This window comes from Micromonospora sp. DH14, assembly GCF_029809455.1.
In the GTDB taxonomy this organism is placed as follows: domain Bacteria; phylum Actinomycetota; class Actinomycetes; order Mycobacteriales; family Micromonosporaceae; genus Micromonospora; species Micromonospora parva.
The window spans coordinates 1-56,692 of the sequence record NZ_JARVKT010000039.1; the positions used below are offsets into that span (position 1 = coordinate 1).

Consider the following 56,692-nt stretch of genomic DNA (forward strand, 5'->3'; position numbering starts at 1 on the left):
ATCATGAAGTTATTGCCACTCGCACCGGCGTGTCATGGCAATAACTTCATGATCAACAACGGGGTGGGGGTTAGGCGCCTTCGGTGCGGGTGGCTGGGTGGCGATCGGGGTCGACGGGACGGCGCGGGGTCGGCTGGGACAGGCCCGTACTGAAACGGGTCGAATCCGCCGCGAGGTCCGGGTGTTCCACGTCCAGTGCGAGCGCGGCAGCCTCGTCCAGCCCCAGTTCGGCACCCTCGCCGTACGCGTCGTCGAAGGCCGCGTCGCCCAGCACCGCGCGCAACTCCCCCTGCTGTTCGGCCCAGTAACCGCCGAAGATCCCCGGGGTGGCCCGCATGCTCGCCCGGGTCGCCTGCGCGGCACCGAACAGCCGGGCGGCGGTCAACCGCTCCCCGCCGATCGCACACCGCACCGCGACCGCGTTCAAGGTGTCACACGCCCGGCCGTGGTAGCCGTGGCCCATCCGCGAACGCAACGCCACCAGCAGGTGCTCGTGGGCGGCGATCACATCGCCACGGGCCAACGCGACCATCCCGAGCAACATGTCCACCGAACGCCGGCCGCGCTCCACCGGCCGGGCCGCCTCCACCGGACGCACCGCGCCCAACAGCTCCGCCGCCTCCTCCAGGGCACCTCGCCGCCAGAGCAGCTCCGCCAGACTGAACACCGCGAACAGCGCCTCGCCGACCACGTCCTGCCCGTGCGCCCAGTCGATGACCTCCCGGCACACCCGCTCGGCCTCGACGAACTGCCCCATGTCCACCAGCGGCGCGGCCCGGCCGGCGAGCACCCGGGCCAGCAGACCGGCGTCACCGGCCTGCCGGGCCGCCGCCTCCGCCCGCTGGGAGTAGCGCAGTTCCTCGGCGAACTCGCCGTCGGCGCTCGCGTGCAACGAGTGCATGTGGTACGCCGCCGCCAGCTCAGCCTCCGGGATCCGCTCCCCCGTCTCCGCGATCCGCCCGTACAGCCGGAACAGCCACAGCCGCCCTTCCCGGGCCAGGCCCCGCTCCAGCCACCACTGGTCCAGCCCGCCCGCCAGACCGAGACCGGCGCGGGCGCTGCCGCCGGTGGCGCACCATCGCAGCGCGGCGCGCAGCTCCCCCGCCAGTGGGTCGAGCGAATACAACGACAGCGTCACCGGCCGGCCGTCCTGACCCAGGTGGGCCCGGTCCAACGCGTGGGCCGACCAGGCCACGTGCCGGTCCCGAGCGGCCTGCTCCTCACCCGCCTCGGCCAGCCGCCGCGCCGCGTACGCCCGGATGGGGTCGAGCATCCGGTAGGTGCTGCCGGCGGCCCGCGGCTCGGCCAACACCATCGACTTGTCCACCAGGACCGAGAGCGGGTCCAGCGGATCGTCACCCAGCAGCCACTCCACCGTCTCCAGATCCACCGGGCCGGCGAAGACCGCCAGCCACCGCAGCAGGTGGGCGGCCCGGGGGCCCAGCGTCCGGTACGACCAGGTGACGGTGGCCTGCATGGTCAGATGCCGTTCGGTGGCCGAGCGCTGCACCGCCCGGCTCGCCGGGGTGGGCGGCGACGCCCCGGCCGCCGCCGCGACCAGGTCGACGGTGTCCTGCTGGTTGCCGGACCAGCCCCGCTCCACCGGCGGCGGATCGGGGTCCTCCCGGCCGGCGTCCAGGGTGCCGAGGACATCGTCCAGCCGTTCGGCGAGCTGGCCGACGGAGAGCACCCGCAGCCGGGCGGCGGCCAACTCGATGGCGAGCGGCAGGCCGTCCAGCCGCTGCACCACCCGACGCAGGTCGGCGGACTCGGCCGGGTCCGGCTGCCGCCCGCCGCGCGCCGCCGCCGTGCGGTCCAGCAGCAGCGCCACCGCGTCGCTCTCCGCACCGTCGGCGCGCGGGTCGACCGAGAGCGGCGGAATCCGCCACACCACCTCGCCGGGCAGGCTGAACGACTCACGACTTGTCGCCAGCACCCGCACGCCGCTCCCGCCGGACAGCAACCGCGCGATCACCTCCGCGCAGGCGGCCGGTTGGGTGTCGCAGGTGTCCAGTACGACAAGCATCCGGCGGTTGGCCGCGTACTCGACAAGCGTGTCCAGCATCGGCCGGCCGGGCTCGGGACGCAGGCCCAGCACGGCGGCGATGGCGAACGCCACCAGCCCCGGGTCGGTCACCGAGGCGATGTCGACGAACCAGACCCCGTCCGGGTACGCCTCGACGACTCCGCTGGCCAACTCCACAGCGAGCCGGGTCTTGCCCGCGCCACCCGCGCCCAGCACGGTGACCAGGCGGTGCTGCCGCACCAGCAGGCCCAGCTCGATGCGTTCGGCCTGCCGACCGACGAACGACGTCACCTGGGTGGGCAGGTTGTGCGCCACCGCGTCGGCGGTGCGGGGTCGGGGGAACTGCCGCTCCAGACCCGGGGCGACCAGTTGGAACAGTCGTTCCCGGTCGTCGAAGCCGCGTAGCCGGTGCAGACCGAGGTCGAGCAGTGTCGCACCCGGCGGCATCGGCTCGGCCCGACGTGCGGTGGACGCCGTGCACAGCACCTGCCCGCCGTGCGCGGCGGCGGCCACCCGGGCGGCCCGGTGCACCTCGGGGCTGGCGTACTCGCCGTCGCGCGGCTCGGCGTAGCCGGTGTGCAGGCCCATCCGCACCCGTGGCGCGGCCTCGGCGGTGGGCCAGTCGTGGCTGGCCAGTGCCCGCTGGGCGGTCAGGCACGCGGTCATCGCCGCGGTGGCGTCCTCGAAGGCCAGGAAGAACGAGTCGCCCTCGGTCAGCAGCTCCGCGCCACCGGTGCTGGCCAGCGTGCGGCGCAGCAACCGTCGATGCTCGGCGAGCACCGGGCGGTAGTCCGGACCCAGCAGCTGGGCCAGCCGGGTCGAGCCCTCGATATCGGTGAACACGAAGGTCACCCAACCGCTCGGGAGCTGGATCCGTGGCGACATGCGAGGAACCTCCGCCCGTGACGTCGGGTTCATGCTGCCTGAATTCGAGCGATCACGCATCGTGAGAACGGCCGGGCAGATGCCGCCTCAACGTGCCACTCGGACCCGCTCCCGGCAAGGCCGGACCATCAGGCGGCGGCGAATCGGCCCGATCAGCAGCCGCAGGCCCCGCCGCAACAGCCACCGGCGGCGGGGGCCGGGGCACCACCGGCGGCACCGCCCCGGCCGGTGACCGCGACCGCGGAAAGAAGCTTGACCGTGTCGGCGTGTCCCTGTGGGCAGTTGGCCGGCTCACCGGCCGCCGCCATCGAACGGTTGACCTCGAAGGTGTCGCCGCAGGCGCGGCAGCGGAACTCGTACCGGGGCATGCCACCCAGGGTACGTGGATCTGACGGTTGGCGGAGCATGGGTGATACTCGACAGGTGGTGGACGGCGAGGACGACACGCGTGTGCAACCGTTACGACCGGCCGCGCCGCTGGAGGGGCCACTCGAAGGTTCGGGGGCCGCGCCCGATCCGGTGCGCGCGGTGCCCCGCCCGCGCCGCCCCTGGCTGAGCGGACGTTCGAAGGGCGCGGCGGCCACGCCACCGGCCACTGTGCCCACCCCGCCGACCACGCCCGGGGCCAAGACCGAGGCCCCCAGGACCGAGGCGGCCAAGGCGGCGACGCCCAACCCCGCTGACGCAAAGATCGAAACGGTCAAGGCCGAGGAAGCAAAGGCCGAGGCTGCGAAGGCCGAGACGCCGAAGGCCGACGACGCGAAGACCGGAGCCACCGCCGGTGCGACGGATCTGGCGAAGACCACTGTGGATGAGCTGCCGGCGGTGCCGGCGTCCGGCCCGGCCCGTCGGCGGCGGCGGGTGCAGTTCGCGCACGCGGTACGTGTGCCACCGCGCCAGGCGGCGGCAGCCGCCGCGCGGGCGACCCGGGCCTGGGCCGGCCGGCCCAGTGGTCGGCTGACCCTGCCCGGCGTCTTCCTGCTGGCGCTGGTGGCGGCGACCGCCGCGGCGGGAGCGCTGCTCGTACCGGCCACGATCCGCGCACCGCGTCCGGTGGCGGTGGACGCCTCGGCCGCGCCGGGCGCCGTCGCACCGACGGCGGCACCGTCCGGCCTGCCCACCGGCCCACTACCCACCGGGCCGTTGCCCACCATCCCACTGCCCAGCGGCGGGTTGCCCGGCACCGGGCTGCCGCCCGGCACGGTGACCGGCGGCCGGCCGTCGGACGCCCTGGCCGGATGGGCGCAGCAGGTCGGCGCCAAGGTCGGCGTCCCCGCGATCGCCATGCAGGCGTACGGCTACGCCGAGCTGGTCCTCGCCCAGACCAACCGCAGTTGTGCGCTGAGCTGGACCACGCTGGCCGCGATCGGTCAGGTCGAATCGGGGCACGGCTCGGCCAACGGCGCGCGGTTGGGGCAGGACGGCAAGGCGCTGCCCCCCATCATCGGGCTGCCGTTGGACGGGAAGGAGGGTCGGATGCGGATCATCGACACCGATGGCGGCGCGCTCGACGGGGACAGGACCCTGGACCGCGCCATCGGACCGATGCAGTTCATCCCGACCACCTGGCAGGAGATCGGCGCGGACGCCGACAACGACGGCCGCAAGGACCCGCACGATCTGGACGACGCCGCCCTGGCAGCGGGAAATTACCTCTGCAAGGGCGGTCGGAACCTCAGCATCCCGGGCGACTGGTGGAACGCGATCCTCTCCTACAACGATGTACGGCGCTACGCCCAGGACGTCTACGACACCGCGAACCGGTACGGACGGGCCAGTCGGTCATGAAGTGATCGTCTCGATACGTTGGAGAACTGGACACTTCCCCCAGGCCTCTGTTAGCGGCAAGCTAGACGGGTGATGGTGCGCGAGTGGGACCCCAGGACCGCGTCGTCCGCCGAGATCGCGTCGCTGTTGGCCACGCTGAACGCGGTCCTGGCGGCTGATCTGCCGCAGGACCCGCCCTGGCGGGAGACTTCGCTGCGGGAATACCTCGCCGAGGTGATGCCCGGCGAGCGGCGGATCTCCTGGATCGCCCAGGCCGAGCCGACCGCTGCGGGCAACACGGGCGAGGTGCTCGGCCAGGTGCACGTCCTCCTTCTGGGTGACATCGGTGTTCTCGAGGTGCTGGTGCACCCGTCCGTGCGGCGCACCGGCCTCGGCCGTGACCTGGTGTTGCGGGCCGCCCGCCGGGTCTACCAGGAGGGCTTCCAGTCGATCGGGGTCGAGGTCGTCGGCGACACGCCCGCCGTCGGGTTCTACGAGTCGCTCGGCTTCAACCGGGAGTACGTGGAGACCCGCAGCGTGCTCGACCTGACCGCGGTGGACTGGGCCGAGCTGGCCGAGATGGCCACCGGCATCAGCGCGGGCTACCAGGTGGAGTTCTTCCCGGGCGGGCCGCCGGACGACCTGCTCGAGGCGTACGCGCGGGCCAAGGCCGAGGTGCGCGACGTCGACGACGGCGAGTTGCGCCCCAGCTCGTACGACCCGGAGCGGCTGCGCGACAGCCTCGACACGCTGCACCGGCGGGGCATGAAGCCGTACATCGTGCTCGCCCGGCACGAGCAGAGCGGCGAGGTGGCCGGCCTGACCGAGGTGGTGGTGCCGGCGCAGCACCCGACCCGCGCCGACCAGTACGACACGATCGTCGCGCAGGATCACCGGGGCTACGGCATCGACCGGGCGATCAAGGCCAGGATGCTGTTGGAGCTGCGTTCCGCCGAGCCGGAGCTGATCGAGGTGCAGACCTGGAACGCCCAGGCCAACGAGGCCATGCTCAAGGTCAACGCGGAGCTGGGCTACCGGCCGGACCGGGACTGGTGCGAATACAGCGTCGACGTCGCTGAGCTGGTGCACCGCCTCGATCCGCCACGGTGAGGAATTCACGAAACTGTCCATTAGGGGATGGACGGTGGACAGTCGCGCACCTTAACGTGCGTTGACCCCGTCCACCCATCGTGGAGGCCCTATGCGCCCGCGCCGCTCAATCGCCGCGCTCGCGACCGCCACCGTCGCCGTGACTGTCACGGCGCTCGGCGTCGCACCCACCGCGGCCAGCGCCGCGCCCACCGACCTGTTCATCTCGGAGTACGTCGAGGGTTCGTCGAACAACAAGGCGATCGAGCTGTTCAACGGCACCGGTTCCGCCATCGACCTGACCGCCGGCGGCTACCAGTTGCAGCTCTACTTCAACGGCTCCACCACGGCGACCACCATCGCCCTGACCGGCAGCGTCGCGGCCGGCGACGCGTTCGTGTTCGCCAGCGCCTCGGCCGGGTCCGCCGTCCTCGCCCAGGCCGATCAGACCACCGGGGCGAGCCTCTTCAACGGCGACGACGCGATCGTGCTGCGCCGGGGCAGCACGGTGCTCGACTCGATCGGGCAGGTGGGCGTCGACCCGGGCACCGAGTGGGGTGCCGGCGTCACCAGCACCGCTGACAACACCCTGCGCCGGATGCCGAACGTGACCGCCGGTGACACCGACCCGTCGGACGCGTTCGACCCCGCCGCCCAGTGGGCCGGTTTCCCCGTCGACACGTTCGACGGGCTGGGCGCGCACACCGTCGACGACGGCGGCCCGGTCGACGTACCGGCCACGCTGACCTGCGGCGGCGCACTTGTCACCGCCGCCGGCACGGCGGCGAGCCGGGAGGTGACCGGCACCGACCCGGACGACACGATCGTCGACCTGGCGGTGACAGCGGTCAGCCCGACGCCGACCACCGGCTCGATCACCCGTACCGCGTTCACCCCGGCCGACGGGGTGGGCGGCACCGCCCGCGCCACTGTCGGGGTGAGCGCCGATCTCGCCGCCGGGGCGTACACCGTCACCCTCACCGCGACCGACGCGGGCGGTGGCACCGCCAGCTGCGCGCTGGCCGTGCAGGTGACCCGGGAGCTGACCGTCGGCGAGGTGCAGGGTCCGACCACCGACACCGAGTCCGGGCCCGCCGACCGGTCACCGCTCGCGCCGGCGAGCGGCAACGGCACGAGCAGCACGATGTACGACGTCCGCGGCGTGATCACCCAGTTGACCCTGGCCCGCACCTCGGCCGGGGCGGATCAGCACGGGTTCTTCCTGCAGAGCCGCGTTGGTGACACCGACGGCGACCCGACCAGTTCCGACGGGATCTTCGTGTTCATGGGCGCGTTCACCTCGCTGATCGGCGGTTACGTGCCGACGGTCGGCGACGAGGTCGTGCTGCGGGCCCGGGTGTCGGAGTACTACAACTTCACCCAGCTCTCCGGTGCGTCGCTGGTCCGCCGGATCGGCGGTGGCCTGGCCGTGGACACGGCTGTCGCGGTGACCGACGCGGTCCCGCCGGCCGTGCTGACCGACGCGCAGCGCTTCTGGGAGCGGCACGAGGGCTCCCGGATGCGGGTCCGCGCGGGCAGCGGCGCGGTGAGCGGCCGGGACGTCTTCTCCTCCACCGCCGACGCGGAGCTGTGGGTGGTCGACCGTGACGACCCGCTGTTGGACCGCGCCGACCCGTACTCCCGGCGGGTCTTCCGCGACTCGCACCCGCTGGACAACGACCCGACCCGCCGCTTCGACGACGGCAACGGCCAGCGGACGCTGCTCGGCAGCATGGGCGTGAAGGCCACCGCCGGGGACAGCGCCGCGCTGCTCCCGCCGGCGCACACCTTCGACACGCTGCGGGCGGACGCGGTGGGCGGGGTCTACTACTCGTTCGAGAAGTACGGCGTCCAGGTCGAGCGGGCGGAGTTCGCCGCCGGGGCCGACCCGTCGAAGAACAACCCGCCCAAGCCGGCCGACCGGTCCCAGGAGGTGGCGGTGGCCACCTACAACGTGGAGAACCTGTACGACTACCGGGACGACCCGTTCGACGGCTGCGACTTCACCGGTAACGCCGGCTGCCCGGGCGTCACCCCGCCGTTCGACTACGTCCCGGGCAGCGAGGCGGAGTACCGCGAGCAGTTGGCCGCGCTCGCCGACCAGATCGTCAAGGATCTACACGCGCCGGACCTGATCCTGGTTCAGGAGGCTGAGGATCAGGACATCTGCACGGTCTCCGGGGCCGCGTTGAGCTGCGGCGACACCAACAACGCCGACGGCGCTCCGGACAGCATCCAGGAGTTGGCGCTCACGGTGGCGGCGGCGGGTGGGCCCGCGTACGCCGCTGCGTATGACCGCACCGGCGCGGACGCCCGCGGTATCACCGCTGCGTTCCTGTACCGCACGGACCGGGTGTCGCTGGCCGCCGCGACGGCGAACGACCCGCTGTTGGGCTCGGCACCGACCGTTCAGTACCGGGCTCCGGGCCTGCCGGCCAACGCCGACGTGCAGAACCCGAAGGCCCTCAACGCGGTGTTGCCGTCGGATGTGGACACCTCGACCGGCCGGGACGGGAACAACGTCTTCACCCGTGCCCCGCAGTTGGGCAAGTTCAGCGTTGCCGCCGCGCCGGGTTCCGCCGAGCGGTTCACCCTGTACGCGCTCAGCAACCACTACTCGTCCGGGCCGGACAGCCGGGTCGGGCAGCGGCGGGAGCAGGCGCGCTACGGTGCGGCGATCGTCACCGCGATCGAGGCGGCCGACGGGTCCGCCCGGGTGGTCTACGGCGGGGACCTGAACGTCTTCCCCCGCCCGGACGATCCGATCGCGACGGGTGACCAGCCCACGCCGTCGGACCAGCTCGCCCCGCTGTACGAGGCGGGTCTGCACAACCTGTGGGACAACCTCGTCGCCGAGGTGCCGTCCTCCGCCTACTCGTACAGTTTCGAGGGGCAGGCGCAGACGCTGGACCACCTGTTCGTCAACGACGCGTTCTACGGCGACCTGGTGCAGGTGCGGGCGGCGCACATCAACGCCGACTGGCCGGCGGAGTTCACCGGCGACGGGTCACGTGGTTCCAGTGACCACGACCCGCAGGTGGCCCGGTTCCGGTCCCGTGCGTCGTTGACAGTGGCCGACGCGACGGTGGTCGAAGGCGACCAGGGCACCCGGCAGCTCACCTTCACCGCCACCGTGTCGCGGCCGTTGTCGCAGCCGGTGCTGCTCTGCGCGGCCACCGTCGGCCTCACCGCGCAGGCCGGCTCGGACTTCGACCCGTACGCCGGCTGCACGGCGCTGGCCGCCGGGCAGACGTCGGTGGCCTTCCCGGTGACGGTGCGCGGTGACCGCAAGCGGGAGGCGGACGAGAGGTTGACGCTGTTGGTGGCAGGCGTGCCCGGCCTGCGGCTGGCCGACCCACTCGCGACTGGAACGATCACCAACGACGACTGATCGTGGAAGGTGGTCGACGACGGCCCGCCGTCCCGAATGGGGTACGGCGGGCCGTCGTCCATCCTGCGTCACGGGTACCGCCATCGCTGTGGCGGCGGCGGGTCACCGCGGTGCCTGGCTACCCGCACCTCCCATTGGCTGCGCCGACGCATCGCGTCCCGGACCTCCCGGTTGCGGTAGAACGTCTCGGGCGGGCGGGCCAGCCCGTAGATGTCCGCCCACCACTCCCCCGGCTCGGGGTCGAGAATGGTGTCCAGGTGCGACGGGTAGCGGCGGCCCGCACCGTCACGTGTGTCTTCCCAGTCCCGCATCGGTCTGAGCACCCGGCCGAACTCGTCGACGACGGCCAGCCGACATCCGACGACCCCGATGATCCGGCGGAGCAGCTCAATGCTCGGAGCCGTCCGACCGGCTTCGATGCGGCCGATGGTCGCGTGGTGCACCCCCGCCCACCGGGCCAGCTCACGTTGGCTCAGGTCGGCGTGACGACGGACCGCCCGGACGATGCCAACGACCGGCCACGGGGTGTCGGAGGGCTCGCTGAGTATGACTTTCCGCTGCACGACGCTGGGGTTCCAACCGTCGGAGATCCAGCTGGCGGCGCTGGTGGCTCCTGCATCCGGGGATGTCGGTGAGTCGTCCATGCCGCCACCGTCCCGGCTCGCTCCGTTCCTCGCAGTCCCGTTTGGCGGGCCTGTGGACAACGGAAGGGCCTGTGGACAACCGGACGCCCGTCGCCGCAGGGTGGTAGGCAGCACGTCCTCATCGCAAGGGAGCAGAGACCAAACCTCTAACCAATCGCCTTTGCTCTGCACCCCGATAAGCACCGGTCACGGTCCGTAGCCGTCGCATCCGCGGGTGCAGAGCAAAGGTAGGCACGGAGGTGTCAAGGCCCGGGATCTACCGGACGAGACCGCGTCGGGATTAGCGATCTGCCAAACGAGAGGGCATCGGGGGACCAGTCGTCAAGGTCACGCCCGGTGCCTGCGTCCCCCCGCGCGCCACGACTGGGGCGCGGTCAGCCCATGGTCGCGAGCGGGGCCGCTCAGTAACGCTGGCGCAGCAGACCGGCGGCCTCGACGGCCCAGTAGGTGAGGATGACCTGCGCGCCGGCCCGCTTGATCGAGGTGAGGGTTTCCAACATCACCCGCTCCCGGTCGATCCAGCCGTTGGCGGCGGCCGCCTCGACCATGGCGTACTCGCCGGAGACCTGGTAGGCGGCGACCGGGACGTCCACAGCGGCCCGCACCGCCGACACCACGTCGAGGTAGGGCAGCGCCGGCTTCACCATCACCAGGTCGGCGCCCTCGGCGACGTCGAGCGCGACCTCGCGCAGCGACTCCCGCAGGTTGGCCGGGTCCTGCTGGTAGGTGCGCCGGTCGCCCTCCAGCGCCGACTCCACCGCCTCACGGAACGGGCCGTAGAACGCGGAGGCGTACTTCACGGCGTACGCCAGCACGGAAACGTCCTGGTACCCGGCGGCGTCGAGGGCCCGGCGTACCACGCCGACCTGGCCGTCCATCATCCCGGACGGCCCGACCATGCCGACCCCCGCGGCGGCCTGGGCCACCGCCATCTCGGCGTACGCGGCCAGGGTGGAGTCGTTGTCGACATCGCCGTCGGGGGTGAGCAGCCCACAGTGCCCGTGCGAGGTGAACTCGTCGAGGCACAGGTCGCTCATCACGACGGTGGCGTCACCCACCTCGGCGACCACGTCCCGGATGGCGACGTTGAGGATGCCGTCCGGGTCGATGCCACCGGAGCCGGTCGGGTCCCGCTGTTCCGGTACGCCGAAGAGCATGATCCCGCCGACACCGGCCTGGACGGCCTCGACCGCCGCCTTGCGCAGCGAGTCCCGGGAGTGCTGGAGCACCCCCGGCAGCGACGAGATGGCCCGGGGCTCGGTGAGCCCTTCCTTGACGAACATCGGCACGACCAGCTCGGCCGGGTCGACCCGGGTCTCGGACACCAGGCGGCGGACCGCCGGGGTGCGGCGCAGCCGGCGGGGCCGGATCTCGGGGTACGACATGGAAGGGCCTCCTCGAACGACTACCGGAAGCGCAGGGCGGTCGGGCCCTGAACCTTCGAGCCACGGCGCTGCTTGGCCGGCATGGCGGCCAGCTTCTCGCGCAGCTCGACGGCGTAGGCGGCGAGCGCCTCCACCAGGTCGGGCACCGAGGCGTGCGGCGGCTGGACGTCGACCCGCAGGCCGAACTCCGTCGCGGTCTCCGCCGTCTTGGGCCCAATGACGGCAACAACGGTCCGGGCGTGCGGCTTCCCGGCGATACCGACCAGGTTGCGCACGGTGGAGGACGAGGTGAAGAGCACCGCGTCGAAGCCACCCGACTTGATCGCGTCGCGGATCTCGGCGGGCGGCGGCGCGGCCCGCACCGTCCGGTACGCGGTCACGTCGTCGACCTCCCAGCCGCGCTCGGTGAGCCCGGCGGCGAGCGTCTCGGTGGCGATGTCGGCGCGCGGCAGCAGCACCCGGCCGACCGGGTCGAGGATCTCGTCGTGCGGCGAGAACTCGGCCAGCAGACCCTCGGAGGACTGCTCGCCGGCGGGGATCAGCTCCGGCTGGATGCCGAACGCGCGGACCGCGTCCGCCGTGGCCTCACCGATGCAGGCGATCTTGACGCCGCCGAAATGCCGGGCGTCGAGGCCGTGCTCGGCGAACTTCTCCCAGACCGCGCGGACCGCGTTCACCGACGTGAAGATCACCCAGGCGTACCGGCCGTCGACCAGGCCCTTGACCGCCCGCTCCATCTGCGCCGGGGTGCGCGGCGGCTCGACCGCGATGGTCGGCACCTCGCACGGGATCGCCCCGTAGGCGCGCAGCCGGGCGCTCATCGCGCCGGCCTGCTCCTTGGTGCGGGGTACGAGCACCTTCCAGCCGTACAGCGGGCGGTTCTCCCACCAGCTCAGCTTGTCGCGCTGCCCCACCCCGACACCGACGGTGAGCACCACCCGGCCGGTGAAGCCGAGCGCGGCGGCCACGAAGCTGTCCACCGTCGACGTGGTCGTGTACTGAGTCTCGCCGGTGCCGTCGCCGGTCACCCCGACACCGGTGGTGCCGTCGACCCCGGCGGCGAGCAGCCCGTCCCGGACGGCGGCGAGGTCACCGGCGTCCACGGCGAGCGCGAGCGAGCCCCGGCCGACCGCCGTGGCCAGCGCCTCGAAGTCCAGCGCGCTGACGTCCTCGACGTCGGCGGCGGTACGCACACCCGGCAGCGGGACCCCGGCGTAGGTGGCCACACCCTCGGCCTGGCCGACGCCCGGCACCACCTCGAAGTGGGCGGCGGTGCGGGCCACCGCCTGCACCTCCTTGACCACCGAGTCGTGCCCGAACGGGTCGCCGGCGACCAGGTGCACCGCGTTCAGCCCGGAGCGGGCCGCGGAGATCAGCACCTTCGCCACGTCCCCCGGCGCGCCCTCGGCCGGGGTGAACTCGGCATCGTCCCTGGCCTCGGCGCGCACGACGGCGAGCAACGACTCGGGGACTCCCCGGTCGTAGATCACCTGGTCGGCGTCGACCAGGGCGTCGTGGGCCCGACGGGTCAGCAGGCCCGGGTCACCGGGGCCAGCCCCGACGAACGCGATACGGCCGACGGGCTTACGGGTGCGGGTCATTCTGTGCTCCCAAATTGCTGGGTCCCCGGGCCGGTGTGTCCTTCGTGGCCGAGGATCGAGTCGGCGCCGAGGTCGAGGAGTTCGGCGGCGAGTGCCTTACCGATCTCCGCCGCGTCGGCGGGCGTTCCGGTGCGGGACAGCCGGAGGTCACGAGTGCCGTCCGGGCTGATCACCGCCCCGCGCAGGTAGATCTCATCGCCGGTCTCGCCTTCGGCGAGTTCGGCATAGGCGGCGACGGGTGCGCTGCACCCGGCCTCCAGGGTTGCCAGAAACGCGCGTTCCGCGGTGACCGCGGCACGCGACGGTGCGTGGTCGAGCAGCGCGAGCAGCCCGACCAGGTCCTGGTCGTCGACCCGGCACTCCACGGCCAGCGCACCCTGGGCGGGGGCGGGCAGCATCAGCATCGGGTCCAACGTCTCGGTGATCGCGTCGGTCCGGCCGATGCGGGCCAGACCGGCCCGGGCCAGGACGATCGCGTCGAGGTCGGCGTCCGGACCGAGCACCCGCCCCAGGCGGGTGTCGATGTTGCCGCGGATCGGGGTGACCTCCAGTTGCAGGCCGAGGGCGTGCAGCTGGGCGATCCGGCGCAGCGCGCCGGTGCCCACCGTGGCGCCGGGCGGCAGCTCGGCGAGGGTGCGGCCGTCGCGGGCCACCAACGCGTCGCGCGGGTCCTGCCGGGCCGGCACCGCCGCGATGTGCAGCCCGCCGGCACCGGCCGTGGGCAGGTCCTTGTACGAGTGCACCGCGAAGTCGATCGTCCCGGCGGTGAGCGCGTCGCGCAGGGCGGAGACGAACACCCCGACGCCCAGCCGGTGCACCGGCGCGGTGGAGCGGTCGCCCGCGGTGACCACCTCGACCAGCTCGACCGGGCGGCCGGTGGCGGCGGTCACCGCCTCGGCGACCTGGCCGGACTGGGCCATCGCCAGGGTGCTGCCCCGGGTGCCGAGGCGCAGGGGGGCGGTCATCGCGCACCTCCGGTTGGTGGGGTCGGTTCGGCGGTGTCGGCAGCGGACACCGGGCCGGTGCCGGGGAGCGCCAGGCCGAGGTCGGGGGTCAGCACGTCGGGGACGGTGTCGACCGGCGAGGTCTGCGGCACCTCCAGGTCGAACAGCTCGCGCAGCAGTGCGGCGTACTGGTCGCCGCCGGGCTCCGCGGCCAGCTGGCGGACCTTGACGGTGGGCTGGTGCAGCAGCCGTTGCACGACCCGGTGCACGGTGCGGGCCACCTCGGCCCGCAGGTCGTCGCCGAGGTCGGGGCGGCGCTGCGCCAGCCGGCGCAGCTCGGCGCTGACCACGTCGTCGGCCCGGCCACGCAGCGCGGCCACGGTGGGCGCCACGTCGGCGCCGCGCAACCAGGTGAGGAAGCCCTCCACCTCGCCGAGCACGATGCGTTCGACGGCTGCGGCGTCGGCGGCCGCCGGACCGTCGGCGAGCAGCCCCGCCATCCGGTCGATGTCGATCACCTCGACGCCGGGCAGCTCGGCGACGCCCTCCTCGACGTCGCGCGGGACGGCCAGGTCGAGCAGGACCAGCGGGCCCCGGGCCGGGTCGCGTTCGGCCAGCGCCGTGGTGACCACCGCCCGGGTGAGGACCGGTTCAGTGGACGCGGTGGCGGCCACTACGATGTCCACTGTGGAGAGGGTGTCGGCCAGCTCGGTCATCGGCGCGGCGCTCGCCCCGTACGACTCGGCGAGGCGGACGGCCCGGTCGGCACCCCGGTTGCTGACGATGAGCGGCCCGGCGCCCAGCCGGGACAGCGTGGCCACCCCGAGCGAACCCATCGCGCCAGCGCCGACCACCAGGGCCGGTCGGCCGACGAGGTCGCCGTCGAAGTGCCCGGCGGCCAGCTCCAGCGCGGCGGTGACGACGCTCTGGCCGGCCCGGTCGATGCCGGTCTCGGCGTGTGCCCGCTTGCCGACCCGCAGCGCCTGCTGCATGAGCTCGTGCAGCAGCCGGCCGGCCGAGTCGGCGCCGGTGGCCCAGTGGTACGCGTCACGCAGCTGGCCGAGGATCTGCGCCTCGCCCACCACCATCGAGTCCAGACCGGTGGCGACCCGGAAGACGTGGTCCACGGCAGCGGTGTCGTAGTGCACGTACAGGTGGCTGGCGAGCGCCGTCGGCGAGCTGCCGGCCTGCTCGGCCAGCACGGCGCAGATGTCGCCGAGCCCACCGTGGAAACCGGACACGGCGGCGTACACCTCCACCCGGTTGCAGGTGGAGACGATCACCGCCTCGGCCACGTACGGCTGGGCGACCAGGCGGTCCAGGGTGCGGGTCAGGTCGGCGGGGGGCACGGCCAGCTGCTCCAGCGTGGCGACCGGGGCGGTCCGGTAGGACGCGCCGACGACAAGCAGTTTCACGTGCCGATCGCCTCCTGGGTGTCGGTGGCCGCGAACCCGCCGGGCAGGGCGGTGAGAGCGGACCCGCCGGTGGCGGGCAGCGCGGTCAGCGACGCCTTGCGGTGCTCGTGGAAGGACAGAATCTGCAGCTCGATGGCGAGGTCGACCTTGCGCACGTCGACCCCCTCCGGCACCGAGAGTACGCACGGCGCGAAGTTGAGGATGCTCGTCACGCCGACGGCGACCAGTTGGTCGGCGACCTGCTGGGCGGCGGCGGCCGGGGTGGCGATCACGCCGATCGCCAGGGATTCCTCGGCGGCGACCGTCGGCAGGTCGTCGACATGCCGGACCACCAGGCCGTTGATCTCCTCACCGACCCGGGAGGGATCGGCGTCGAGCAGTGCGGCGATCCGGAAGCCTCGGCTGGCGAAGCCGTCGTAGCCGGCCAGAGCGTGACCGAGATTACCCACGCCGACCAGGGCGACAGCCCGGCGTTGGGTGAGCCCGAGCACATACTCGATCTGCTCGATCAGCAGCGCGACGTCGTAGCCGACGCCCCGGGTGCCGTATGAGCCGAGGTGCGAGAGGTCCTTGCGGAGCTTGGCGGAGTTGACCCCGGCGGCGGCGGAGAGGCCTTCGCTGGAGACCGTCTCGTGCCCGGTGTCGGCCAGGTTGTGCAGCGCGCGCAGGTACTCCGGGAGCCGAGCGACGGTCGCCTCGGGCAGGTCCGGGAGCGCCGGTACGGCACCGGCGCGGCCGGGCGCGCCTGGGTGACGGTGCTGACTCATGAGACTCCGTGCGGTGCGATCCTCGGCCAACTCCGCTGGTCGGCCGTTTGTGGACTCCCGCTGGCGACCGAGATTGCCGGCTGTGCTAGCAGGGCGCGTCGGAGTCACAGCGTAGGCGCTTGTGAAGACGTGCACAAATCGCGATCTTGCCGCTGCGTGGCGCGACAGCACCAGCACCTCCATCCCACAAGATCGATTGAACGGCCTGGTCCGCTCACCGCCGGGGCGATTATTGCTCAATCCCGACTTCTCTGACCAATCCCGCGCCGGCCCTGTCCCGGGTCGTCCCGGCGGTGGTAGGGGCAGCACTACGGAGGAGAGGCCGGGTTTCGGGATGGGGACACCGGGCCCGGCTGCCTAGCCTTTGGGCATGACCGCCGTTGCCGCCACCAGCGACCGACCGACGCTGGCACCGAGCATCCCCCGCCAACTCTTCGTCGACTCCGGGTACGTGGTGCTCGGCCTGCCCCTGGCGGTGGCCAGCTTCGTCCTCCTCGTCGTCGGCCTCGCGGTCGGCATCGGCCTGGTGGTCACGGTGATCGGCTTACCGATCCTCAGTGGCACCCTGTACGCCGCCCGTGGGATGGCCGACGTCGAGCGGCTGCGGCTGCCCGCGGTGCTCCACCAACCCCGGATCCGGCCGCACTACCGGCTGCCCGAGGCCGGCGCGAACGCCTGGCGGCGGATCTTCGTGCCGATCCGGGACGCCCAGTCCTGGCTCGACCTGGCACACGGCATCCTGCGGCTGATCACGGCGGTGGGCACCTTCGTGGTGACGGTGTCCTGGTGGGCCGCGGCCATCACCGGCTCGCTCTACTGGGCGTACGACTGGGCGCTGCCCCGGGCCGACGGCGAGGGTGACCAGGACCTGGCGCAGCTGCTCGGCCTGGGCGACTCGACCACCGCCCGGATCGGCCTGTACACCGCGCTCGGGGTGTTCTTCCTGATCACCCTGCCGATCGTGGTGCGGGGCTGCGCACTGCTGCAGGCCAGCTTCGCCAAGGCCATGCTGACCGGGGTGGCCGAGATGCGCGACCGGATCACCGTGCTGGAGGAGCAGAAGCGGGCCGCGGTGTCCGCCGAGGCCTCCGCGCTACGCCGGCTGGAACGGGACATCCACGACGGGCCCCAGCAGCGCCTGGTCCGGCTGGCCATGGACCTCAGCCGAGCCCGGATGCAGCTCTCCTCGGACCCGGAGGCGGCCGGGCGCACCATCGACGAGGCGGTCACCCAGACCCGGGACACGCTGGCCGAGCTGCGGGCGCTGTCCCGGGGCATCGCGCCGCCGATCCTGGTCGACCGGGGTCTGCCCAGCGCCTTGGCGGCGCTCGCCGGGCGCGGGCTGATCCCGATCGAGCTCCAGGTGGACCCGCAGCTCGGCACCCCCTCCGGGCGGCTCGACCCGGCGGTGGAGAACACCGCGTACTTCGTGGTGTCCGAGGCGCTCACCAACGTCGCCAAGCACAGCCGGGCCACGGAGGCCACGGTGGCCGTGGTCCGGCAGGGCACCCACCTGCAGGTACGGGTGGGCGACGACGGGCAGGGCGGGGCGCACCTGGCCAAGGGCCACGGGCTGGCCGGCATCGCCGACCGGGTCCGGGCCGCCGGTGGCGAACTCGTGGTGGTCAGCCCGGCCGGCGGCCCCACCGAGATCCGCGCCGAGCTGCCCCTGTGAGCGCGAGGAGTGAGCCGGGTTTGCGAGCCCCGCAGTCGCGAACAAAGGAAATGCTGTGAGCGGTCCCGACGGGCCGGACGTGGTAGACAACACAGCCATGCGCATCGTGATCGCCGACGACGCCGTCCTGCTCCGGGAGGGGCTGGTCCGGCTGCTGACCGAGAGCGGGCACCAGGTGGTGGCCGCCGTCGGGGACGGTGACGCCCTGGTCGAGGCGGTGGTCGAGCACCGGCCCGACGTGTCGATCGTCGACGTCCGGATGCCGCCGTCGCACACCGACGAGGGGCTGCGGGCCGCGGTGGAGGCGCGCCGGCTGGTGCCGCGTACCCCGATCCTGGTGCTGTCCCAGTACGTCGAGGTCTCGTACGCCGATGATCTGCTCGCCACCACCGGCGGCGCCGGCGGCGGGATCGGGTACCTGCTCAAGGACCGGGTGGCGGCGATCGACGAGTTCCTGGACGCGCTGCGCCGGGTGGCGGGCGGCGGCACGGTGCTCGACCCGGAGGTGGTCGGTCAGCTCTTCGCCCGGCGTCGCCGCGACGACCCGCTGCGCGAGTTGACCCCCCGTGAGCGCGAGGTGCTCGCCCTGATGGCCGAGGGGCGCTCGAACACCGCCATCGCGCGCGCCCTCGTGGTCAGCGACGGCGCGGTGGAGAAGCACGTGCGCAACATCTTCACCAAGCTGACCCTGCCGCCGGACACCGAACAGCACCGGCGGGTGCTGGCCGTCCTCACCTACCTGCGGAACTGACCTCCCGGGCGAGGACGACAGCGTCGGTGAGGGTGTCGGCCACCGGGTGGCCGGAGGCGCGCAGCCGGGCCGGGTCGGTGAACCCGCCGGTGTAGAGCACGGCCCGGCCGCCGACCGCCACGGCGGCGTCCGCGTCGTCGATGGAGTCGCCGATCAGCACCACCGAGGCGCCGTCCACGCCCAGCTCGGCCAGGTGCCGCTGGAGCGGTTCGGTCTTGCTGCCGCCGCCGACCGTGGCCCGCAGCCCGTCGACGCGGGTGAAGTGGCCGGTCAACCCGTACGTGTGCACGGTCGGGACCAGCTCCTCGTGGAACCACATGGACAGCAGACTCTGACTGCCCGGCCACGCGGCCATCGCGGCACGCGCGTCGGCGGCCAGCTCACAGGTGGTCAGCCCGGTGCGGTACGCGTCGTGGAAGATCTTGTCGAGGCGGCCGAACTGGTCGTCGTCAACGGCCTGCCCGAGCACCTCGGCGTAGTACTCGGCGATCGGCCTGCGGAACCGCACCCGGTGCTCGTCCGGGGTGACCGTCGGCCCGCCCAGGCTGGTGAACACGACGTTGGTGGCGGACACCACCAGGCTCAGGTCGTTGAGCAGGGTGCCGTTCCAGTCCCAGACGAGGTGCGGGGGCGCAGGGGTCATCAGAGCACCATAGGCACCCCTCAGAGTTGCGGCGTGGTCAGGTCCCGCAGCAGCCGGTCCTCCTCGACGCGCCAGTAGCCGTGCTCCTTGCCGTCGAGCATCACCACCGGCAGCCGGTCCCCGTACTCCCGTTCCAGCCCCTCGTCGCCGGTGACGTCCCACTCGACCCACTTGTCGCCGGTGACCGCCACGACCCGGTCGAGCGCCGCCTTGGCGTCGTCGCACAGGTGGCAGCCGGGTCGGGTGATCAGCGCGAGTCGGGCGTCAGTTGCCATCGGTTACCTCCGTGCGGTCGGTCGGCGGCGCCGACCGGAGCTGGGTCTTGCGTACCTTGCCGATCGCCGAGTGTGGCAGGGCGTCGACGAACTCGACGGCGGTCGGGCACTTGAACCGGGCCAGGTTCCGCGCGCAGTGGGCGAGCAACTCCTCGCTGGTCACCGGTCGTCCCTGCGCCGGCACCACGTACGCCCGCACAGTCTCGCCGGTTCGCGGGTGCGGCACACCCAGTACCGCCGACTCGGCCACCCCGGGATGCCCGGCGAGCACCAGCTCGACCTCGTGCGGATAGACGTTGAACCCGTTGACGAGGATCAGATCGCCGAGTCGGTCGACCAGGAAGAGGTCACCGTCCTCGTCGGCGTACGCGATGTCACCGGTGCCCCACCACCCGTCGGCGGCCGGGCCACCCCGACCATCGGGCCAGTACCCGGTGAAGAGGTTGGGGCCGGACACCACGATCTGCCCCGGGTCGGTGCCCGGCGCGACGTCGGAGATGTCCAGCTCATCCGGGTCGTCGTCGGGGACTGCCAGCCCGTCGCGCCACAACTCCACCCCGTCGGCGTCGACCAGGCGGAGCCGCACACCGGGCAACGGGCGGCCGATCGAACCGGGCTTGGCCACGCCGCCGACCAGGGTGGAGGTGAGCACCGGCGCGGTCTCGGTGAGGCCGTACCCGATGTGCACCTGATGCCCGGTGACAGCGGTGAAGCGCGCCGCGACAGCGGGTTCGAGCGGTGCCGCGCCACAGACCGCCACCCGCACCGACGCGGTCGCCGCCCGGGCCGCGGCCATGCCGGCCCAGGTCAGGAACATCGACGGTACGCCGACCAGCACGCTGACCCGGTGCCGCGCGGTCTCGTCCAGCCCTGCCGTCGGCCCCGGCTCGTCGAGCAGCACACCGGTGGCGCCGTGGTGCACGACAGCACCGAGCCCCGAGTTGAGCCCGTACGCGTGGAACAGCGGCAACGCGAGGAGGACGGTGTCCGTCGGCCCGACCACCGGTGGCTCGATCTGCGCGACCTGTTCGTGGTTGGCGAGCAGCGCCTGGTGCGACAGCATCGCTCCCTTGGGTCGCCCCTCGGTGCCGGAGGTGTAGAGCAGCACCGCCAGGTCCGCGCCGCCTCGTCGGGGTCGGGGTGCCGGCCCGGGTGCGTCGGCGGTCGGTGGCGTGTCGTACACGGAGGTGAGCGCGGGCAGTTCGGCGGCGATGTCGGCGACCAGAGCTCGAACGTGGTCGGTGGCGATGAGCACCGACGCGGCGGAGTCGGCCAGCACGTGTCGGAGTTCCGGGGCGGTGAGGCCGGGGTTGACCGGCACTGTCACCAGCCCGGCCCGCAGGGCGCCGAGCCAGGCGATCACGAAGTCCGGCGTGTTGGGCAGTGCGATGGCGACGCGTGGCGGGGTGGCACCGGGGTCGGTGGGTGGCGCGGCGGCGGACAGGCCGTGGGCTGTGGCGTCCACAGCGGCGTCCAGTTCGGACCAGCTCACTGTGTGTTCGTGCCAGTGCAGCGCGGGCCGGTCGGCCCGGTCTTGGGCCGACCGGCGGACCCGGTCGGCGAGGTTCGGCGCGGGGCTTTCCGAGACGTCCGGCACGGTGGTCGAGTCTGGCACAGCGCACGGCGACGGGCCACGCCCGGCGGCCCGGAGTGGACCCGCGGGGGCGGCGCCGCGACAGTCCCATGTACGGGACTGTCCGGTGTGCCATCGGCGATCCGATCAGGTCCTGTCGATGGGACGTGCGACGCCGATCAGAGGCAGTTCGGTCGCCCCCGCCCGACCGGCCGGCGTGTCGGGCCAACCGAACGGGTGGGACGCCTCCCACCTGGGCATCCACCCTGGAACACCGTGCCGACGGAAAGTCAATCGCACACGACGGACAACCGGTCCGCCATCGGTGCGACGGAGCGGGAAATACTTCCGCCTTGTGTAACGGACTTGCCACGCGCGGGTGACGTTGGCCCTATCATCACTCGGGTCGGGTCACCCCATTTGCCGTGAGTCGACACCCCTCAGCCCGAGGAGGCCCCCGTGCCTGTGAGCGCATTGGACCAGCACCTCCAACGGAACTGCCGCCCGTCGGCAGTTCCCGCGACCGTCCTGCCCGACCGGTCACCCGGTCGGTCCGCCCCGACGAGACCCAGACCGGCCCGGCCGGCAACCGACGGGACGGGGGCAACACGGTGACCACCTTCGGTTACGCGGAACGCCCGGTCGGTCTGACCGGTCAGCCGGCCCGCTCCCACGTCAACGAGCGGCCAGCAGCCCGCGCCCCACTGGACGAGCAGCCCGGCGGCGGCCTGCGGGGTGACGGCACGGCACATCGGATCCGCAGCCGGCCACATCACAACGAGCCACCACCGCGGCCCGCGGTGCCCGGCGGGAACGCGAAGCCGGCCGGTGGCCGGGTGGCCGTACCGCCCCGGCCCACCATGCCCGTGCAGGGTCGTCGGGTAAGCGACACACCGGCGGTCACCACCGACCCGGCGGCGGGTGAGACAGCGGTGATCCCGGCGGTGCCGGCCACCACCGCCACCACCCCGACCGGTTTCCCGAGCCGGCCGGACCCGTCCGACCCGGCAACCGAGGTGTGGACGCTGATCGAGCGGGCCCAGGCCGGCGAGTCCGAGGCGTTCGGTCTGATCTACGACCGGTACGTGGACACCGTCTTCCGGTTCGTCTACTTCCGGGTCGGCAACCGGCAACTCGCCGAGGACCTCACCTCGGACACCTTCCTGCGCGCGCTCAAGCGGATCGGCAGCTTCACCTGGCAGGGCCGCGACCTCGGCGCCTGGCTGGTGACGATCGCCCGCAACCTGGTCGCTGACCACTTCAAGTCGGGCCGGTACCGACTGGAGGTCACCACCGGCGACGTGCTCGACGCCGACCGGGAGGACCGGGGCCCGGAGGGCAGCCCGGAGGCGGCGGTGGTGGAGCACATCACCAACGTCGCGCTGCTCACCGCCGTCAAGCAGCTCAACCCGGAGCAGCAGGAGTGCATAGTGCTCCGCTTCCTCCAGGGCTTCTCGGTCGCCGAGACGGCCCGCGCGATGGGCAAGAACGAGGGAGCCATCAAGGCCCTCCAGTACCGCGCCGTCCGCGCCCTGGCCCGACTGCTGCCCGACGGCTTCCAGCCGTAGGTTGTTACGGCGGGACCGACGGGCGTCGATCAACGTCCGCGCAGCTCAGAGTCGGTCCCGCCGGGTGATGACCATCACTTTCTGTAATTTCGGCTCCGCCAGGCCCGTAACCCGTGCCCGGCCCGCCGCGTTTCTCCGGGTGCGACCGGTGGATGTCCCGGCAGGCCCGGGTCACCGAGGTCCGACCGGCACGCCGGCGGCACCTCACCTCCGTGGTGTCACACTGCCGCCCGGTCGCTGGCAACGACGGCGGCCGACCGGCCGTGACCAGCGAGAGGAGGTGCCTGCGGTGGACAACACCCTCTTCTCCCGCCGGCGCGCGGAGCGCTTCGCGCAGCTTCTCGACGAGGCCAACGGCGCTCGGCGACACCACGTGCGATCCCGGGTGGACGGCCACCTCGCGCCGCTCGTCGCAGTGGGTCAGCGGCTCAGCGTCGACCCCCCGGCTGTCGAGGTGGACCAGGACTTCCGCACCGGCCTGCGGGCGATGCTGCTCGCGACGGCCGAGCGGGAAGGGTTGGGCAGCACACCGGCGACGGCCAGCGAACCGGCCGCCACGACCACCCGGGGGCGGCTCGCCACCACCCGGGGACGGCTGCTGCCGGCGGTCACCGCCCGGCGGGCCCGAGCCCGGGGCGCGATCCTGGTCGGCATCGCCGCCGGGGCGATCGCCGTCTCCGGGATCTCCGCCGCCAGCGAGAACGCGGTGCCCGGCGACGCGCTGTACGGCATGAAGCGCTCCACCGAACGGGCACAGCTCGCCCTGGCCAGCTCGGACATCAGCCGGGGGCAACTCTTCCTGGACTTCGCCCGGACCAGACTCGGCGAAGCCGCCAAGCTGCGCGGCGACCGGATCGGCTACAGCGCGGTCCTCGACGACATGGACGCCGACACCCGGCAGGGGGTTCGCCTGCTGACCTCGGCCGCTGTGCAACGAGCCGAGCCCGGCAGCCTGGACACCCTCAACACCTTCGTGTCGAGCCAGCGCCGGGCGGTGCGCGGCCTGCTCGACGGGAGCACCCGCGTCGACCGGGACCGGACCCACCGGTCACTGCTGCTGCTGGACAGCATCCGGGAACGCTCGGACGACCTGCGCGCGGCAATCGCCTGCGGCCTGCCGGCACCCACCGCCAGCGACGCCCTCGGCCCGGCCCCGAGCGCCTGCCCCGGCGATCGCTGACCCGCGCCCCTATACCGCACGTCCGACCGGCCGCGCCACAGTTCGCTGTGTGCCCGGCCGGTCGACCGTCTGCGGCGGATACCCTCGCCAGGGAGCATCAGTCGCACCGGAAGGAAGGGAATCGCGTGGCGCGCAGCCGTAAGGTGACGGTCAGCACCGACGCCGACGGGCACACCGCCGGCTGGGCGGAGACCGACCTGGCCCCGGTCAGCGCACCAGACCCGACCGGCGCGGCGTTCTTCGACGTGGACAACACGATGATGCAGGGCACCTCGATCTACTGGTTCGCCCGTGGGCTCGCCTCCCGGAACTACGTGACCACCGCCGACCTGGCCCGGTTCGCCTGGCAGCAGCTCCGCTTCCGGCTGCTCGCCCGGGAACACGCCGGTGACATGTCACTGGCCAAGGAGGCGGCACTGGCCTTCGTCGAGGGCTGGCGGGTCAACGAGGTCGAACACCTCGCCGAGGAGATCTTCGACGAGCTGATGGCCCCCCGGATCTGGGCCGGCACCCACCAGCTCGCGCAGCGTCACCTGGACGCCGGTCAGCGGGTCTGGCTGGTCAGCGCCGCCCCCGTCGAGATCGGCCGGGTGATCGCCGCCCGGCTCGGCCTGACCGGCGCCATCGGCACGGTGGCCGAGGTGGTGGACGGGGCGTACACCGGGCGGTTGGTGGGTGACCTGATGCACGGGCCGGCCAAGGCCGAGGCGGTCACCCAGCTCGCCGCTGTGGAAGGGCTCGACCTGACCCGCTGCGCGGCCTACAGCGACTCGGTGAACGACCTGCCGCTGCTCTCCGTGGTGGGGCGGGCGGTCGCCGTCAACCCGGACGGCGTTCTGCTGCGGCAGGCCCGCCAGCACGGCTGGGAGGTACGGGACTTCCGCACCGGCCGTCGAGCGGTCAAGATCGCCGTACCGTCGACTGCCGCGGCCGGGCTGGTCGCCGGCGCGGTCACCGCCGGCCTGGCCCTCCAGCGCCGCCGACGCGCCGGCTGAGGACGGCCGGCTACGGGCCGAACGGGTCGGGCCGCCGCTCCAGCAACGTGTGCAGGGTCTGCTGGATGGTCTCCCGCACCTGGTCGGCGAGGTTGAAGACCACCAGCGGGTCATCCGCCGAGTCGGTCAGGTGGGCGGTGGGGATCGGCGGGCAGAACTCGATCAGCCACTTGCTGGGCAGCGGCACCATGCCCAGCGGGCCGAGCAGCGGGAACGTCGGCGTGACCGGGAAGTACGGCAGCTTGAGCAGCCGCGCCAGCGGCTTGATGTCGGCGAGCATCGGGTAGATCTCCTCGCCGCCGACGATGGCGACGGGCACGATCGGGGTGCCGGTGCGCAGCGCCGCCGAGACGAACCCGCCCCGCCCGAAGCGTTGCAGCTTGTACCGGTCGGCGTAGAGCTTCCCGATGCCCTTGAAACCCTCCGGGAACACCCCGACCAGGTCGCCGCCGCCGAGCAGCCGCTCCGCGTCCGGGTTGCAGGCCACCGTGCCGCCGGTCTTGCGGGCCAACTCGGAGACGACAGGCATCCGGAAGACCAGATCGGCGCCGAGCAAGCGCAGGTAACGGTGGGCGGGATGCTTGTCGTGCAGCGCCGCGGAGAGAATCAGGGCGTCCAGCGCCACCGTCCCGGAATGGTTGCCGACCACCAGGGCCGGCCCGTCCACTGGCACATGCTCCACCCCGCTGACCTCGGTGCGGAACCAGTCCCGGTAGAGCACCCGCAGCAACGGGTGGAAGACCGCGTCGGTCAACTCCGAGTCGAAACCGAACTCGTCGACCTCGTAGTCACCGGCGAGCCGCCGGCGCAGAAACGCCAACCCGTTCGCGACCTTGCGGTCCCAGTGGTCCCCGGGCCGGTCCGCCACCGCCGGCCCGGTGCCAGCGGGCAGCCCGGCGTCGACCCGGTCGGCCGGAGTGGTCGGCGCTGCCGGGGTCGGCGCGGCCTGCGCGGCCGGTCGGTGTCCGTTGCGCCGCGCCGGCTCCGCATCCGGCCCGGGCACCTGCTGGGGTACGTCGAAACGCCCGACCGACTGCGGGTCGCGCCCCTCCTCCGCTGCACTCACAGCGCCACCTCTGTTCGCGACTGCGGGGCTCGCAAACCCGGCTCACTCCTCGCGCTCACGATGACCGCTCCCGCATGGCTGATCGGACCTGCCGGATGCCGTCCAGGACGAGTTTCTCGGCGGCGGCCAGCTGATCCCGGGTGACCACCACCCCGCCGTGATGGGCGCGGATGAAGTCCTCGAACGCGGCAGCTGTCGACCGGGGTGTGAAGCCGTACTCCTGCTCAAGCCGGCTGGTGTCGACCACCCGGCCGTGCACGAAGAGGTCGACCTGGTCCAGGCCGTAGCGGCCGAAGCCCATGGTGCGGGCCAGCGCGGCAGCCCCGGACAGACCCGGCTCCAGCACCGGCACGGCGACCCGGCCGGCCCGCCGGATCGCCTGGGACAGCGACAGCACCCCCGGACCAGCGACGTTGTACGTGCCCGGATGGTCCTCCACGATCGACCGGTGCAGCACCTCCAACGCGTCGTCGAAGTGCAGGAACTGCAGACGGGGGTCGCGGCCGAAGACCGTCGGCACGAACGGCTGCGAGAAGTAACGGGTCAGCGTGGTGTCGGCGGTCGAGCCGATGAACGGGGCGAAGCGCAGCACCGTGGCGGTGACGTCGGGCCGGCGGCGCCGGAACCCACGGACGTACCCCTCCAGGTCGAGGATGTCGCGGCCGAAACCGCCGCGCGGCACCTCGCGGGGCTCGGTCTCCTCGGTGAAGACCGCCGGATCCCGGAACGACACCCCGTACGCGGCGGTCGACGAGCGGACCACGAGCTTGCGCAGCCGGGGTGCCCGCTGGCAGGCGGCGAGCATCTGCATGCTGCCGATGACGTTCTGGTCCTTCATCGCGGACCGGCCGCCGTGCTGCGGGTCCGGTGAGGTGACCAGCGCGAGGTGCACCACCGCGTCGACGTCCAGGTCGGCGAGGAGGCCACCGAGCGCTCCGCTGTCGACGCGGATCCGTTCGACCCGGTCCAGCAGGTCGGGGAACTCGGTGCCGGCGTCCGGTGCGTCCACCCCGATGACCCGTTCGATGCGGGGGTCGGCGGCCAGTCGGGCCGCCACGTGGGCACCCAGGTAACGGCCCACTCCGGTGACGACGACGACCCCCGGAGCACCTGAGGTGCCACCGGGGGTCATCTGACGCACCTACGCCGGCAGGATGGACCGAGCCGGGACGACCACGGCCTGATCACCTGAGCCTCCGGAGGTCGACAGTTTGGCAAGTGACGCACGCCGGGCGCTGAGCCCGGCGGCGATCACTTGCCGAGACGGCGACGCTGGACGCGGGTCTTGCGCAGCAGCTTGCGGTGCTTCTTCTTAGCCATGCGCTTACGGCGCTTCTTGACCACCGAGCCCATACGACAGCCTTTCGATACAACGTGCGGGGCGGACCGGATGACACCACGCAGGTGGCGACGGCGACCGCTTGCGGACAACGGACCGGACCAGTCTGGGCGGCGGGGCGCACCTGTGGGGTCTCGGTCGGGCTCCAGGGTAGCCGGAGGGCGTCAGCCGGACCAACGCGCCCCCGTCGCGGCCGCCTCAGGTCCACGACTGCGCGGCTCGCGATCTCACTCCGTACGCTCACCGATGCCGGTCGACCGGCGGTGGCGGGCGGTGTGGTGGTGGCTCAGGCGGTTTCCTGAAACGCACCCCGGAGATATTCGTGCACCGCGTGCTCGGGCACCCGGAACGACCGGCCGACCCGGACGGCGGTGAGCTCACCGCTGTGCACCAGGCGATAGACGGTCATCTTCGACACCCGCATGACCGTCGCCACCTCCGCGACGGTCAGGAACTTGACCTCCGACAGCCGTCCGTCGGACTGTGACCCGGCCATGGCTCACCGACCCATCCCATGCCCGGCGCGTGCCAACCCGACGGATGCTCCGGGCCGGGCCGGCGACGCGCGTGTTACCAGTACGGTAGCGGGGCGGTTGTGACCGGCGCGATCCCTTCCTGCAACTGATCATGTTTCGGTGGCCGGTTCACCCGATCCGTGCTCCCGGTATCCGCCCCTGCGCGTGCACCGTCCGGTTGTTCCGGCGGTGCTCATTCAGTGCGCAGCGCGACGACCGGGTCGAGGCGGCCGGCGCGCTGCGCGGGAACCACCCCGAAGACGATGCCCACCACCGCCGACACGCCGAAGGCGAGCGCCAGCGACCACCAGGTGATCGCGGCCGGGATCGGCGACAGCGCGTCGACCAGCAGAGCGGTTCCCACGCCCAGCGCCATTCCGGTGACCCCGCCGATCGTGGTGAGCAGCACCGCTTCCAGCAGGAACTGCACGCCGATGTCGCGGGGACGCGCGCCGACGGCCTTGCGCAGCCCGATCTCCCGGGTCCGCTCCCGGACGCTGACCAGCATGATGTTGGAGACGCCGACGCCGCCGACGAGCAGTGAGATGCCGGCGATGGCGGCCAGCACACCGGTGAGGACACCGAGGATGTCGCCGAGCACACCGAGGATCTGCTGCTGGGTGACGGCGCTGAACTCGGTGTCCGGGTGGCGGCGGTTCAGCTCGGCGACGATCCGTTCGCCCAGCTCGTCGATGCGCTCCCGGTCCGGTGCCTTCACCGCGATGCCGTCGACCCGCTGGGTGCCCCAGAGCCGCTGCGCGGCGGTCACCGGCACGTGCACCTCGTCGTCCCGGTCGACGCCGAGGCTCTGCCCGAGCGGCGCGAACACGCCGATCACCCGGAACCGCACCCCGGCCAGTGCCACCTGCTGGCCGAGCGGGTCCCGGTCGGGGAAGAGCGCGCGGGCCACCGAGTCGCCGAGCACCGCCACCCGCCGACTGGTGTCCACGTCGGTGCCGGTGAGGTAGCGTCCCCGGGCCAACGACCTGGTGAACACCGCCGGGGTGGTCTCCAGGACGCCCTGCACGGTGGTGAAGTCGGAACGGCCGCCGGCCCGCGCTGTCGCCCCGGACGCGACGGTGACCGCCACCCGGTCGGGGTCACCGACGACCCGGTTGACGGCGTCCACGTCCTTGAGGGTCAGCGGCGACACGACCGGCGCGTTGCCCACCTCGATCCGACCGGGTACGACCAGCAGCAGGTTGGAGCCGAGGCCTTCGACCTGTTGCTCGACCTTCTGTTTGGTGCCGGTGCCGATGGCCACCAGCAGCACCACCGAGGCCACCCCGATGATGACCCCGAGCATGGTCAGCGCGCTGCGCAGCCGGTTGGCCCGCAGGGCGTCCAGTGCCACCCGCCACGCCTCGGCGACCCTCACGTCGTACCCCCGGGACGCTCGGCTGCGCGCTCACCGGCAGCCGCGTCGCGCGCCTCGCGCGGGTCGGCGTCGCGCGGGTCGGCGTCTGGCCGCTCGGCGTCGCGCGGAAGGCGCCCGGTGGCTCCGGCGGCGCCACCGGAGCCACCGGACGGGTGCCCCGGGCCGCTTCCGGACGCGGACCGGGGCTCCGCGCTGGGAGCGGGGACCAGTGTCGCAGGTCGACCGTGATCAACGGACGGCGGTCGATCATGGGCGGAGTGCGGGTCGGTGTCGGTGTCCGGAGGGCGTGCGCTGTCCGCCACGACCACCCCGTCGCGCATGGTGATCCGACGATGGGCGCGGGCCGCCACCTCCTGGTCGTGGGTGACCATCACCAGCGCCACCCCGGACTCCGCGTTCAACTGTTCCAACAGCTCCAGCACGGCGGCGCCGGTGACGCTGTCCAGGTTGCCGGTGGGCTCGTCCGCCAGCAGCACCGTCGGCTCGGTGACCAGCGCGCGGGCGATCGCCACCCGCTGCTGCTCACCGCCGGACATCTGGTTGGGCCGGTGGTCCAGCCGGTGCCCGAGGCCGACCCGGCCGAGCATCGCCGCCGCCCGTTCCCGGCGCTGCCGGGCCGACACCCCCCGGTAGACCAGGGGCAGGGCCACGTTCTCCACCGCGGAGGTACGCGGCAGCAGGTGGAACGCCTGGAAGACAAAGCCGATCGTCTCGTTGCGCAGGGTCGCCATCTCCGGCGGGGCGAGGGCGTTGACGTCCCGCCCGCCGATCACCAGGCGGCCACCGGTGGGCCGGTCCAGCCCACCGAGAAGGTGCATGAGGGTGGACTTGCCCGAGCCGGACGGCCCGACCAGGGCCACGTAGTCCCCCGGCTGCACGGTCAACGACACCCCGCGCAGCGCCGCCACCGACACCCCGTCGAGCTGGTACGTCCGGGACACGTCCACCGCCTCGATGGCCGGGGCGCGCTCCCCGCCGCGCGGATCTGAAGCGGCAGGGTCGGTCACCGGACTTCCTGGCCGTCGCGGACCTGGTCGGCCCCACGCACCACGATCCGGTCGCCGGGTTGCACCCCGTCGAGGATCTGCACCAGGTCGGACCCCTGGACGCCCACCGTCACCGACGCCCGGCCGGCCCTGCCGTCGCGGACCACCCAGACCGCGTCCCGGCCGTCGGCGGAGAACACCGCCGAGGCGGGGACGGTCACCGCGTCGACAGCCTCGCGTACCCGCAGGCGAACGATCGCGTTCATGCCGGGGCGGGGCGTCGGGGCCGGCTCGTCCTCGGCCAGCTTTCCGGCACCCAGCGCCAGGCGTACCCGATAGGTGACCCCGCCCTGCGCGGAGCTGGTGGGCAGCACGTCGACCGACCGGACGGTGGCGTCGTAGCTGGCGCCGGTGACGGCGTCCAACTCGACGGTTGCCGGCACGCCGGCCTTGACCAGCAGCACGTCGGTCTCGTCCACCTCGGCGAGCAGACCCAACTGCCCGGTGTCCACCACTGTCAGCACCGGCGTGCCAGCGGTGACCAGCCCGCCAACCACCACCGCGTCGTCCACCCCGGCCGGCGGCCCACCCTGGTTGGGAGTCAGCACGGACGGGTCGAGGCCAGCGCCCCCGGCCTGCTCCAACAGCCCGGCCAGACCGGCGTTCGCACCACCGCCGGCCCGGGTGCCGCCCGGCTGCACCACACCGGCGATCGGGGCACGCAGGGTCAGCGCGTCGACAGTGGCTTTCGCCAGGTCGTACGCCTGCTGGGCCTGGAGCCGTTGCGCCGCGGAGAGGGCGCCGACGGCGGAGCTCAACCCGTTGATCCCCCGCTGCACCGCCCGGACCGCCTGGTCGGCGCTGCGCGCGGCGGCGGTGTACTGCTTCTGCGCGGACGTCACCTGGGTCAACAGCGCGTCCCGCAACTGCGGGTCGGCGATCTTTTCGGCGGCCTTGCGGGCCGCGTCGAACGCCTCGTTGGCCGCCTTGTCGGTGCCGCGCCGGCTGCTGGTCAGGTTGCCCGCTCCGACGCCCCGGCCGGCGCGCTTCGCGGCGGTCAGTGCCTCCTTCGCCTGACGCAGGCGCTGCTGCGCGCTCGGCGAGTCGACAACGGCGAGCACCTGGCCGCGCTTGACCCGCTGTCCAGGCTGGACGCGCAGGCTGGACAGGGTGCCGTCGGCGGGAGCGGTGAGGGTGGCGGCGGCGCGGGCCGTCACGGTGGCCGGGGCGTCGATCACCTCGGTGACCGGGTTACGGGCGGCCGACGCCAACGCGAGGTCGGGGCCTTCGTCGCCGCAGGACGCGGCCGTGGTGGCGGTGAGAACGACGACGGCGGTCAGGGCGACGAGCAGGCGGGGCCGCGTGGTGCCGGCGGGCCGTGACGACTGAGGGCGGCGCACCCCATCGATGGTACGGCGTGCCCTCGCACCACCTCTGAGCTGCGTCAGCCGGCGGTGGCGCGGACGTACGCCACGCACTCGTCGTGCAGTGTCGACCACTGCTCGCCGAACGCTTTCTCGGACGCCACGTCGAGGGTTCTGCCGTCGTGCACCACGGTCTTGAAGAAGGTGAGCAGCCGCAGCGGCCCGTACCTGTCGACGAGGTGCCGGACGGCCAGGTAGCCGATGCCGTAGCTGCCGGCGACCCGTTCGGCCGGGGCATCGTCAGCGGGGTTGATGCCCTCCAACTTGCCGTCCCAGCCGCCCCGGACCATCTTGCGGACGTCGGCGATCCCCTCGTACCTGTCGACCGCCTGGCCGCCGGCACCGGCGAACTCGGCCAGCCCCTCCACCAACCACCAGGTGAGCTTGCCGGGGTAGCCGCGCTCCGGCAACGACGCCGCGTGGGTCAGCTCGTGCCGCAGCAGGTCGTCGGTGCCGCTGTTGGTGAGCCCTTCGGCGTTGAGCACCACCTCGTGGTGGCCGCCGCCCACTGTCACCGCGTAACCGCCGGTCCATTCTGGGCGTTCCCCGCCGTACCAGCGCTGCCACTCGGTGCGCCCGGCGTAGAAGATCCGGTAGCGGTCCGGCGGTGACCCGGTCACCGCGTACCCGTCGGCGACCTTGGCCGCCGCCTCGGCCTGGGCGAGCAGGCCGGGCAGTTTGCCGCGCAGCGCCGGGGTGGTGGCGACGATGGTCCGCGCGCCGACGGCGACCGCCAGGTCGCTGATCTCCCACGGTCGGGTGCCGGTCTCCACCGACTTGGACTCCTCCATGGCGACCATCAGGGGCTGGTCACCGTTCTCCCGCCACCGGGTGCCGATCAGCACCGGGCTGGGCCGACAGTTCGGCGTGACGAAGCAGTACTGGAAGCGCACCAGCAGCCGCCACTCGCCGGGCTTGCCGATGATCGGCACGGGCAGACCACTCGGCTCGGCCCGCCACCCGGTCACCTTCAGCTCGCGGAGTGCGGCGAAGCGTCGGCGCAGGTCGTTGTGGGCGACGGGGTCGGCGACGGCGAGGAACCCGGCGCGGTCGCCAGCGAGGAGCGCCGCGGACTGACGGTGGAGCTGGGCGGTGATCCGGTCGGACAACCCGCGGGCCACGGCGGTGGCCGGGTCGTCGGCAGCCGAGGCACCGACCCGGCTGACAGTGGGGCGCGCGCCTGTCTCCCGGATCACTCCGACGACGAGCGCCGCCGGCAGGCCGCAGCCCAGCAGCAGGAACACCACCACGAGCACCGTCCACAGCGGCCAGAGCCGCCGTGGTGCTGGCCGCTGCACCTCGTCAGTCACCCGCCGAAGGGTACGACCAATACCTGGACGCGGCGAGGCCGCCCCGGCCGCCGGCTCACGCGCCGGTGCCCGGCCAGGAGCGGAAGGAGATGTCCATGCTCGCGATCAACTGCTGGTACGAGCGGTTGACGTCGCGGGGCAGGCCGAAGCCACCGGCGGCCTCCAGGGTCACGAAGCCGTGCAGGGCGCTGCGCAGGGCGCGGGTGGCGTCCACCGCGTCGTCACCGGTGAGCCCGTAGCCCCGAAGGACCGCGACGACGGCACCGACGGCGCGTTCGCCGGCCTCGACGTGCTCCGGGTCGGCCGGGTCCGGCACCCGCTGCGTGGCCGGGTAGCGACCGGGGTGCCGGTGGGCGTAGCCACGATAGGCGTCCGCCATGGCCCGGAGCGCGTCGCCACCGGAGCGGCCGACGGCGGCGGTGGTCATCTCGGTGGCCAGCTCGGCGGTGGCCAGTGCGGCAAGCTTCTGGGCCAGCGCGTCCGCCCCCCGCACGTGCTTGTAGAGGCTGGGCAACGCGACACCGAGCCGGCTGGCGAGCGCGGCGAGGGTGAGCTGTGAGAAGCCGACCTCGTCGGCCAGCCGGGCGGCCTCCCGTACGACTGTCTGCTGGTTGAGGCCGGCCCTAGGCACCGGCGCACACCGCCAGGAAGCCGAGCAGTTCCTCGGCGGTGCGCTGCGGTTGGTCGGCGTGCGGGTAGTGGCCGGACTCCTCGATCATCCGGGCTTCGGCGGTGCCGAAGAGCCGCCGGGCGGCTCGCGCCTCGGCTCCCGGGTCGGGGAAGTCCGGGTCCTTGGACCCCATCAGCACCAGCACCGGTTGCCGCAGTTGCGGGGCGCGGCTGGTCCAGTGCGGCTCGGCCGGTGCGATCACGCCGCGGGTCGCGGCCATCCGGCCGGGCTCGCGGAGGTTGGCCACCATCGAGCGGCGGTAGGCCGCGTCGTCGGCGGGTCGGCGCACCGGGAACAGGGTGTTGTGGAACATCCCGAACAGGCGAGGGCTGTGCAGCACTGACCAGATCGCCATCCGCAGCAGCGGGCTGAGCTTCGGTTGGCCAACGAACGCGCCGATCTGCACGATGCCGGTGACCAGCTCGGGCGCGTCGGTGGCGGCGAAGACCACCGCCGCCGCGGCGGACGAGCTGCCGACCAGCACGGCCGGGCCGGCGTCGAGGTCGCGGACCACGGCGAGCAGGTCCGCGCCGACCTCCGCCGGGGCGTACGTGGGCCAGCCGGCACTGGACTGCCCGTGCCCCCGTACGTCGACCGAGGCGACCCGGTGACCGGCGGCCACCAGCAGAGGCACGAGGTGCCGGAAGCTCGCCCTGTTCTCGCCCATGCCGTGCGCGAGGACGACCAGCGGCCCCTCGCCCCGCACCTCGTACGCGATGTGTCCGCCGTCCCGCCGCACCTGGCTAGTTGTCATAGCCTTAAAGCTAAGCTACTTAGCCGAGGTTGGCAAGCCGGACAGCCGAAACGGGCCGGCGGTGACCCGAGCGGTCGCCGCCGGCCCGTCGGCCGAATCGGAGAAGTTACTTCTTGGAGACCAGGGCGCGGCCGAAGAAGACCAGGTTGGCGGGGCGCTCGGCGAGCCGACGCATCAGGTAGCCGTACCACTCGTCGCCGTACGGGACGTAGGTGCGCACCGTGTAGCCCTCGCCGGCCAGCCGGGCCTGCTCCTCGGGGCGGATGCCGTAGAGCATCTGGAACTCGAAGCGCTCCGGCCCCCTGTCGAACCACCGGGCCCGGTCCTCACCGATGGCGATCATCCGCGGGTCGTGGGTGGCCAGCATCGGGTACCCGTCGCCGGACATCAGGATGTTCATGCAGCGCACGTACGACTTGTCCACCTCACGGGCCGACTGGTACGCCACCGACTCCGGCTCCTTGTAGGCGCCCTTGCACAGCCGCACCCGCGACCCGGCCGAGGAGAGCTCCCGGCAGTCCGACTCGGTCCGGCGCAGGTACGCCTGGAGCACCGCGCCGGTCGACGGGAAATCCTTGCGCAGCCGGCTCAGCACCTCCAATGTCGAGTCGGTGGTGGTGTGGTCCTCCATGTCCAGGGTGACGGTGGTGCCCGCCGCGTCGGCCGCCGCGCAGATCGCCCGCGCGTTGTCGTACGCCAACTGCTCGTCGAACATCTGGCCGAGGGCGGAGAGCTTCACGCTGACCTCGGCGGCCGGGGTGAGCCCCGCACCGGCGAGCATCTTCAGCAACTTCAGGTACTCGTCGCGGGTGGCGGTGGCCTGCTCGGGGGTGACGGTGTCCTCACCGAGGTGGTCGAGGGTGACCGCGAGGCCGTCGTCGACGAGCCCGCGGGTCGCGCGCAACGCGTCGTCGGTGGCGGCGCCGGCGACGAACCGGCGTACGACGTCCCGGGTGTACGGGGCGGTCGCGACGAGCCGCTCGACCTGGGATGACCGGGAGGCGGCGAGGATGACGGAACGGAGCATGAGCCGAGCGTAACGCCCCTGCCAGGGCTCCCGCCGAGGGGCGGCGGGGGCACCTCGACCCGGGGCGGGGCGGCGGCGGTGGCGTCGATCAGCTACAACGATGCCGTGGACCAACGCCCCCGCCGCCGGCTCCGATCGGCCTCCGTGCAACTCGGCGCGCTCACCGCTCTCGCGCTCGCCCTCTCCGGCTGCAACATGACCTCGGACGACGACGATGACGACGACTGCGCCCTCGGGCCGGTCGGCGGCGGCGGGACCGTCGCGCTGGCGATGCGGGTCAGCGACCCGGCCGCCGGCCGCACCGCCCCGGAACCGGCCACGACGGCCCTGCCCGAGCGCGGCGGGTTCGGCACCCACCTCGCCGCCTGCGGCGGCTGACGTGCGCCGCGAAACGGTCACCCCGCGCACCGACTGGGACGCCACCATCCGCTCCCAGGGGCTCGTCTACGTCGACACCGAACTGCCCGACGGCGGGATCATGTCGTACTGGGACGAGACCGCCGCGTACGCCTTCGACCTGGACGAGGTGCTGCGGCTGGAGGAGGCCACCGAGGAACTGCACCGGATGTCGGTGGCCGCCGCCGAGCACGTGGTGGCACGGCGTCGGTACGCCGAGTTCGGCATCCCGCAGTGGGCGGCCGAGGCGGTGGCCAGGTCGCTGCGGGAGGCGCCACCGACCCTCTACGGGCGCTTCGACCTCGCGTACGACGGCACCTGGCCCCCGAAGATGTTGGAGTACAACGCCGACACCCCCACCGCGCTGGTGGAGGCGAGCATCATCCAGTGGTACTGGCTGGAGGACACCCAGCCGGATCTGGACCAGTGGAACAGCCTGCACGAACGGCTGGTCGGCGCCTGGGCCAAGATCGGGGCCGGGCTGCACGACCCGCTGGTGCACGTGCTCTGGTCGAACGAGGAGGAGTCCGGAGAGGACCACATGACCGCCGGCTACCTCGCCGAGACCGCCCGGCAGGCCGGCCTGGACGTCGAGTTGCAGCCCATCCAGGAGATCGGCTGGGACGGCCGACGTTTCGTCGACGCCGACGACCGCCCGGTGACCACCTGCTTCAAGCTCTACCCGTGGGAGTGGATGCTGGCCGAGCCGTACGGGCCGGCGGCCCTGGCCCCCGGCACACCCACCACCTGGATCGAGCCGGCGTGGAAACTGCTGCTCTCCAACAAGGCGCTGCTCGCGGTCCTCTGGGAGCTGTACCCCGGCCACGAGTACCTGCTCCCGGCGTACCTCGACTCGCCGCGCGGCATGCCGGAGTACGTGGCCAAGCCACTGCTCGGCCGCGAGGGCGGTTCGGTGCGCATCGTCACCGCCGGCGAGGAGATCACCAACCCGGGGATCTACGGCGACGAGGGCTGGTGCTATCAGGAGTTCCGGGCGTTGCCGCAGTTCGCCGGCAACCGGATGGTGCTGGGCAGCTGGATCGTCGACGGCGAGTCGGCCGGTGTGGGGGTGCGGGAGAGCGCGAGTCTGATCACCGACGGCTACGCGCGGTTCCTGCCGCACTACATCGACGCGCCACGCGCCGCGTGAGTCGTCTACCTTTGAGGGCGTGAACTTCGACGCGTACGCCCGGACCGGCGTTGACCTGGTCAACGCCCGCCTGGACGACCTCGACGACCTGCGGGCCCTCTTCCCCGACGAGAACGCCTGGATGCGCGACGAGGTCGCGGACCGGGACGTCGCGATCTTCCGCCGGGCCCAGAAGCGGTTGCGCGACGTCTTCGAGTACGGCACCTCGGGGCGGGACGCCCAGGCGGTCACCGAGCTGAACGCGCTGCTCGAGGCGTTCCCGGTGCAGCCGCGCATCTCCGGGCACGACTCCAGCGACTGGCACATGCACGTGACCAGTCGGGGTGCCTCGGTCAGCGCCGAATACCTGGCCGGCGCGGTCTGGGGGCTGTCGGTCTGGCTCTGCGAGTACGGCAGCGCCCGGTTCGGGGTCTGCGCGGACGAGCGGTGCGGCAACGTCTACCTGGACACGTCGTCCAACTGCTGCCGGCGGTTCTGCTCGGAGCGGTGCGCCACCCGCTCGCACGTGGCGGCGCACCGGGCCCGCAAGCGGGCCGCGGTCGGCGAGCAGGTGACTGTCGCACCGCAGCCGACCGCCGGCGTCGACTCCCTCTCACCGGTCAGCTGACACCGCCACCGCCCCTCGTGGGGCGGGCGGGTCAGGCGTCGACAGGTGACGACGCGGTCAGGTGCTGGCGGGCGAACTCCAGCGCGGCGCGCAGGTCCGCCTCGCGCACCGCGCGGCTCTTCGCGCCCCGGGTGGCGACCTCCACCGCCACCGACCCGGTGAAACCCCGGCCGGCCAGCGAGGAGAGCAGCTCCCCGCAGGGCTGGGTGCCGCGCCCGGGCACCAGGTGCTCGTCGCGGCCCTCGCCGGTGCCGTCACCGAGGTGCACGTGCGCCAGCCCGGCACCCATCCGGTCGGCCATCTCCAGGGGGTCGCTGTGCGAGGCCGCACAGTGCGACAGATCCAGCGTGTACGACGGGTAGCCGGCGTCGGTCGGATCCCAGCCGGGCACGTACGGGACGAACTGTCGACCCGCCATCCGCACCGGGTACATGTTCTCCACCGCGAAGCGCAGCCCGGTGAACCGGTCCGCGACGGTGGCCAGGCCCTCGGCGAAGTTGCGCGCGTAGTCCCGCTGCCAGCTGAACGGTGGGTGCACCACGACGGTCGGCGCGCCAAGCGTCTCGGCCAGCTCGGCGGCCTTGCGCAGGCGCTCCCACGGGTCCGGGCTCCACACCCGCTGGGTGACCAGCAGGCAGGGCGCGTGCACCGAGAGCACCGGGACGTCGTAGTGCGTGGAGAGGCCGCGCAGCGCGCCCGCGTCCTGGCTCACCACGTCGGTCCAGACCATCACCTCGACGCCGTCGTAACCGAGCGCCGCGGCCAGTTGGAACGCCGCCGCGGTCGGCTCGGGAAAGACCGACGAGCTGGACAGGAGCACGGGAACGCGGGAAGTCACATCAGCCAGCGTAGCCCGGCGACGCCGGGGGCATCGTGACGAGCGCCGGCAAACAGCCCCAAAACGGTCGTGGGATCAGATCGGCTCAAGTTGATCGAGTCGACGGAGAATGACACCCTCCCGCAGCGCCCACGGGCAGATGTCCAGCGACTCCAGGTCCAGGCGGCGCATCACCGCCTCGGCGACCACGGCACCGGCCAACAACTGGTGGGCCCGACCCGAGCTGACCCCCTCCAGCTCCATCAACTGCGCCGGCGGGATGTGCCGGATGAAGCCGATGACCTGCCGAAGGCCGGCCCGGGTCAGGCTGCGTCGCACCCACAGCCCGGCACCGGACGGCGCCGCCCCGGCCAGTCGGGCCAGGGTCCGGAACGTCTTCGAGGTGGCCACCGCCCGACCCCAGCCCACCTCCGTCATCTGGTCGACGACCTTGTCGAGCCGGCCGTCCACGTACTCCCGGAGCTTGTCGACGGCCTCCGCCGACGGCGGGGCCGCACTGGCCGGATCGACCCGCAGCCGCTCGCGGGTCAGCCGGCCGGCGCCGAGCGGAAGAGAGACCGCGACGTCCGGGTCCTCGTCGATGCCGGCGGCGATCTCCAACGAGCCACCACCGATGTCCAGCACCAGCAGCCGGCCCGCGGACCAACCGAACCACCGCCGTACGGCCAGGAAGGTCATCCGCGCCTCGTCCGCGCCGGAGAGCACCGCCAGGCGTACGCCGGTCTCGTCGCGGACCCGGGCCAGCACCTCGGCCGCGTTGGTGGCGTCGCGCACCGCTGACGTGGCGAACGCGATCAGGTCGTCCGTCGCCAGCCCGGTGGCCGCCGCCTTCGCCATGCCCACCGCTTTGACCAGGCCGTCCGCACCCGCCTCGGTCAGTGCGCCGTCGGGGCCGATCTGCTCGGCCAGCCGGAGCACCACCTTCTCGGAGTGCGCCGGCCACGGGTGCGCCCCGTGGTGCGCGTCCACCACCAGGAGGTGCACAGTGTTGGATCCGACGTCGAGGACACCCAGTCGCATGGTGAAGACCCTAGGCGCAACACGTTTGCGCGGCTCACCGGCCTGCGGACGCCACCGCGCGTACGCTGGGCCGAGTGACGATGGAGCTCCGTGTGCTGGTGGACGACCCGGGTGACCCGCGTAGCCGTGAGGTGCCCCTGGACTTCCCTCGGGAGTGGATCGAGTTCACCGACCCCGCCGACGAGACGCACCTGATCCGGGCCGACCTGACCTGGCTGCTCTCCCGCTGGACCTGCATCTTCGGCAAGGGCTGCCACGGCATCATCGCCGGCCGGGCCGCGGACGGTTGCTGCTCGCACGGGGCGTTCTTCACCGACTCGGACGACGAGAAGCGGGTTCGCAACGCCGTCCGGCGGCTCACCCCGTCGACCTGGCAGCATTTCCGGCGCGGGTTCAAGAACTGGACCGACGAGGACACCATCGACGGCAAGAACCCGGCCCGCCGCACCGCCACCCAGGGCACCGACGGTCCGTGCGTGTTCCTCAACGACGCCGACTTCGCCGGCGGGGGCGGTTGCGCGTTGCACGCGCAGGCGCTGCGCGACGGGGTGCACCCGTTGGAGTACAAGCCGGACGTCTGTTGGCAGCTGCCGATCCGCCGTGACCAGGACTGGGTGAAGCGGCCGGACAACACCAAGGTGCTGGTCTCCACGCTGTCCGAGTTCGACCGGCGGGGCTGGGGAGCCGGCGGGCACGACCTGGACTGGTGGTGCACGTCCTCGACGGACGCGCACGTCGGCGCCGAGCCGATGTACCTGTCGTACTCCCCGGAGCTGACCGCCCTGATCGGCGCTGCCGCGTACGAGCGACTGGCCGAGCTGTGCGCGACCAGGACGAGGCAGGGCATGATCGCCCCGCACCCCGCCGACGAACTTTAACGGATCTTGGTAGCAATCTTGCTACCATTCGTGGCATGGCCATGACGCTCCGACTTGACGACGAAGGCGAACGGCGACTCCGTCTCGTTGCGGAGGAGGAGGGGCGGTCGATGCACGCCGTCGTCGTCACCGCCATCGAGGACTATCTGGCCCGGCGGAACGCCAAGGAGTTCGGCGACCTCGCCGACGAGATCATCGAACGTCACGCCACGTTGCTCGCCCGGCTCGCGGAATGACGACGGAGGTTCGGTACCCGACCCTCGCCGACGTGGCCGGCATCGCCCGCAAGCTCGGCGTGAGGATCAGGGACGCCGGCCTCGTCGAGTCTGCCGTTGCCCGGCCACGGACCAGCGTCTTCGGCGAAGACGCCTACCCCGATCTGTGGACCAAGGCCGCAGCGGTGCTGCATTCACTGGTCAACAATCACCCGTTCGTTGACGGCAACAAGCGGATCGGCTGGATCGTGACCATCGCCTTCCTGATTCAGAACCGCGCCGTCACCGTCGCCCAACTGGACGAGACCGACCAGGACGCCGCGTACGACCTGGTCATCAGCGTGGCAGAGAGCCGGCTGACGGAAGTCGCCGAGATCGCCGCAGCGTTACGCAAGCTGTTCTGAGCTGGGCGCGCGTCAGCGCACTCCTCGCCCGATCCGTTTGCGACATCAGCTCCACAGGAACCGCGGCACAGCCCGAAGGGGGCCCGCGTCGAGCGCCGGCCCCCTTCGGGTACGCCGATCACGGCTCGAACTTGTAGCCCAGACCCCGGACGGTCACGATGAACCGCGGCGCGGACGGCTCCGGCTCGATCTTCGAGCGCAGCCGCTTGACGTGCACGTCGAGCGTCTTGGTGTCACCGACGTAGTCGGCACCCCAGACCCGGTCGATGAGCTGGCCCCGGGTGAGCACCCGGCCGGCGTTGCGGAGCAGCAGCTCCAGCAGTTCGAACTCCTTCAGCGGCAGCTGCACCGCACCGCCGTCGACGGTCACCACGTGCCGTTCGATGTCCATCCGCACCGGGCCGGCGGCCAGCGTCGGCGCACCCGCCTCCGCCACCTCCGGGCTCTGCCGGCGCAGCACCGCCCGGATCCGGGCGACCAGTTCCCGAGGCGAGTACGGCTTCGTCACGTAGTCGTCGGCACCGATCTCCAGCCCGACCACCTTGTCGATCTCGCTGTCCCGGGCGGTGACCATGATGATCGGCACGGCAGAGCGCTGCCGCAACTGCCGGCAGACCTCGGTGCCCGACATCTCGGGCAACATCAGGTCGAGCAGCACGATGTCGGCGCCGGTCCGGTCGAACTCGGTGAGAGCGTCGGTGCCGGTCGCGGCGACCGAAACCTCAAAGCCCTCCTTACGGAGCATGTACGACAAGGCGTCGGAGAACGACTCCTCGTCCTCGACCACGAGAACGCGGCTCAACGGGGATTTCCTTTCCATTTGCTGTCAGACCTGCCGTAGCCCAGTCGGACCGGACTCGATCCCAACCGGCGGCAGTGTCGCCAGGAGGTCATCCGGTGGACTGGCGGGCAGCCGGAGGGTGAACGTCGATCCACCACCAAGAGTGCTCGACACCTCGACCCGTCCGCCATGGTTGCTCGCAATGTGTTTCACGATCGCCAGGCCGAGCCCGGTGCCGCCGGTGGCACGCGAGCGGGCCTGGTCGGCCCGGTAGAACCGTTCGAAGATCCGGTCGACGTCGGTGGGGGCGATACCGATGCCCTGGTCGGCGACGGCGACCTCGACGTGCTCGTCGTCGCCCCGCAGGGTGACCCGGACCGTGGTGTCCTCGCCCGAGTAGTTGATGGCGTTCTCCACCAGGTTCGCCACCGCCGTGGCGAGTTGGGAGTCGCTGCCGTACGCGGTGAGACCACGCTCACCGTCCACGGCCACCGTGACCCCTCGGGCGGAGGCTGTGGTGCGGGTCCGGTCGACCACCTCGGCGATCACCCAGTCCAGCGCGACCGGCTCCGGTGGCGGCTGCGGCTCGGCGCCCTGCAACCGGGTCAGTTCCAGCAGTTCCTGCACCAGCCGGCCGAGCCGGGTCGACTCGTGCTGGATCCGCTCGGCGAACCGGCGGGCGGCCACCAGGTCCTCGGGGAGGTCGGAGGCCACAGCGTCGGCCGGCTCGGTCGCGTCCAGCAACGCCTCGGCGAGCAGTTGCAGGGCACCGATCGGGGTCTTCAGCTCGTGGCTCACGTTGGCCACGAAGTCGCGTCGCACCCGGGTCAGCCGGTGCGACTCGGTCACGTCGACCGCCTCGACCGCGATGAAGCCGTTGCCGAGGCCCATCGCCCGCAGGTGCACGCCGAGCGGGTTCTCGCCCGCGCTGTCGCGACCCCGGGGCAGGTCCAGCTCGATCTCGCGCCGCACGCCGGTGCGTCGCACCTGGCCGGCGAGGGTACGGATCAGCGGGTGCGCGGCGATCGAGCCGGGGGTGCTGCCGGTCCGCAACAGCCCCATCGCGCGGGCGGCCGGATTGATCAACACGGGGACGTCGTCGTTGTCCAGTACCACGACACCGGCCCGGAGCGAGTCGATCGTCCGGCGGCCGAGCCCGGCCTGCTGCTCGTCGGCTATCGCGGGCCTCCCCCTGTTCCAGCGGAAGCTGACGCTCCCCGTAGACGCGGAGCGGTCGTCCCGCCTCGGCAGGAACCGGGGCAGCAGCAGACCGGCGACCATCCCGGCCACCAATGCCACGACCACCACGACCGCCACTGCCCACTCCACCCGGCGATCGTAGGGTCATTGTTAACCTGGCTACCACACAGAACGGGACGAAACACCCTCACTTACACAAGTGTTCACCCCCACGTCTGGCGTCGTTCACCGTGGTTCATCCGGGGTCCGTCCGCGCGCCCTACCGTTGGCGTCGCACCTGCTCAAACCCCCTGCGCCGGCACCCGTCGGCGGCGACCGACCACAGGACGTGATGATGCGCGACGAGTTCCGGGCCGACCTCCAGATCGTCAGCCAACTGCTGGTGGACATGGCGGAGGGCGTCCGCGCCGCCATGCGCCAGGCCACCCGGGCCCTGCTCACCGCCGACCGGCAGGCCGCCGAGACGGTCATCGAGCGGGACGCCGAGATCGACGACCTCTACCGGCACGTCGAGGAGCGGGTCTGCGACCTGCTCGCCCGACAGGCACCGGTCGCCTCCGACCTCCGGGCGATGATCACCGCGCTGCACGTGGCCGCCGATCTGGAGCGGATGGGCGACCTGGCCGAGCACGTGGCGAAGACCGCGCTGCGCCGGCACCCCTCCCCGGCCGTCCCGGCCGAGCTGCGGACGGTCTTCACCGAGATGTCCGAGATCGCCGACCGGATGGCCGTGAAGATCGGTTCGGTGCTGGCGAAGCCCGACGCCGACCTCGCCGGTGAGTTGGACCGCGACGACGACGCCATGGACGAGCTGCACAAGAACCTGTTCGCGGTGCTGCTCGGCGACGACTGGCCGTACGGGGTGGAGACGGCCATCGACGCCACCCTGCTGGGCCGCTTCTACGAGCGCTTCGCCGACCACGCTGTCAACGCTGGCGAGCACGTGATCTACCTGATCACCGGGGAGAGCACGCCCAGCGGCAACTGACGCACCGGAAAGGGGCCCCTCGCCATCGCTCTGCGCGATGAACGAGGGGCCCCTTCTGGTAGCTCAGCGCCCCTGGTTGGCCACCGCCGCGGCCGCCGCCTTGGCAGCGGTCGGGTCGAGGTAGGTGCCGCCCAGGGTCAGCGGGCGCAGCTGCGGGTCGAGGTCGTAGCGCAGCGGGATGCCCGTCGGGATGTTCAGCTTCGCGATCGCCTCGTCGGAGATCTGGTCGAGGTGCTTGACGAGGGCGCGCAGCGAATTGCCGTGCGCGGCCACCAGCACCGTCCGGCCGGCCAGGATGTCCGGCACGATCGAGTCGTACCAGTAGGGCAGCATCCGCTCGACGACGTCCTTGAGGCACTCGGTGCGCGGCATCAGCTCCGTCGGCAGCAGCGCGTAGCGCGGGTCGCCGACCTGCGACCACTCGTCGTTGTCGTCGATCGGCGGCGGCGGCGTGTCGTACGACCGGCGCCAGAGCATGAACTGCTCCTCGCCGTACTCGTCGAGGGTCTGCTTCTTGTTCTTGCCCTGCAGGGCGCCGTAATGCCGCTCGTTGAGTCGCCACGACCGGCGCACCGCGATCCAGTGCCGGTCGGCGGCGTTGAGCGCCAGCTCGGCGGTGCGGATCGCACGACGCATCACGCTGGTGTGCACGACGTCGGGCAGGAGGCTGTGCTCGCGCAGCAGCTCGCCGCCGCGCCGCGCCTCGCCCTCGCCCTTCTCGGTCAGGTCGACGTCCACCCAACCGGTGAAGAGGTTCTTGGCGTTCCAGTCGCTCTCACCGTGTCGCAGCAGGACCAGCGTCCCGATGGTGGGCCCTTCGCTCGCAGTCATGCGGATCATCCTGCCTCAACCGCTGCGGGGACACGCGGGCAGCCGTCGTGACGACCACCACGTGAAAAACCAGGTGACCAGCGGATCGGCCCGCCACTAGGGTTGTAAGGCGCAACAGTCACATCGGTCATTACTTGCAAGCGGGGCGCCACATGCGGACGATGCGGAGCTGGTTCCGGGACACCACCGGCGGCCTACCGACCACCTTCTGGTACCTGTGGTCGGGCACCCTGATCAACCGGCTCGGCTCGTTCGTCCTGGTCTTCCTCGCGATCTACCTGACCCAGGAACGTGGCTTCTCGGCCTCCCAGGCCGGTCTGGTGATCGGCCTCTGGGGCGTCGGTGGGGCGTTCGGCACCACCGCCGGCGGCACTCTCGCGGACCGGTGGGGCCGCCGACCGACGTTGCTGACCGCACACGTGGGCGCGGCGGCCATGATGCTCGCGCTCGGGCTGGCCCGGGACCTCTGGGCGGTGGCGCTGGGCGCGCTGCTGCTCGGCATGTTCGCAGAGGCGGCCCGGCCCGCGTTCGGGGCCATGATGATCGACGTGGTCCCGGCAAAGGACCGACTGCGCGCCTTCTCGCTCAACTACTGGGCGATCAACCTGGGCTTCGCCTGCGCCGCCGTCCTCGCCGGTCTCGCCGCGCAGGCCAACTACCTGCTGCTGTTCGTGGTCGACGCGGCCACCATGCTGATCACCGCGCTGATCATCTTCAGCAAGGTGCCGGAGACCCGCCAGGTCGGCCCCGCCACCGCCACGAGGGCCGCCCCGCGCGGCGCACTGCGCACGATTCTCACCGACCGGGTCTACCTCGGCTTCGTGGCGCTCAACCTGTTCGCCGCGCTGGTGTTCCTCCAGCACATCTCGATGCTGCCGATCGCGATGGGCGACGACGGTCTGAGCCCGGCCACCTACGGCTCGGTGATCGCGCTCAACGGCATCCTCATCGTGGTCGGCCAGCTCTTCGTACCCCGACTGATCCGGGGTCGGAGCCGCTCGCACGTGCTCGCGCTGGCCTCGGTGGTGATGGGCGTGGGATTCGGGCTGACCGCGTTCGCCGGCACGGCCTGGTTCTACGGGCTGACAGTGCTGATCTGGACGGTCGGCGAGATGCTGAACTCGCCGTCCAACTCCACGCTGATCGCCGAACTCTCCCCGGCCGAGCTCCGCGGGCGCTACCAGGGCGTGTTCTCCCTCTCGTGGCAGATCGCCGGGGCCAGCGCGCCGATCCTCGGTGGCCTGGTCCGCGAGCATGCCGGCAATGACACGCTCTGGTACGGCTGCGCCGCGCTCGGCCTCCTGACCGCGGTCGCCCACCTGGTGTCGGGCCCGGCCCGGGAGCGGCGGGCAACCGCGCTGCGCCGTTCCGGCGAGGCACTGGCACCGGCCACCGCGACCCGGGCACCACAGCCCGCCGAGGCTTAACGGCTGGCGCCTCGGGGCCGGACTTCCTACTGTGCAGTGGAAACAGTTAACAGTCTGAACTGTCGGGAGGTCTGGTGCACGCCCTGCGGCGCTGGTGGGACGACACCGCAGGCGGGCTCCCCGCCACCTTCTGGTACCTCTGGGCCGGCCTGCTGATCAACCGGGCCGGCGCGTTCGCCATGCTGTTCCTGTCGCTCTACCTCACCGACGTACGCGGCGCGAGCGAAAGTCTGGCCGGCACCGTGGTCGGCGCGTACGGGGCCGGCGGGGCGGCCGGCGTCCTGTTCGGCGGGGTGCTCGCCGACCGCTGGGGACGCCGGGCAACCCTGCTCGCCGCGCACCTGGCCACTGTCGGTCTGATGGTGGCGCTCGCCTTCACCCGACCACTGCTGCTGATCGCGGCGCTCTCCGCGCTGATCGGCGTGGTCCACTCGATGCCCAGCCCGGCGTTCGTCGCCGCGATCGTCGACGTGGTGCCCGCCGAGCGCCGCTCGCGCGCGTTCAACCTCCAGTTCTGGGCGTTCAACCTGGGCATGGCGGTCGCCTCGCTGCTCGCCGGCATCCTGGCCGAGGCGAGCTTCACGGCGCTGTTCCTGGTCGACGCGGGTGCCACCCTCACCGCCGCCGCCGTGATCGCCTGGAAGGTGCCGGAAACCCTGCGACTGGCCCAGCCGGTGGCCGGCCTTCCGCCCGCCACCCGCGCGGCACCGAGGTCCGTCCGGGTCCGTCGACCGGGACTGCACACCGCGCTCACCGACCGCACCTTCCTGGTCTTCGTCGGGCTCACCTTCGTGCTGGCCGTACTCACCATGCAGACGTCGACGATCATGCCGCTGGCCATGCGCGCGGACAGCCTGGGGCCATCGGCGTACGGGCTGGTGGTGGCGCTCGGCGGCGCGCTGATCGTGGTCGGGCAACTGTTCGTGCCCCGACTGATCGACCGGCACCGCAAGGACGTCGTGCTGGCCGCCTCCACCGCGCTGCTCGCGCTCGGCTTCGGGGCGCTCGCCGTCGCCGACGAACTGGCCGTCTACCTGGGTGCCGCGGTGATCTGGACGGTCGGTTCGATGCTCGCCGCCCCGCCCAACGCGCAGATCAACGCCGACCTGGCACCACCACAGCTACGGGCGCGCTACCAGTCGGTCTTCTACCTGACCTTCCCGGCCGCGGCGTTCGTCGCGCCCACCCTCGGCGGGGTGAGCCTTCAGCACCTCGGCGACCGGCACTGGCTGATCGTGGGTGGGCTGGGCCTGCTGGCCGCGCTCGGGCACCTGCTCGCCGGACCACCCCGGGAACGGCATGTGGCCGCCCTGCGCCGGGTCACCGACCCGGAACCGAAGAACGCCGCAGACCGCGTACCGACCGGATAACGACGCAAAGCGCCCACCACGTCCCTGAGGTCGTGGTGGGCGCCTGCCGGCGGGGCCGGCGGCGGCGGGCAACACTCACCCCCGTAAGCATCGCCCGCTCACGCCGCCGGTCCAAACAGGTGGGAACCGTCCCCCAACGGTTATTCCACCCGTCCCCTCGCGCCTCGTCTGGTGCGCGGATCTGATCGATCCGCCGCTCCCCCGAACGTTTCCAAACGTGGCGCGGTGCAATAAAGCTAGTTCGCCCGGATTCTGGATTCAACCCAGAACGGCTGTCTCGCCGGTCACAACTGGCGAGTATCCGCTGCTCCGGCCTCGTCCGTTGGCAACAGCCGGTTACCCGCCGGCCATTCCCGCAAACACCTCAACCGTCTTCCCGATCGGGTGACTCGGTCCGGAAGAAGTTGCTCTGCCGACCGTCTCGCAACTGTTCCTGATAAATCAGGTTCAGCCGCCGCAGGTCAAAGGTGTGGAACCACTCATCCCAGGTGATCTCGCGGATCCGGCTGCTTTCCCGGTATCCGGGAATGTTGAAGGTCAACACCCCCGCCCGACCGTCCCGCTCGGTGCCGGCGATGGTCGCCGGCTTCGCCCCGCGGTCCCGCGCCCAGCGCTTGATCACCTCGTGGTTCGCCGTGACCAGACTCCGCCCCGGCCGCTCCGGCCGGTCCGTGGTCGACGAGATCACCTGCGAACTGCGGACCGACCGACCCGTACCCCGTCCGGTCCGAATCCCGCCGGCCGCCGTGCCGCCACCGGTCGACTGCGTGAACGTGCGCTTGGCCGCCGTGCTCTTGGCCGGCGCCGTCCGCTTGGCCGCCGTGCTCCTGGCCGCTGCCGTGCGCTTGGTCGCGCTCTTGTCCGGCGCCGCACGCTTCGCCGCCGTGCTCTTGGCCGGCGCCGCACGCTTCGCCGCCGTGCTCTTGGCCGGCGCCGCACGCTTCGCCGCCGTGCTCTTGGCCGGCGCCGCACGCTTCGCCGCCGGCCGCGCCGGTGCCTTCTTCGCCGGCGCCTTCCGCGCGGGCGCCGTACGCGCCGTCGCTGTCTTACGGGCCGCCGCGGTCTTGCGCGCTGCCGCGGTCTTGCGGGCCGCCGCGGTCTTACGGGCCGCCGCGGTCTTACGGGCCGCCGCGGTCTTACGGGCGGCGGTCGTCCTGCTCGCGGTCGCGGTCTTCCGTGCGGCCGTCGACGTCGCCGCCGTCGTCGTCTTCCTCGCGGTCGCCTTCTTCGCCGGTGCCCTCTTGGCGGCCGCCGTCGACTTCCGCGCGGCGCTCGCCTTCGTTGCGGCGGCCCGCTTCGCGGGCGCGCTCTTGTTCGCCGGCGCGGCCTTCGCCCGGCTCGATGCGGGCCTGGCCGCCGACTTCTTGGTGGCCGCGGCGCGACCTGCCGACGCCCGGGTGCCGGTGGCCCGGCCCGACGGGCCGGTGCTGCTCCGACCCGCGCCGGCGCGCATCGAGCGCACCAGCTGTTTCACCAGGTCGGGCTTGCGCAGTGCGGAGATCCCGGAGACCCCGCGTTTGCGCAGCTGCCCGCGGATGTCGTCCACCCGCATCCGGGAGATCTCCGACTCGGAGACTCCTGGCGTACCCGGCGTCTGGTTGCCGGCCTGTCGCTTGGTCCTGGTCGCAGTCGCGCCGCGACCTGAGCTGTTCCGCTGAGCCATGGGACGCTCCGCTCCTTGGCACTCCGTCATCGGCGCGCGGGGGTCCCTTGCCGCACCGCGCGGTGCGGCATACCCGTCAGGAGCACTCCGAACCACCGACAGTCCGCCATGCTGGATCCGGCGTGAAGAGGCATCGGCCGTCAGGCGGGTTGAGCCCCGCCCGTGATCCACTCGGTTTTCTTGAAGTCGCGCCATCGGCGTCGCTCGGATACCGCGTTATCAGGAAAACCGAGTGGATCACGCTCCAGGGACGACCAGTGTTCGGTATCCGCACACCGCGACGGCCGCATCCGCGACACCAACGACGCGGGCATCGCGTCAGGTTGGGTCGGGGCCGGCGCCGGAGGGCTCGAAGAGGTGGGCGAAGGCGGCAAGGTTGGCCGTCGACTCGCCCCGCTTGACCCGCCACTCGTACTCGCGCCGGATCGAACTGCCGAAGCCGATCTCCAGCATCGTGTCGAACGACTCGTCGGCGTACGTGAGGACAGCGCCGAGCAGCCGATCCAACTCGTCGGCGTCCACGCCGGCCGGGTTGACCCGACCGGTCAGGTACACGTCGCCGACCGCGTCGGTGGAGAAGGAGACGCCGTACATCCGGGCGTTGCGCTGCAACAGCCACGCCCACAACTCCTCGCGGCGCTCGTCCGGCTGACGCATCACGAACGCCTCGATCCGCAGCGCGTGCTCGCCGACGATCAGGTTGCAGACCGTCTTGAGCTTGTGGGTGCCCGGCAGCGTCACCGCGTACGAGGTGGGGCCGGTCGACTCCCAGGCCAGGTCACGCTCGGCACAGACCGACTCGATCAGGGTCGCAAGATCGCTCTTCGGGCTCACCGGACCCACTCTACGACCGACCCGGCCCGCGCACCGGGTGGCGACCGACGCCCCGGGTCACCAGGAGCAGGAGAGCGCCGGGTCGCATGCCAGGTCGGCAGCGAGCCGGGCGCGGTGCGCGGCGATCGCCTCGCCGTAGACCCCGAGCAGACCCGCGACCGTACGGTCCCAGGAGAAATGCCGGGCGTGCTGCTCGGCGCCTCGGGCCAGCACCGACCGGAGTGCCCGGTTCGGCAGCAGGCTGCCCAGCGCACGCGCCCAGTCGACGGGGTCGTGCCCGTCGATCAGCACCCCGCTGACCTGATCCCGTACGGCGGTGACAAGCCCGCCGACGGCGGCGGCCAGCACCGGCGTACCGCAGGCCTGCGCCTCCAGGGCGACCAGCCCGAACGATTCGTTGTGCGACGGGACCGCGACCAGATCCGCCGCCCGGTACAGGGCGGGAAGGTCGTCCCCGGTGAGCGGTGGCAGGAACCGCACCCCGTCGGTGACCCCCAGCTTGGCCGTCAACTCGATCAGGGCGGTCGGCCGGTCCAGCCCACTGCCGCTGGGCCCACCACAGATCACCGCTGTCACCTGGTCGGCCACTGCCGGGTCGCGCTCCCGCAGCGCGGCGACGGCGCGGATCAACACGTCGGGGGCCTTGAGCGGCTGGATCCGACCGACGAAGGCAACCACGTACCCGTCGACGGGGAGCCCCAGCCGGCGACGGGCCTGGCGGGCGGCCGCGGACCGGTCGCCCGACGCGGGCCGGAACCTGCGCAGGTCGACGCCCGGTTGCACGACGGCGACCCGGGTCGGGTCGGCGTCGTAGCGGTCGAGCAGGTCGCTGGCCTCGACCCGGGTGTTGGCGACCAGCCGGTCGGCCTCGGCGACCACCTGCTCCTCGCCGATGACCCGGGCCTTGGGCTCTGGCCGGTCACCGGCCGCGAGCTGGGCGTTCTTGACCTTGGCGAGGGTGTGCGCGGTGTGCACCAGCGGCACACCCCAGCGCTCCTTGGCCAGCCAGCCGACCTGGCCGGAGAGCCAGTAGTGCGAGTGGATCAGGTCGTAGTGGCCGGGCGGGCGGGATGCCTCCGCCCGCAGCACCCCGGCGGTGAAGGCGCAGAGTTGCCCGGGCAACTCCTCCTTGGTGAGCCCTTCCAGGGGGCCGGAGGTGATGTGCCGGACCTGCACCCCGGGCGCCATCTCGACCACCGGGGGAAGGTCACCGGAGGTGGCCCGGGTGAAGATCTCCACCTCCACGTTGGCCTCGGCGAGACGCCGGGCGACTTCGAGGATGTAGACGTTCATGCCGCCGGCGTCACCCGTACCGGGTTGGTGCAGGGGCGAGGTGTGTACCGACAGGGTGGCGATGCGGCGAGGCCGGGGCCACGGCTGGGCACCTCGCTGACGTCCGACACCGGTGTGCATTTCCGCCACATCCGCTCCTTCGTCACGGTTGATGCCGTCTCGCACGACCGGCGCTTCTCGGTCAACCTGTACGCCCGGTGCCATCTTCCCCATCGGCCTACTGAAATTCCCGGGCGCGGCCCCCCGGGGTGACGGACCTCATCACCCGGATGCCCGCCGATGCCTGCCGCACGCCCGGTCGGGGCCGGTGGCAGGCCCACTGTGACAATGTCGGGATGACCTCAGTCGCCATCGTCACGGGAGCGTCCAGCGGGATCGGCGCGGCCACCGCCCGCCGGCTCGCCGCCGAGGGATTCCACGTGCTCGCCGCCGCCCGCCGCGCCGAACGGCTCACCGACCTGGTCGCCGAGATCACCGCCGCTGGCGGGCAGGCCACCGCGGTGACCTGCGACGTCACCTCGGACGAGTCGGTGGCCCGACTGGCCGAGGCCGCCGCCCAGGCACCCGGGCCGGTCACCCTCCTGGTCAACAACGCTGGTGGGGCGCGCGGGCTGGACCCGGTGGAGTCCGGCTCGGTCGCCGACTGGCAGTGGATGTACGACGTGAACGTGCTCGGCACCCTGCGGGTCACCCAGGCGCTGCTGCCGGCGCTGGAAGCCTCCGGTTCCGGCACCATCGTGGTGGTCTCGTCCACCGCCGGCCTGACCGTGTACGAGGGCGGGGGCGGCTACACCGCCGCGAAGCACGCGCAGACCGCTATCGCCGGCACGCTCCGCCTGGAGCTGTGTGGCCGGCCGCTGCGGGTCATCGAGATCGACCCGGGCATGGTGAAGACCGACGAGTTCGGGCTGGTCCGCTTCGAGGGCGACGCGGAACGGGCAGCGGCCGTCTACGCCGGGGTGCCGGGGCCACTGGTCGCCGAGGACGTCGCCGACTGCATCGCCTGGTGCGCCACCCGCCCCGAGCACGTCAACGTCGACCGGCTGGTGGTCCGGCCACGGGCGCAGGCCGCGCAGCACAAGGTCCACCGAGTGGGCCAGTGAAGCGCGAGGAGTGAGCCGGGTTTGCGAGCCCCGCAGCCGCGAACAAAGACCCGCACAGTGAAGCGCGAGGAGTGAGCCGGGTTTGCGAGCCCCGCAGCCGCGAACAAAGACCCGCACAGTGAAGCGCGAGGAGTGAGCCGGGCTTGCGAGCCCGCAGCGGCGAACGGAGATTGGCCCTGAGGTCGACATGAGCCCTACAGCGCGGCGACGACCGTTCGGGGTGGTCACGCGCGGCACGACGAACCCGAACCGACTCCGCCGGGTGGACAACTGGATCGTCGCCACCTGCGCGGACCGGCTGCTGGCGGCGGACGACCCGCTGGTGGTCGACCTCGGTTACGGCGCCACCCCGGTGACGGCCGTGGAGCTGCGCGCTCGGCTGGCGGCCGGGGTGCGCCCGGACGTCCGGCTGGTCGGGTTGGAGATCGACGCGGCCCGGGTGGCAGCCGCGGCAACGGCCGCCGATCCACCCGGGCTGACGTTCGCCCGGGGCGGTTTCGAGCTGGCCGGGCTCCGGCCGGTGCTGGTCCGCGCGTTCAACGTGCTGCGACAGTACGACGAGAGCGAGGTGGCCGAAGCCTGGCGGACGATGACCGCCGCGCTCGCCCCCGGTGGAGTGCTCGTCGAGGGCACGTGTGACGAGTTGGGGCGGCTCGCCAGCTGGCTGCTGATCGACGCCGAAGGCCCACGGACGCTGACCCTGGCCGCGAAGCTCACCACGCTGGGCAGCCCCGCCGAGCTGGCCGAGCGGCTGCCCAAGGCGTTGATCCACCGCAATGTGCCCGGTGAGCCGGTGCACGCGCTGATCCGCGCCCTGGACGACGCCTGGCAGGCCGCCGCCCCGTACGCCACCTTCGGCCCCCGCCAACGCTGGCTGCGAGCGGTGACCCAGCTGCGCGAAGAGGGCTGGCCGATCCTCGACACCCGCACCCGCTGGCGCCACGGAGAGCTGACCCTCCCCTGGCCTCTGCCCTGACCCCCACCCCACACGCTCCACCCGACACGCGCCGATCTTGCGCTTTCGGTTGGTGATTCGCCCTTTTTCATCCTTTATGCCCGCGCAGGAACTGCAAGATCGCGGGATGGGGACGGGGTGGGACCAGGGGGGACGGGGTGGGACGGGGGCCCGGGTGGGGTGGGTCAGAGGGTGCAGTTGACGAGGACGGGTTCGGGATGCAGGGTCACGCCGAAGCGGGCGTGCACCTGGTCGCGGATGGTGGCCGCGAGGGCGAGCAGGTCGCTGGTGTGGGCGGTGCCGCTGCGATTGGTCAGCGCCAGGGTGTGCTTGCTGGAGATGGCCACCCCACCCTCGCCCGGGTGGCCCTTGGCGAAGCCGGCCTTGTCGATCAGCCAGGCGGCGCTCACCTTCACCAGGCCGTCCGCGCCGGGCCAGGCGGGCGGGTCGCCCAGGTCGGTGGCGCGTTCCACCAGGTGGTCGTACGTCGCCCGGTCGAGCACCGGGTTGGTGAAGAAGGAGCCGACCGAGCGGGTGTCCGGGTCGTTGGCGTCGAGCACCATCCCCTTGCCCGCGCGCAGCCGCAGCACCGCCGCCCGGGCGTCCGCCGGCGGCACCTGGTCGCCCACCTCGACGCCGAGCGCTCTGGCCAGTTCCGCGTAGCGCACCGGCCCGGACAGTGGGGACCTGGTGAGTCGGAAGTCGACCGAGAGCACCACCCACCGGTCCACGTACTTGAAGATGCTGCCCCGGTAGGCGAAGCCGCAGTCGGCGGCGGGGATGACCTGGCGGGTGCCCTGGATCCGGTCGTACACCTCGACGCCGGTGATCGTCTCGGCGACCTCCTGGCCGTACGCGCCGACGTTCTGGATCGGGGTGGCGCCGGTCGAGCCGGGGATGCCGGAGAGGCACTCCAGCCCGGACCAGCCGTTGGCGACAGTGGTGGCCACCAGGTCGTCCCACGGCTCGCCGGCGTCGACCCGTACGGTGACCGAGGTGGCGTCCTCGGCGATGACCCGCACGCCACGGGAGCGCACCAGGACGACGGTGCCGGGGAAGCCGGCGTCGCCGATCACCACGTTGCTGCCCCCGGCGAGGATCAGGACCGGCTCTGCCGCGGTCCGCACCGCGCGGACGATCTCGTCGGCGCTGTCGGCGGCCACGATCCGCGCGGCCGGTCCACCCGTTCGCAGGGTGGTGTAGCCGGCGAGTGGACCGGGGATGGCACGATCGGCGTCGGTTGTCGGCTGGGCGGAGGCGTCTGGCACGCCCTTCACCTTAGGCTGACAATTAGCCGTGGCACCCACTGGTCGCCCGGCACCCCCGGGAGGATGGCGATGAGCAGACTGCAGGGCAGCAAGGATTTCTGGATCGGGGCGCTCCGGACGGAGGGTCCGGCTTTCGCCGCAGCGGTGGCCGAGGCGCCGCCGGAGACACCGGTGCTGTCCTGTCCGGGCTGGACGGTGAACGACCTGACCCTGCACATGGCCGGCATCTACCAGTGGGTTTCGTCTTTCGCCGGCACCGGCCAGACCAGCCAGCCGCCTCGGCGGGAGAAGCTCGAGGCCGACCCGGGCGTGGACGCGCTCCAGTTGTGGCAGCAGGGTTACGACCGGGTGATGACAGTCTTCGACGGGCTGGACCCGGAGGCACCGGCGTGGAACTGGGCGCCCCAGCCGAAGAAGGCCGGTTTCTGGCCGCGTCGGATGGCGCACGAGACGGCTGTGCACCGCTGGGACGCGCAGCTCGCCATCGCGGCCGGTGACCCGGTGGAGGCGAAGCTCGCCGCCGACGGGGTGAGCGAGGTGCTGGACACCTGGCTCCCGGCGGGCCGGCGGCAGGTGCCGGGTGACTGGCACGGGGTGGTGCAGCTCTGCGCGACGGACGCGGCCCAGGAGTGGTATCTGCGGCTGCGCGGCGAGGGGGTGGCGCTGCTCGACACCGCGACCATCTTCGACCACGACGATCACCACGCGCGTGCCCAGGTCAGCGGCACCGCGAGCGACCTGCTGCTGGCGTTGTGGGGGCGGGTGAGTTTCGAGACGCTTGATGTCGTCGGCGACCGCACCCTGTTGGACGGTCTGCGCACCGGCTGACCGACCCGTCACGAACGAGGGCGTCACCCCATCCGGGGTGGCGCCCTCGTCGGCGTGCGGGGCCGACCTCGCGATCTCGTGAGAGCGCTCTCTTGACAGCGGGTCAGCCACCTACCACAGTGTCGTGAGAGCGCTCTCTGAATCATCTGCCACCACTCGCCCGCCTTGAGAGAGGTCGAAACCCATGGCTGTCTTCCCGCGCCGCCGCCTCGCCGCGGTGGCCCTCGCCGCCACCACCGCCCTGCTCGTCACCGCTGGCTGCGGCGGCGGCGACGAGCAGGGCGACGGGCCGATCACCTTGACCGTCGACGTCTTCGGCCAGTTCGGCTACGAGCAGCTCTACCAGGAGTACATGGCCGCGAACCCGGACGTGAAGATCGTCGAGCGGGGCACCGGCACCAACCTCGACGAGTACTCGCCGAAGCTGACCCAGTGGCTCGCCGCCGGCCGGGGCGCCGGCGACGTGGTGGCCATCGAGGAAGGTCTGCTGGTCGAGTACAAGGCCAACCCCGGCAACTTCGTCAACCTGCTGGACCACGGCGCCGCCGACCTCAAGGGCAACTTCCTCGAGTGGAAGTGGAACGCCGGCCTGACCGCCGACGGCAAGCAGCTCATCGGCCTCGGCACCGACGTCGGCGGCATCGCCATGTGCTACCGCAAGGACCTCTTCGAGAAGGCCGGGCTGCCCACCGAGCGGGACGCGGTCTCCAAGCTCTGGCCCACCTGGCCGGACTACATCGCCACCGGCGAGAAGTTCGTCGCGGCCAAGACCGGGGCGTCCTTCCTCGACGCGGCCACCAACACCTTCAACACCATCCTCTTGCAGACCGCTGGAAACACGACCGGCTACAGCTACTACGACACCAGCGACAAGCTGGTCGTCGACAGCAACCCGTCGGTACGGCAGGCCTGGGACACCACGATGGACATCATCGACTCGGGCCTCTCCGGAAAGTACGGATCGTGGTCCGAGGAGTGGGTCTCCGCCTTCAAACAGTCGAAGTTCGCCACGATCGCCTGCCCCGCCTGGATGACCGGCGTCATCGAGGCCAACGCCGGCACCGGCGCCCAGGGCAAGTGGGACATCGCCCAGGTGCCCGGCAACGGTGGCAACTGGGGTGGGTCGCACCTCGCCGTGCCGAAGCAGAGCAAGCACCAGGCCGAGGCGATCGAGCTGGCCAAGTTCCTCACCAGCGCCAAGGGTCAGATCGGCGCGTTCAAGGCCAAGGGTCCGCTGCCGTCCTCGCCGCAGGCGCTCGACGACCCGGCGATCACCGGCGCGAAGAACGCGTACTTCTCCGACGCACCCGTCGGCACGATCTTCGGCAGCGGCGCGAAGAGCCTGAAGCCGGTCTACATGGGCCCGAAGAACCAGGCCGTCCGGACCGAGGTGGAGAACGCCGTACGGACCGTCGAGTTGGGCCAGCGCAGCCCGGCGCAGGGCTGGACCGACGCGGTGACCAATGCAAAGAAGGCCGCCGCCGTGCTCGGCCTGCTCACGTTCATGACCACCTGGAACGACTTCCTGTGGCCGTACGCTGTGCTGAACGATCCGGCGAATCCGACAGTGCAACTGTCCCTACGAGCCCTGTCGGACGGG

Annotated in this window: 50 protein-coding genes and 3 pseudogenes; 21 read left to right on the top strand and 32 right to left on the bottom strand. The window is 72.2% G+C overall.

The features are described 5' to 3' along the window. Positions 1-70: 70 nt before the first annotated feature. The gene (locus QCZ28_RS30550) at positions 71-2,911 is read right to left on the bottom strand and encodes an adenylate/guanylate cyclase domain-containing protein (protein ID WP_279519855.1); all 2,841 of its coding nucleotides are present in this window, start codon (positions 2,909-2,911) and stop codon (positions 71-73) included. Positions 2,912-3,063: 152 nt separating this feature from the next. Continuing rightward, positions 3,064-3,279 (bottom strand): zinc ribbon domain-containing protein, encoded by a 216-nt coding sequence (locus QCZ28_RS30555; RefSeq protein ID WP_279519856.1) that lies wholly within the window; start codon positions 3,277-3,279, stop codon positions 3,064-3,066. A gap of 55 nt (positions 3,280-3,334) precedes the next feature. Between QCZ28_RS30555 and QCZ28_RS30560 the strand changes: the two genes are divergently transcribed. From QCZ28_RS30560 to QCZ28_RS30570, 3 genes are all read left to right on the top strand, one after another. Next, positions 3,335-4,699: a lytic murein transglycosylase gene (locus QCZ28_RS30560; protein ID WP_279519890.1), complete on the top strand. Its 1,365-nt coding sequence runs from the start codon at positions 3,335-3,337 to the stop codon at positions 4,697-4,699. Positions 4,700-4,771: 72 nt separating this feature from the next. Then, positions 4,772-5,788, top strand: coding sequence for a GNAT family N-acetyltransferase (locus QCZ28_RS30565; RefSeq protein WP_279519891.1), 1,017 nt, complete (start codon positions 4,772-4,774; stop codon positions 5,786-5,788). A gap of 91 nt (positions 5,789-5,879) precedes the next feature. Further along, positions 5,880-9,158, top strand: coding sequence for a lamin tail domain-containing protein (locus QCZ28_RS30570; protein WP_279519857.1), 3,279 nt, complete (start codon positions 5,880-5,882; stop codon positions 9,156-9,158). 68 nt (positions 9,159-9,226) lie between these two features. Here the strand turns inward: QCZ28_RS30570 and QCZ28_RS30575 are convergent, their stop codons facing one another. The 6 genes from QCZ28_RS30575 to QCZ28_RS30600 form a co-directional block, all read right to left on the bottom strand. Further along, positions 9,227-9,802, bottom strand: coding sequence for a helix-turn-helix transcriptional regulator (locus QCZ28_RS30575; RefSeq protein ID WP_279519858.1), 576 nt, complete (start codon positions 9,800-9,802; stop codon positions 9,227-9,229). A 401-nt stretch (positions 9,803-10,203) separates the two neighbouring features. After that, a complete protein-coding gene (hemB, locus tag QCZ28_RS30580) occupies positions 10,204-11,187 on the bottom strand; it encodes a porphobilinogen synthase (RefSeq protein WP_279519859.1) in 984 nt (327 codons plus the stop codon). A 20-nt stretch (positions 11,188-11,207) separates the two neighbouring features. Next, entirely contained in the window at positions 11,208-12,788 is a 1,581-nt protein-coding gene (locus QCZ28_RS30585) for a uroporphyrinogen-III synthase (RefSeq protein ID WP_124819086.1), read from the bottom strand. Beyond that, the gene (gene hemC / locus QCZ28_RS30590; protein WP_279519860.1) at positions 12,785-13,753 is read right to left on the bottom strand and encodes a hydroxymethylbilane synthase; all 969 of its coding nucleotides are present in this window, start codon (positions 13,751-13,753) and stop codon (positions 12,785-12,787) included. Before hemC ends, QCZ28_RS30585 begins: the two co-directional genes overlap by 4 nt. Then, the gene (locus tag QCZ28_RS30595) at positions 13,750-15,147 is read right to left on the bottom strand and encodes a glutamyl-tRNA reductase (RefSeq protein WP_030329748.1); all 1,398 of its coding nucleotides are present in this window, start codon (positions 15,145-15,147) and stop codon (positions 13,750-13,752) included. Before QCZ28_RS30595 ends, hemC begins: the two co-directional genes overlap by 4 nt. Continuing rightward, on the bottom strand, positions 15,144-15,914 hold the full coding sequence (locus QCZ28_RS30600) for a redox-sensing transcriptional repressor Rex (protein WP_030329747.1): 771 nt from the start codon (positions 15,912-15,914) through the stop codon (positions 15,144-15,146). Before QCZ28_RS30600 ends, QCZ28_RS30595 begins: the two co-directional genes overlap by 4 nt. 370 nt (positions 15,915-16,284) lie before the next feature. Between QCZ28_RS30600 and QCZ28_RS30605 the strand changes: the two genes are divergently transcribed. Both QCZ28_RS30605 and QCZ28_RS30610 read left to right on the top strand, forming a co-directional pair. Continuing rightward, positions 16,285-17,589, top strand: a complete 1,305-nt coding sequence (locus tag QCZ28_RS30605) for a sensor histidine kinase (protein WP_279519861.1) — start codon at positions 16,285-16,287, stop codon at positions 17,587-17,589. 97 nt (positions 17,590-17,686) lie between these two features. Beyond that, complete coding sequence (locus QCZ28_RS30610; protein WP_030329744.1) at positions 17,687-18,340, top strand: response regulator transcription factor; 654 nt, start codon at positions 17,687-17,689, stop codon at positions 18,338-18,340. Here the strand turns inward: QCZ28_RS30610 and QCZ28_RS30615 are convergent. From QCZ28_RS30615 to QCZ28_RS30625, 3 genes are read right to left on the bottom strand one after another with little or no spacing between them, the layout of a single operon-like run. Next, positions 18,321-18,983, bottom strand: a complete 663-nt coding sequence (locus tag QCZ28_RS30615; protein WP_279519862.1) for an HAD hydrolase-like protein — start codon at positions 18,981-18,983, stop codon at positions 18,321-18,323. The genes QCZ28_RS30610 and QCZ28_RS30615 overlap by 20 nt on opposite strands. A 20-nt stretch (positions 18,984-19,003) precedes the next feature. Next, complete coding sequence (locus QCZ28_RS30620) at positions 19,004-19,258, bottom strand: glutaredoxin family protein (RefSeq protein WP_030329740.1); 255 nt, start codon at positions 19,256-19,258, stop codon at positions 19,004-19,006. After that, positions 19,248-20,855 (bottom strand): AMP-binding protein, encoded by a 1,608-nt coding sequence (locus QCZ28_RS30625; RefSeq protein ID WP_279519863.1) that lies wholly within the window; start codon positions 20,853-20,855, stop codon positions 19,248-19,250. Before QCZ28_RS30625 ends, QCZ28_RS30620 begins: the two co-directional genes overlap by 11 nt. Positions 20,856-21,442: 587 nt before the next feature. On the opposite strand from QCZ28_RS30625, the gene QCZ28_RS30630 reads away from it, so the two are divergent. The 3 genes from QCZ28_RS30630 to QCZ28_RS30640 all read left to right on the top strand — a co-directional run bounded on the left by QCZ28_RS30630 (position 21,443) and on the right by QCZ28_RS30640 (position 24,574). Beyond that, on the top strand, positions 21,443-22,399 hold the full coding sequence (locus tag QCZ28_RS30630; protein ID WP_279519864.1) for an ECF subfamily RNA polymerase sigma factor, BldN family: 957 nt from the start codon (positions 21,443-21,445) through the stop codon (positions 22,397-22,399). Positions 22,400-22,688: 289 nt separating this feature from the next. Continuing rightward, positions 22,689-23,579, top strand: a complete 891-nt coding sequence (locus tag QCZ28_RS30635; protein WP_279519865.1) for a DUF5667 domain-containing protein — start codon at positions 22,689-22,691, stop codon at positions 23,577-23,579. Between the two features lie 125 nt (positions 23,580-23,704). Further along, on the top strand, positions 23,705-24,574 hold the full coding sequence (locus QCZ28_RS30640; RefSeq protein ID WP_279519866.1) for an HAD-IB family hydrolase: 870 nt from the start codon (positions 23,705-23,707) through the stop codon (positions 24,572-24,574). Between the two features lie 10 nt (positions 24,575-24,584). Here QCZ28_RS30640 and QCZ28_RS30645 read toward each other — a convergent pair whose 3' ends face one another. From QCZ28_RS30645 to QCZ28_RS30695, 11 genes and pseudogenes are all read right to left on the bottom strand, one after another. Then, positions 24,585-25,466, bottom strand: a complete 882-nt coding sequence (locus tag QCZ28_RS30645) for a lysophospholipid acyltransferase family protein (RefSeq protein ID WP_279519892.1) — start codon at positions 25,464-25,466, stop codon at positions 24,585-24,587. Positions 25,467-25,695: 229 nt separating this feature from the next. Then, entirely contained in the window at positions 25,696-26,772 is a 1,077-nt protein-coding gene (locus QCZ28_RS30650) for an NAD-dependent epimerase/dehydratase family protein (protein WP_030329729.1), read from the bottom strand. 119 nt (positions 26,773-26,891) lie between these two features. Beyond that, positions 26,892-26,993, bottom strand: a complete 102-nt coding sequence (locus QCZ28_RS30655; RefSeq protein WP_007465623.1) for an AURKAIP1/COX24 domain-containing protein — start codon at positions 26,991-26,993, stop codon at positions 26,892-26,894. 272 nt (positions 26,994-27,265) lie between these two features. After that, positions 27,266-27,475: a helix-turn-helix domain-containing protein gene (locus tag QCZ28_RS30660; RefSeq protein WP_007465625.1), complete on the bottom strand. Its 210-nt coding sequence runs from the start codon at positions 27,473-27,475 to the stop codon at positions 27,266-27,268. Positions 27,476-27,687: 212 nt separating this feature from the next. Next, positions 27,688-28,872 carry an ABC transporter permease gene (locus tag QCZ28_RS30665; protein WP_279519867.1) on the bottom strand — a complete coding sequence of 395 codons (1,185 nt, stop codon included), beginning with the start codon at positions 28,870-28,872 and terminating at the stop codon, positions 27,688-27,690. 86 nt (positions 28,873-28,958) lie between these two features. Then, a pseudogene (locus QCZ28_RS30670) lies at positions 28,959-29,879 on the bottom strand (ABC transporter ATP-binding protein); the annotation flags it as partial. Continuing rightward, positions 29,876-31,258 (bottom strand): efflux RND transporter periplasmic adaptor subunit, encoded by a 1,383-nt coding sequence (locus QCZ28_RS30675; protein WP_279519868.1) that lies wholly within the window; start codon positions 31,256-31,258, stop codon positions 29,876-29,878. The pseudogene QCZ28_RS30670 and the gene QCZ28_RS30675, both read right to left, overlap by 4 nt. A gap of 44 nt (positions 31,259-31,302) precedes the next feature. After that, positions 31,303-32,592, bottom strand: a complete 1,290-nt coding sequence (locus QCZ28_RS30680) for a hypothetical protein (RefSeq protein WP_279519869.1) — start codon at positions 32,590-32,592, stop codon at positions 31,303-31,305. 55 nt (positions 32,593-32,647) lie between these two features. Then, a complete protein-coding gene (locus QCZ28_RS30685; protein WP_279519870.1) occupies positions 32,648-33,223 on the bottom strand; it encodes a TetR/AcrR family transcriptional regulator in 576 nt (191 codons plus the stop codon). Then, complete coding sequence (locus tag QCZ28_RS30690; protein WP_279519871.1) at positions 33,216-34,016, bottom strand: alpha/beta hydrolase; 801 nt, start codon at positions 34,014-34,016, stop codon at positions 33,216-33,218. The genes QCZ28_RS30685 and QCZ28_RS30690 overlap by 8 nt, the downstream gene beginning before the upstream one ends. Positions 34,017-34,122: 106 nt before the next feature. After that, a complete protein-coding gene (locus tag QCZ28_RS30695; protein WP_279519872.1) occupies positions 34,123-35,043 on the bottom strand; it encodes a proline dehydrogenase family protein in 921 nt (306 codons plus the stop codon). A gap of 105 nt (positions 35,044-35,148) precedes the next feature. Between QCZ28_RS30695 and QCZ28_RS30700 the strand changes: the two genes are divergently transcribed. From QCZ28_RS30700 to QCZ28_RS30710, 3 genes are read left to right on the top strand one after another with little or no spacing between them, the layout of a single operon-like run. Further along, a complete protein-coding gene (locus tag QCZ28_RS30700) occupies positions 35,149-35,421 on the top strand; it encodes a hypothetical protein (RefSeq protein WP_279519873.1) in 273 nt (90 codons plus the stop codon). A gap of 1 nt (position 35,422) precedes the next feature. Further along, the gene (locus QCZ28_RS30705; RefSeq protein WP_279519874.1) at positions 35,423-36,589 is read left to right on the top strand and encodes a glutathionylspermidine synthase family protein; all 1,167 of its coding nucleotides are present in this window, start codon (positions 35,423-35,425) and stop codon (positions 36,587-36,589) included. Positions 36,590-36,608: 19 nt separating this feature from the next. Beyond that, a complete protein-coding gene (locus QCZ28_RS30710) occupies positions 36,609-37,196 on the top strand; it encodes a CGNR zinc finger domain-containing protein (RefSeq protein ID WP_279519875.1) in 588 nt (195 codons plus the stop codon). Positions 37,197-37,227: 31 nt separating this feature from the next. Here QCZ28_RS30710 and QCZ28_RS30715 read toward each other — a convergent pair whose 3' ends face one another. Continuing rightward, on the bottom strand, positions 37,228-38,034 hold the full coding sequence (locus QCZ28_RS30715; protein WP_279519876.1) for a sugar phosphate isomerase/epimerase: 807 nt from the start codon (positions 38,032-38,034) through the stop codon (positions 37,228-37,230). Between the two features lie 75 nt (positions 38,035-38,109). Then, positions 38,110-39,054 carry a Ppx/GppA phosphatase family protein gene (locus tag QCZ28_RS30720; RefSeq protein ID WP_279519877.1) on the bottom strand — a complete coding sequence of 315 codons (945 nt, stop codon included), beginning with the start codon at positions 39,052-39,054 and terminating at the stop codon, positions 38,110-38,112. A gap of 80 nt (positions 39,055-39,134) precedes the next feature. Between QCZ28_RS30720 and QCZ28_RS30725 the strand changes: the two genes are divergently transcribed. Genes QCZ28_RS30725 through QCZ28_RS30735 form a run of 3 tightly spaced genes read left to right on the top strand, consistent with a single transcriptional unit; the run spans position 39,135 to position 40,551 of the window. Further along, positions 39,135-39,932 (top strand): hypothetical protein, encoded by a 798-nt coding sequence (locus tag QCZ28_RS30725; protein WP_279519893.1) that lies wholly within the window; start codon positions 39,135-39,137, stop codon positions 39,930-39,932. A gap of 35 nt (positions 39,933-39,967) precedes the next feature. Next, complete coding sequence (locus tag QCZ28_RS30730) at positions 39,968-40,168, top strand: hypothetical protein (protein ID WP_279519878.1); 201 nt, start codon at positions 39,968-39,970, stop codon at positions 40,166-40,168. A gap of 32 nt (positions 40,169-40,200) precedes the next feature. Then, the gene (locus tag QCZ28_RS30735; RefSeq protein ID WP_279519879.1) at positions 40,201-40,551 is read left to right on the top strand and encodes a Fic family protein; all 351 of its coding nucleotides are present in this window, start codon (positions 40,201-40,203) and stop codon (positions 40,549-40,551) included. A 118-nt stretch (positions 40,552-40,669) separates the two neighbouring features. On the opposite strand, the gene QCZ28_RS30740 is transcribed toward QCZ28_RS30735, so the two are convergent. Then, positions 40,670-41,353 (bottom strand): response regulator transcription factor, encoded by a 684-nt coding sequence (locus QCZ28_RS30740; protein ID WP_030329696.1) that lies wholly within the window; start codon positions 41,351-41,353, stop codon positions 40,670-40,672. A gap of 24 nt (positions 41,354-41,377) precedes the next feature. Continuing rightward, positions 41,378-42,661, bottom strand: coding sequence for an ATP-binding protein (locus QCZ28_RS30745; RefSeq protein WP_279519880.1), 1,284 nt, complete (start codon positions 42,659-42,661; stop codon positions 41,378-41,380). Positions 42,662-42,866: 205 nt separating this feature from the next. Here QCZ28_RS30745 and phoU point away from each other — a divergent pair, with 205 nt between their 5' ends. After that, positions 42,867-43,520 carry a phosphate signaling complex protein PhoU gene (phoU, locus tag QCZ28_RS30750; RefSeq protein ID WP_030329692.1) on the top strand — a complete coding sequence of 218 codons (654 nt, stop codon included), beginning with the start codon at positions 42,867-42,869 and terminating at the stop codon, positions 43,518-43,520. Positions 43,521-43,583: 63 nt separating this feature from the next. Here phoU and QCZ28_RS30755 read toward each other — a convergent pair whose 3' ends face one another. Then, positions 43,584-44,351, bottom strand: a complete 768-nt coding sequence (locus QCZ28_RS30755) for a phosphoglyceromutase (RefSeq protein WP_030329691.1) — start codon at positions 44,349-44,351, stop codon at positions 43,584-43,586. A 152-nt stretch (positions 44,352-44,503) separates the two neighbouring features. On the opposite strand from QCZ28_RS30755, the gene QCZ28_RS30760 reads away from it, so the two are divergent. Next, a complete protein-coding gene (locus QCZ28_RS30760) occupies positions 44,504-45,778 on the top strand; it encodes an MFS transporter (RefSeq protein WP_279519881.1) in 1,275 nt (424 codons plus the stop codon). A 74-nt stretch (positions 45,779-45,852) separates the two neighbouring features. Continuing rightward, positions 45,853-47,148 (top strand): MFS transporter, encoded by a 1,296-nt coding sequence (locus tag QCZ28_RS30765; RefSeq protein ID WP_279519882.1) that lies wholly within the window; start codon positions 45,853-45,855, stop codon positions 47,146-47,148. Between the two features lie 364 nt (positions 47,149-47,512). On the opposite strand, the pseudogene QCZ28_RS34575 reads toward QCZ28_RS30765, so the two are convergent. The 4 genes and pseudogenes from QCZ28_RS34575 to mshA all read right to left on the bottom strand — a co-directional run. Continuing rightward, a pseudogene (locus QCZ28_RS34575) lies at positions 47,513-47,914 on the bottom strand (hypothetical protein); the annotation flags it as partial. Between the two features lie 594 nt (positions 47,915-48,508). Beyond that, positions 48,509-48,811: pseudogene (locus QCZ28_RS34580) on the bottom strand (hypothetical protein); the annotation flags it as partial. 318 nt (positions 48,812-49,129) lie between these two features. After that, positions 49,130-49,645 carry a YbjN domain-containing protein gene (locus QCZ28_RS30780; protein ID WP_279519885.1) on the bottom strand — a complete coding sequence of 172 codons (516 nt, stop codon included), beginning with the start codon at positions 49,643-49,645 and terminating at the stop codon, positions 49,130-49,132. A 57-nt stretch (positions 49,646-49,702) separates the two neighbouring features. Continuing rightward, entirely contained in the window at positions 49,703-51,067 is a 1,365-nt protein-coding gene (gene mshA, locus QCZ28_RS30785) for a D-inositol-3-phosphate glycosyltransferase (RefSeq protein WP_279519886.1), read from the bottom strand. A 206-nt stretch (positions 51,068-51,273) separates the two neighbouring features. On the opposite strand from mshA, the gene QCZ28_RS30790 reads away from it, so the two are divergent. Together QCZ28_RS30790 and QCZ28_RS30795 are read left to right on the top strand one after the other, a co-directional pair. Beyond that, positions 51,274-52,041, top strand: coding sequence for an SDR family oxidoreductase (locus tag QCZ28_RS30790; protein WP_210862890.1), 768 nt, complete (start codon positions 51,274-51,276; stop codon positions 52,039-52,041). 187 nt (positions 52,042-52,228) lie between these two features. Then, positions 52,229-53,017, top strand: coding sequence for a class I SAM-dependent methyltransferase (locus tag QCZ28_RS30795; RefSeq protein ID WP_279519887.1), 789 nt, complete (start codon positions 52,229-52,231; stop codon positions 53,015-53,017). Between the two features lie 164 nt (positions 53,018-53,181). Here QCZ28_RS30795 and QCZ28_RS30800 read toward each other — a convergent pair whose 3' ends face one another. Next, positions 53,182-54,264: a UDP-N-acetylmuramate dehydrogenase gene (locus tag QCZ28_RS30800; protein WP_347815143.1), complete on the bottom strand. Its 1,083-nt coding sequence runs from the start codon at positions 54,262-54,264 to the stop codon at positions 53,182-53,184. 69 nt (positions 54,265-54,333) lie between these two features. Here QCZ28_RS30800 and QCZ28_RS30805 point away from each other — a divergent pair, with 69 nt between their 5' ends. Continuing rightward, positions 54,334-55,092: a maleylpyruvate isomerase family mycothiol-dependent enzyme gene (locus tag QCZ28_RS30805; protein WP_279519888.1), complete on the top strand. Its 759-nt coding sequence runs from the start codon at positions 54,334-54,336 to the stop codon at positions 55,090-55,092. A gap of 184 nt (positions 55,093-55,276) precedes the next feature. Further along, positions 55,277-56,692 (top strand): extracellular solute-binding protein (locus tag QCZ28_RS30810; protein WP_279519889.1); only part of this gene is annotated, 1,416 nt, incomplete at its 3' end.

Bases quoted from the DNA above. Each gene is read 5' to 3' on its own strand.
- QCZ28_RS30550 (WP_279519855.1), bottom strand. From the start codon at position 2,911: ATGTCGCCACGGATCCAGCTCCCGAGCGGTTGGGTGACCTTCGTGTTC.
- QCZ28_RS30555 (WP_279519856.1), bottom strand. From the start codon at position 3,279: ATGCCCCGGTACGAGTTCCGCTGCCGCGCCTGCGGCGACACCTTCGAG.
- QCZ28_RS30565 (WP_279519891.1), top strand. From the start codon at position 4,772: ATGGTGCGCGAGTGGGACCCCAGGACCGCGTCGTCCGCCGAGATCGCG.
- QCZ28_RS30570 (WP_279519857.1), top strand. From the start codon at position 5,880: ATGCGCCCGCGCCGCTCAATCGCCGCGCTCGCGACCGCCACCGTCGCC.
- QCZ28_RS30575 (WP_279519858.1), bottom strand. From the start codon at position 9,802: ATGGACGACTCACCGACATCCCCGGATGCAGGAGCCACCAGCGCCGCC.
- hemB (WP_279519859.1), bottom strand. From the start codon at position 11,187: ATGTCGTACCCCGAGATCCGGCCCCGCCGGCTGCGCCGCACCCCGGCG.
- QCZ28_RS30585 (WP_124819086.1), bottom strand. From the start codon at position 12,788: ATGACCCGCACCCGTAAGCCCGTCGGCCGTATCGCGTTCGTCGGGGCT.
- hemC (WP_279519860.1), bottom strand. From the start codon at position 13,753: ATGACCGCCCCCCTGCGCCTCGGCACCCGGGGCAGCACCCTGGCGATG.
- QCZ28_RS30600 (WP_030329747.1), bottom strand. From the start codon at position 15,914: ATGAGTCAGCACCGTCACCCAGGCGCGCCCGGCCGCGCCGGTGCCGTA.
- QCZ28_RS30605 (WP_279519861.1), top strand. From the start codon at position 16,285: ATGACCGCCGTTGCCGCCACCAGCGACCGACCGACGCTGGCACCGAGC.
- QCZ28_RS30610 (WP_030329744.1), top strand. From the start codon at position 17,687: ATGCGCATCGTGATCGCCGACGACGCCGTCCTGCTCCGGGAGGGGCTG.
- QCZ28_RS30615 (WP_279519862.1), bottom strand. From the start codon at position 18,983: ATGACCCCTGCGCCCCCGCACCTCGTCTGGGACTGGAACGGCACCCTG.
- QCZ28_RS30620 (WP_030329740.1), bottom strand. From the start codon at position 19,258: ATGGCAACTGACGCCCGACTCGCGCTGATCACCCGACCCGGCTGCCAC.
- QCZ28_RS30650 (WP_030329729.1), bottom strand. From the start codon at position 26,772: ATGACCCCCGGTGGCACCTCAGGTGCTCCGGGGGTCGTCGTCGTCACC.
- QCZ28_RS30655 (WP_007465623.1), bottom strand. From the start codon at position 26,993: ATGGGCTCGGTGGTCAAGAAGCGCCGTAAGCGCATGGCTAAGAAGAAG.
- QCZ28_RS30660 (WP_007465625.1), bottom strand. From the start codon at position 27,475: ATGGCCGGGTCACAGTCCGACGGACGGCTGTCGGAGGTCAAGTTCCTG.
- QCZ28_RS30690 (WP_279519871.1), bottom strand. From the start codon at position 34,016: ATGACAACTAGCCAGGTGCGGCGGGACGGCGGACACATCGCGTACGAG.
- QCZ28_RS30695 (WP_279519872.1), bottom strand. From the start codon at position 35,043: ATGCTCCGTTCCGTCATCCTCGCCGCCTCCCGGTCATCCCAGGTCGAG.
- QCZ28_RS30720 (WP_279519877.1), bottom strand. From the start codon at position 39,054: ATGCGACTGGGTGTCCTCGACGTCGGATCCAACACTGTGCACCTCCTG.
- QCZ28_RS30725 (WP_279519893.1), top strand. From the start codon at position 39,135: ATGGAGCTCCGTGTGCTGGTGGACGACCCGGGTGACCCGCGTAGCCGT.
- QCZ28_RS30730 (WP_279519878.1), top strand. From the start codon at position 39,968: ATGGCCATGACGCTCCGACTTGACGACGAAGGCGAACGGCGACTCCGT.
- phoU (WP_030329692.1), top strand. From the start codon at position 42,867: ATGCGCGACGAGTTCCGGGCCGACCTCCAGATCGTCAGCCAACTGCTG.
- QCZ28_RS30755 (WP_030329691.1), bottom strand. From the start codon at position 44,351: ATGACTGCGAGCGAAGGGCCCACCATCGGGACGCTGGTCCTGCTGCGA.
- QCZ28_RS30760 (WP_279519881.1), top strand. From the start codon at position 44,504: ATGCGGACGATGCGGAGCTGGTTCCGGGACACCACCGGCGGCCTACCG.
- QCZ28_RS30790 (WP_210862890.1), top strand. From the start codon at position 51,274: ATGACCTCAGTCGCCATCGTCACGGGAGCGTCCAGCGGGATCGGCGCG.
- QCZ28_RS30795 (WP_279519887.1), top strand. From the start codon at position 52,229: ATGAGCCCTACAGCGCGGCGACGACCGTTCGGGGTGGTCACGCGCGGC.
- QCZ28_RS30805 (WP_279519888.1), top strand. From the start codon at position 54,334: ATGAGCAGACTGCAGGGCAGCAAGGATTTCTGGATCGGGGCGCTCCGG.